The following is a 57,671-nucleotide window of genomic DNA, read 5'->3' on the forward strand; positions in this document are numbered from 1 at the left end:
ATGGCCCTGGCCCAGCTCAAGCGTGAATCACCGTCACTGAATATCGAGTGGCAAACCTCGTTGATGGGCGAAATGCCCAATCAGATCCTGTCGAAGAAGGTCGACCTGTCGATCGCCGCCCTGCCGGTGGTGCACGACCACCTGCATTCGCAAGCGTTCATGCGTGGACGCATGGTGGTGGTGATGCCGCCGGGTCACCCTTTGGCCGGTCAGCCCGCGCTGACCTTGCAGCAGCTGGAGGGCCATGCGTTGCTGCTGTTCCGGCCCGACATGCCGTTTGGCAAGCTGTTGGCCGAACACATCGGGCGCCGCGGGCTACAGCTGAACTCACTGTTGTCGTTCACCAATGCCAACGAGGCTGTGGCGTTGGTCAAGCAAGGCATGGGCATCAGCGTGATCGACGAGTTCGTTGCACAGGACAGCGGGCTCGCGGTGGTGCCGTTGGCCGATGAGATTCACTTCGATATCAGCTTCGTCTATTCGCGCTTCGAGCCGCCCTCGCATGCAGCGCTGCAGTTGATGCAGGTGTTGCAGGGGCAGGCGCAGAAGCTGGGGCGGGCGCTTGCGCCGGGCTGATCATCTACGCAACTGCCCCACCGAGTCGCCTGATTCCCGGTCGCACCCGCTCCCGCTGGGTAGGTATACAAGGGTTCGGTTTAAAAGCCGACCGTGGCCGAGAGCAGATAGGTCCGCGGCGTAGACAGGGTCAACCCCGGCTCACTGTCATCCGACGCCCCCGCCGAGCTCCAGTAGCGATCATCGAGCACATTCTCGACACTGGCCCGCAAGGTAACCTCGGTGGCGTCCACCTTGAAGGCATAACGTGCACCCAGGTCATAACGCTCCCAGCCATCGATGCGCTTGCTGTTGTTCTGGTCCAGGTACTGGGAACTTGAGTGAATGCCGCGCGCTGTGAAGGTCAGGCCGTTCACCCCTGGCACGTCCCATTCAGCCCCCAGATTGACGTTGTATTCGGGCGTGGCCGGCGCGCGGTTGCCATCGTAGGCACCGCCGACGGTGTCGGTCAGCTCGCTGTCGATATACATCACCCCACCCAGCACCCGCACGCCCTGCACCGGTTCACCGAACACACTCAGCTCGATGCCGCGGTTGTCACGCTTGCCATTGGGGCCGAACACCCGCGAGGTGGGGTTGGTCTCGTAGGCCGGCTGGCGAATGCGGAAGGCGCTGGCAGTAAAGGCCACCTGGCCGAGGTCGTACTTGGCCCCCACCTCGACCTGGCGGCTGGTGAACGGCGGGAAGATCTGGTCTTCGTTGATCGACGTCGATGGGGCGATCTTGCCTTGGCTCAGGCCCTCCATGTAGTTGGCGTACAACGAGAGCTGGTCGGTGACCTTGAGCAATACGCCCCCAGAAGGCGAGACCTTTTCTTCGTCATAGCCCGTATCGCCTTTGACGCCGTCGCTCCAGTCATCCACCTGCACCCGTTGCCAGCGCGCCCCCAGGGTCAACAGCAGGCGGTCGTCAAAAAAGCCAAGGGTATCGGCCAGGGCCACGCCGGAAAAGCGGTTTTCCGTGTAGACCTCGGGGTCGAGGCGGGTTGGCGTAGCGGGTGACGGTGCGGCCACCGGGTTGTAGAGGTTGCTCGGCGCCGAGGCATAGCGCGCACCGCCGTTGGTGAAGTCCATGTAGTAATAGCTGGCGGCCAGGTTCAGCTCGTGGCTCACCGGCCCGGTATGGAACCAGTGACGCAAACCGGCCATGGCGGTGCGCACTGACTCGTCCCGGGTAAAGTCACGCGGCTGCACGGTGAAGTCGCCGGCATCGTTGGTGATCGACACGTTATGGCGAAGGAAGTCGTGGTTGCTCTTGCGCGCGCCGACCGCACCATAGGCCAGCAGCGACTCGCTGATATCGTACTCGGCGTTCAGCGCACCGAAGGTGTCGTTGGTACGCGCCTTGCTCCAGGCCTGGGCGTAGTTGTGACGTACATCATTGGCATTGGGCACCTTGGCATTGGCACCGACCAGCACACGCTCCTGCGGGGCGTCGGTGTCGCGTTCGGTGTGGCCAAGGTCCGCCGAGAGCCGCAGGCGCTCGCCTCGAAAATCCAGGCCCAGCACCGCCATTTCGCGGTCAACGCGCTGGTGATCCCATTCGGTGTCACCGGCCTGCTTCACGCCATTGAAGCGCACGCCGAACTGCTGGTCTTCACCAAAGCGACGGCCGATATCCACTGCGCCGCCAGCCTGGCCGGCCGAAGCGTAGCTGCCGGTGAATTCGGTGATCGGCTTGTCAGCGGCTCGCTTGGGCTGCACATTGATACCGCCGCCCACGCTGCCACGCGGCGAAATGCCGTTGATCAACTGGCTGGGGCCTTTGATGATGTCGACCCGGTCAGCCATTTCCATGTCGATCGAATACGTCGGCAAGATGCCATACAGGCCGTTGTAGGCCACATCGCTGTTGAACAGGCTGAAGCCGCGAATGGTGAACTGCTCGAAACGCCCGCCCGCCGGGTTGGTAGCACGCACTGAAGGGTCACTGGCAATCAGTTCGCCCAAGGTGCGCGCCTGTTGGTTCTTGACCAGGTCGCTGGTGTAGCTGCTGATGCTGAATGGGGTTTCCATGAAGTCGCGCGAACCGAGCAAGCCTTGTGCCCCCTGGCGTGCCACTTGGCCACCGGCATACGGCTGCGTTTCGTTGCCTGCGGCCAGGCCGCCGACGATGCTGGTGGGGGCGATTTCCAGAGCGCCACTGCCCTGGGGGGCAGGCATCAGGGTGAAGGCCCCCTCACCCACCGGCAGCGCCTGCAGGCCACTACTGCGCAGCAACTGGCTGAAGCCTTCATCGACACTGTAACGACCGGACAAGCCGTTACTTTGCCGGCCCTCTACCAATGCCGGGTCCAGCGAAAGGCTGACACCGGCCTGGTCGGCGAAATGGGTCAAAGCAGCACCCAGGCTGGCTGGCGCTACCTGGAACGTACGCCGGGCCGGCTCATCGGCCCAGGTGGGTGCACACAACAGCAGGCTCATCGCGAACAATGGATGTGCTGCGCGCGCCAGTGGGCGCAGGCGGCAAGATTTTACTGCAGGCATTGAACAAGGCTCCCCTTTTATTTTCTCCTACCGGTAATGACCGGCGAGTGAAAAAAAGGGGACAGCCTCATGCTCGTTTTTCTCGTGCGGTCAGGCTCACCCAATAACGCGTGCGGGTCTGCACTTGCAACGGCAGGCTGGCGGCGAGCAGGGCCAGCACCCGGTCGGTGTCGTCAAGGCGGAACGTGCCGGTCACACGCAAGCGCTCCAGTTCTGGTGCCCAGCGCAGTACGCCGGGGCGATACCTGCGCAGTTCGCGCAGCAACTCGCCCAACGGGCGGTCGTCCAGCCGTAGCGCGCCTTCGCGCCAGCCCAGTTGCCATTCGTCGAAGGCTTTGACAGGGCCAACACCGGTCGCCTGCAAACTGGCCTGTTGGCCGGCCTGTAGCATCACGGCTGGCCCACGCAACGGCTGCAGGCTGACCGCCTCCTTGATCGCCGACACCCGGCAGGCCTCATCAAGCAGGCGCAGGCACACCTCGCCCTCACTGAGCACCACCCGGCCGTAAGGCACCTGCAAGGTGAGGCTCAGGTTAGCGGGCACGCTGACGGCCACTTCACCGCGCACCAGTGCCACGCGGCCTGCACCCAGCTCGATATCGACCGCACTGTCGGTGTTCAACTGCAACAAGGTGCCGTCGCTCAGCATTGCCTGCCTGCGCTCTCCTACCGCGGTGCGCATGTCGGCGGTCCAGGCATCCAGCGGCAGCTCACGGCTCACCAGCCAGGCCAACGGCAGCAACGCCGACACACCCAGGGCTTGTTTGAGCAGTGCCCGACGACCGGCATCCGGGCGATCCAGGGCGGCCATCGCCAATGCGCCGGGCAACCCGGCAAACCGCGCTCGCAGCAGCGATGCCTTTTGCCAGGCGTCTTCGTGCAGGGGGCTGCTGGCGCGCCATTGCGCCAGGCGCAGCAGGTCAGCTTCGCTTGCGTCGCCAGAATCCAGTAGTGCCAGCCAACGGGCCGCAGCACGCAGCGCCTCGCGGGTTTCTGGGGTGTGGGGGCTCATCGCAACTCGGCCAACAGGCAATGCTCGTAAGCCTGCGCCATGTAGCGTTTCACCGAGCGCTGGCAAACGCCCAGGCGCTGGCCAATCTCGGCGTAGCCCAAACCTTCCAGCTGGTGCCAGAGAAAGGCCTTGCGTATCGCCGGCTTGAGGCCGTCGAGCAGTTCATCCAGTGCCTGCAGGGTTTCCAGCAGTACCCAGCGCTGTTCTGGCGACGGCACGTGTTGCTCGGGCAACTGCGCCAAGGCATCAAGGTAGGCCTGCTCCAGGCTACGTCGCTGGTGGAAGTTGCTGAGCAAACGCTTGCCCACGGTCAGCAGATAGGCGCGCGGTTCGCGTATGTCTGCCAGCGGCTGGGCGCTGGCCAGAATGCGCAGAAATGTATCCTGACTGAGGTCGGCGGCATCCCAGGCATTGCCCATACGCCGGCGCAGCCAGGTTTCAAGCCAGCCACGATGCTCCCGGTACAGGGCAGGCAGGCCAGGCTCCGGTGGCGGCGCGGCGTCGATCATGAGGTGAGTCCTGCAGCGGAGTAAATAAGATTAATTCTAATTTACATCACGCCACAGAACCAAGCGCTTTGTTACCGGTCAGGCAATTGCTTCATCTACCAGCACTTGTGCTTCCTGCACCAGACGCTGCAAATGCGCCTCGTCGATGAAGCTTTCGGCGTAGATCTTGTAGATGTCTTCAGTACCCGACGGGCGCGCGGCGAACCAGCCATTGGCCGTCATCACCTTGAGCCCGCCAATCGCCTGGCCATTGCCTGGAGCATGGCTGAGGATCTGCACGATCGGCTCACCGGCCAGCTCGGTCGACTTCACCTGCTCCGGCGCCAGCTTGCTCAGCAACGCCTTCTGCCGCGCGTCCGCCTTGGCCTCGACACGAGTGGCGAACGGCTTGCCCAGCGCGTCGGTCAGGTCGGCATAAGCCTGGCTCGGGTTACGCCCGGTACGGGCGGTCATTTCGGCGGCCAGCAAGGCCGGGATCAACCCGTCCTTGTCGGTGGCCCAAACCGAGCCATCGCGGCGCAGGAACGAAGCCCCTGCACTTTCTTCGCCACCAAAACCGAGCGAACCGTCGAACAGGCCCTGGGCGAAGAACTTGAAGCCCACCGGCACTTCGTACAGCTTACGGCCCAGGCGCTGGGTGACGCGGTCGATCAGGCCGCTGGAGACCACGGTCTTGCCCACGGCAGCGTCACTGCGCCACTGCGGGCGGTGGCGGAACAGGTAGTCGATGGCCACGGCGAGGTAGTTGTTGGGTTGCAGCAAGCCATCAGGGGTAACGATGCCGTGGCGGTCGTGGTCCGGGTCGCAAGCGAAGGCCACGTCAAAGCGCTCACGCAGGCCTATCAGGCCCTGCATGGCATACGGCGAGGAAGGGTCCATGCGGATCTGGCCGTCCCAATCGACGGTCATGAAGCGGAAGGTCGGGTCGACCTCGGTGTTCACCACTTCCAGGTCCAGTTGGTAGTGCTTGGCAATCGCCGACCAATAGCGCACCCCTGCCCCGCCCAGCGGGTCGACGCCCAGGCGCAACCCGGCGCCACGGATCACATCGAAATCGATGACGTTTTCCAGGTCGGCCACATAGGTGCTGACGTAGTCGTGGCGGTGGGTGGTCGGCGCCAGCAACGCCTGGGCATGGTCCATGCGCTTGACGCCGGCCAGGTTAGCGGCCAGCAGTTCGTTGGCCTTGCCCTCGATCCACTTGGTCACGTCGCTGTCGGCCGGCCCGCCGTTGGGCGGGTTGTACTTGAAGCCACCGCTTTGTGGCGGGTTGTGCGACGGGGTAATGACGATACCGTCAGCCAGACCCTGTGTGCGGCCACGGTTGTGGCAGAGGATGGCGTGGGACACAGCCGGTGTGGGCGTGTATTCGTCATCCTTGGACAGCATCACCTGCACGCCGTTGGCGGCCAGTACTTCCAAGGCACTGGCGGCCGCAGGAGCTGACAGGGCGTGGGTATCGGCGCCGATAAACAGCGGGCCATCGATACCTTTTTCCTGGCGGTACAGGCAGATAGCCTGGCTAATGGCCAGGACGTGATACTCGTTGAAACTCAATTCAAGCGAACTGCCCCGGTGCCCCGAGGTGCCGAAGGCCACGCGCTGGGCCGCCACGGCAGCATCTGGGCGGCCGGTGTAATAGGCGGTGAGCAGCCGGGGAATATCGACCAGCACGCTGGCCGGAGCCGGCTTGCCTGCCAAAGGACTGAGCGTCATGCAAAAACCTCGAGTTCAACGGATGTTGGTGTTGGAACGTGCAGTGTACTGAGAGTTGCAATGCCGTGCGATGGGGGCATCAAAGAAACCCCGGTCCCTGCTGGGTACAGCGCACCCCGCCCAACCCTATGACGGTCTAGAGTTCAAGCCATACCCATTGTGAATAAGGCTCTATGGCTTTCCATCGTCTGACCCGCACACACCCCCGCCTGAGCCTCGCCACTATAGTCGGCCTCGCTGGCGCCTGGCTGATCCCCGCCGGTGATACCGTGCAACACATCCTCGCTGGCTGGAACCTGGGGGTGTGGCTGTACCTGCTGCTGGTGCTCTACCTGAGCTGGACAGCCAGCCCGGAAAAGGTCCGCAAGGTCGCCGGCGTCGAAGACGAGAACGCGGGCCTGGTCCTGCTGACCGTGTGCATCGCCGCCATCGCCAGCCTTGCCGCGGTCACCCTGCAACTGGTCTCCAGTCGCGGCCTGCAAGGCACGGACCTGGCCGTGCACTATCTCTATACCGGCCTGACCGTCGCCGGTTCATGGCTGCTGATCGGCTGCATATTCACCCTGCATTACGCCCGCCTGTTCTACACCGGGCAAAGCCACGAACTGCCGCTACGCTTCGCTGATGGCGAGCGCAACCCTGATTACTGGGACTTCCATTACTTCTCGTTCACCATCAGCGTGGCGGTGCAAACCTCAGACGTTGGCGTCGCCGGACGAGGGTTGCGGCGGGTGGTGCTGGCGCATTCGCTGGTGGGCTTCGTATTCAATACGGCGATTCTCGGGTTCACGATCAACATCGCCGCCGGGTTGCTAGGTTGACCAAGCCGCTCGTCTGAAAAACCTGCGCGTCTAGCGCCAGCGAAATCCACCAAACCCAATGGTTACCTGACACCTTGCGGTCGGGAAAACGTTTGCCATGCAGTCAACCGACACACTGCGCCCGTGACAAGGGTGTGACCCCTGTCATGCATTCGCACATTTGTCGTACTTGCAACCGAAAATCGCACGTAGCAGGTGCTATCTTTACTTTCCCGGCGGCCGCATCGATGTGGCCACCCGCTCATCACGTCCAGGTACGGACAAGGAGGCTGGCATGAACAAGATGACGTTCCCCAACGCCTGCCAGGTGATGCGCTGGCATTTCCATCCGTTGGGTTTCGAGGCCAGCATGGATGCGCCACGCAGCATGGTTGCACGGCTGTTCGACCGCGCCAGCGGTGAGACCCTGCTGGCGATTGCGGGCATCCCCTGTGCAGCGATCATGGCCGCCGCCGATGTAGAGCGCATCATCGAGGCCGTCGAGGCGGAAATGGACGCCTTCATACCCGCCTTTACCTTGCGCGATGCAGTCTAGGCTCTGTTTTCAACGCAGCCTCACCGAGTATCAAGGCTTTTCATACAGCGCCTAGCCTGCAGCAGTGAGTTCCGGGCCCATGGCCTGCAACTTGCTCATGAACTGCTCGGCCGGCACAGGCTGGCCCAGCAGGTAGCCCTGCAACGAATCACACCCCAGCCGGGTCAGGAAGTCCTGCTGCTTGTCGGTTTCAACCCCCTCGGCAACGATACGCAGGCCCAACGCCTGGCCCAGTGCGACGATTGCCGAAACAATCGCTGCATCGTCACTGTCCTGCTCCAGGTCGCGCACGAAACCGCGGTCGATTTTCAGCTCGTTGGCTGGCAGGCGCTTTAGGTACATCAGGCTGGAATAGCCCGTACCAAAGTCATCAATGGACAAGTCCACGCCCATGTCGGACAGGCGCTGCAGCACGGTCAGGCTGGCGTCGGCATCGTGCATGGCGGTGGTTTCGGTAATTTCCAGTGTCAGGCAGTTGGCCGGCAAGCCGTTCTGCTGCAGGGCGCGGGCCACGCTGTCGACCAGGCCGGCGTGGCAGAACTGGATAGCCGACAGGTTCACCGCCATGCGCCAGCCAAGGTGGCCCTGGTCCAGCCACTGGCGCATCTGACGGCAGGCCTCGATGAGTACCCACTCGCCAATGGGGATGATCAGGCCGGTCTTTTCCGCCAGGCCGATGAAGCGGTCAGGCAGCAGCAGGCCTTGCTGCGGGTGCTCCCAGCGCAGCAGCGCTTCGGCACCAATCGGCTGGCAGGTATGGGCGTCGAACTTGGGCTGGTAATGCAAGCTGAACTGGCGCTGCTCCAGCGCCAGACGCAAGTCCTGCAGCAACTGCAACTGCTGGCGAGCATTGCTGTTCATCGACACATCGAAGAAGCTGTAACCGTTCTTGCCAGCGCTCTTGGCATGGTACATGGCCGCGTCGGCGTTACGCAGCAACTCGTGCTGGTCCTGGCCGTTGCCCGGGTACAGGACGATGCCCAGGCTCGCCGACAGTTGCAGGTCGTGCTCGGCCACGCGGAAAGGCCGGGAAACCAGGTTGACCTGCTTGACCGCCACGTCCATGGCATCGTTCGGTTCCTGCAGTTCCACCAGCAGAACAAACTCGTCGCCACCAATCCGTGCCAGCGTGTCCTGGCTGTGCAAGTGGCCGCGCAGGCGGGCCGCCACGGCCTTGAGCAGAAGGTCACCAATATGATGGCCAAAGGCATCGTTGACCGGTTTGAAGCCGTCCAGATCAATGAACATCAGGGCAAAACAGCCGCCCTGCTCCGCCACTTTGGCGATAGCCTGCTCAATGCGATCGGCCAGCAGGGTACGGTTTGGCAGATCGGTGAGGGTGTCGTGCAAGGCCAATTGTGTCAGTTCCTGGTTGGCCAAGGTCAGCGAACGGGCCAACTCGGCAGTACGTGCCTCCAGGCGCGCGTCCAGCACCGAAGTCAGCAACGCCACTGCCAGAACTGCCAGCGTGGTGATCAGCACCAGGTAAACCAGACTGTCACCCTGCAGACCGCCCCCCAGCGCGCCGCAGAAGCTGCCCTCGGGGAAGTTCGCCGCGGCCATGCCGGTGTAATGCATACCAACGATGGCAAAGCCCATCACCACTGCCGCCAGGCCACGGATCTGCCGTACATAGGGTGTGTGTGCGCGCAGGCGGAAGGCGATCCACAATGCTGCCGCCGAGGCGCCTACGGCAATCAGCAGCGAAGCACCAAACAACGTCGGGTCGTAATCAATACCCGGCAGCATGCGCAGCGCGGCCATGCCGGTGTAGTGCATGCAGGCGATACCGGCGCCCATGATCAGCGCGCCGAACCCCAACTGCAGCGCGGGCAGGCTCGGCTGGCTGACCAGCCACAGGGCAAAGCCCGAGGAAAGCACAGCGATCAGCAGCGAGAACGCGGTCAGGGCCAGGTCGTAACCCAAGTCGATGGGCAAGCTGAAGGCAAGCATGCCAATGAAGTGCATCGACCACACGCCGATGCCCATGGCCAACGCACCGCCGCCCATCCACAGGTAGGCAGCGCGGCCCTTGGCCGTGGCGATGCGGCCAGTCAGGTCAAGAGCGGTATAGGATGCCAGGATCGCCACGCACAGCGAAATCAACACCAGCGAAGAAGAGTAGCTACCGGTCAGCATTGAGAGTTCCAGCGCCGGAACAGGGGGCCCGGCAAAAGCTGACGATTGTACTCAAGCTTAAGCGAAACGCACGGGTTTTTGCGGATGGGAATGGACCCAATAACTGCAAATGCCCCCCCTCTGCGCATGGTCATTTCTGCTCGGCAAACGCCTGCTCTGCATTCCAGCCGCCGCCCAACGCAGCCACCAGTTGCACACTGGCCACCAGGCGCCCTTGCAGCAGGTTCAGCACGCTGCGCTCGTTGCTCAGCGCCGTGGTTTGCACGTTGACCACATCCAGATAGCCGATCAGCCCGGCGCGGTACTGGTTCTCGGTCAGACGCAACGACTCACGGGCGGCATCAAGCGCCTCTTGGCGCACCCTGGCTTCATCGCCATACACTTTCAGTTGAACCAGCAGGTTTTCCACTTCCTTGAAGCCGTCCAGCACGGTCTGGCGGTACTGCGCCACCGTCTGGTCATACACGGCCACCGTGCGGTCGACCTCGGCGCTGCGTTTGCCGGCGTCGAACAGGGTCAGCGCCAACTGCGGGCCTACCGACCAGTAGCGGTTGGGCAACTCGATCCAGTTGCTGAAGCTGCTGCTGGAATATCCGCCACTCATGCTCAGGCTGAGGTCCGGGAAGTAGGCTGCCCGCGACACCCCGATGTTGGCGTTGGCCGCCATCACGTTGCGTTCGGCTGCAGCGATGTCCGGGCGTCGCTCCAGCAGTTGCGAAGGCAGCGAAACCGGTATTTGCGGCAACGCGGGAATAGCCTTGCTGTCGGCCAGGGCGAAGTCGGCCGGAACCTTGCCCAGCAGCACGGCGATGGCATTTTCGAACTGCGCACGCTGCCAGATCAGGTCGATCAGGTCAGCCTGGGTGCTTTTGAGCTGGGTGCGGGCCTGGGCCACGGCATCCGGGCCGGCGACACCGGCACGGTACTGGTTTTCGTTCATTCGCAGTGAGCGTTCATAAGCCGCCACGGTGGCTTCCAGCAAGCGCTTCTGCTCATCGATAACCCGCAATTGCAGGTAGTTCTGCACCAGCTCCGACTGCTGGCTCAGGCGGATCGACGCAAGGTCGGCGAAACTGGCTTCGGCACTGGCCTCGTTGGCATTCAAGGTTTCACGCAGCTTGCCCCACAGGTCGATCTCCCAGCTCACGCCCAACTGCGCGTTGTAGGTGTTGCGAATGCCACTGCTGTTATTGGACAGGCTGGAACTGGAGCTGCCGGTGCCCTGCGCCGAGCGGTTCTTGCTGGCGCTCAGGTCCAGGCTGGGGAACAGCGCCGCGCGGCTGCTGCGCACCAGTGCCTGGGCCTGGCGGTACTGGGCTTCTGATTGCGCCACAGTCTGGTTGCTGCGGTTAAGCTCTTCGACCAGCGCATTGAGCCCGGCATCACCGTAGATCTCCCACCAGGCGCCGCGGGCGATGGCGTCGGAGGGCGAGGCCTGGGTCCAGCCTTCGGCATGCTTGAACTGCGCCGCCGTGCTGTTCAGCTCGGGGCGGTGATAGTCGGGGCTCAGGGTGCAGGCACTGAGCAAGGCCGCGCACAACCCGGCGCTGAGCAGGCGCGAGCCACGGCCACGGGTCAGTGCTTGCAGGGCACGGTGAAGTGGGGTCTGGGCAAAAGTCATAGCGGGGTTTCCAGGGCGGCGTCGGTGCGCACGCCGCGCCAACGGTTGAAGCGGTGGCGCAGGCGGTCCAGGTACAGGTAAACCACCGGCGTCGTATAAAGGGTGAGGATCTGGCTGAACACCAGGCCCCCGATGATGGTCAGGCCCAGCGGCTGACGCATTTCTGCGCCCTCAGCCTGGCTCAACAGCAATGGCAATGCGCCAAGGATCGCCGCCAGGGTGGTCATCAGGATCGGCCGCAGGCGCAGCAGGCAGGCCCGGCGTATTGACTCTTCCGGCGAAAAGCCATGATGGCGCTCCAGTTGCAGGGCCAGGTCGATCATCAGGATGGCATTTTTTTTCACCACCCCGATCAACAGGAACAGCCCCAGCAACGAGATCAGGCTGAACTCGCCACCGGTGACGTACAGCGCCAGCAAGGCTCCGACGCCCGCCGAAGGCAGTGTCGAGAGAATGGTCAGCGGGTGAATGTAGCTTTCATACAGAATGCCCAGCACCAGGTACACCAGCAGCAGTGCGCCAAGGATCATGAATGGCTGGCCCTGCTGGGTCTTGGCAAAGGCATCGGCAGTGCCGCCGAGCTTGGCAATCACCTCCTCGGGCAAGCCCAGCCTGGCCACCGCGCGTTCCAGCGCCGCCATGGCCTGGTCGGGGCTATAGCCCTCGGCGACGTCGAAGGCGATGTCTTCCGAAGCGAACTGGCCTTCGTGGCTGACCCGGTCGTTGGCCAGGCTGTTCTCGTAGTGAGCGATGGTCGACAGCGGCACCCGGGCGCCGTCGGCGGTGATCACCTGCACTTGCTCGAGCGTGCTCGGGTCCCAGGCGTATTTCGGGTTGATCTCCAGCACCACCTGGTATTGGTTGAGGCTGTCGTAGATGGTGGAGATCTGCCGCTGGCTGTAGGCGTTGTTCAGTACTGCGGTGACCATGTCCATGTCGATGCCCAGGCGCTTGGCCTGGTCACGGTCGACCACCAGCGTCACCTGCTGGGTACCGGCGCCATCACGGGCGTCGATGGCGGTCAGCTCAGGCAGTGCACGCAGCGCAGCGACCACCTTGGGGAACCATTCGCGCAATGCCGAAAGGTCGCCGCTTTGCAGGGTATACAGGTACTGCGAAGAGGTCTGGTCACGCCCACCGCCACCCAGTTGCAGGTCCTGGTCAGCCATCAGGAACAGGCGCCCGCCGGGCACTTTGGGCAGTTCCTTGCGCAGGCGTTCGATCACTTTCTGCGCATCGATCTTGCGCTCGCTGATCGGTTTCAGGCGCACCAGCACAAAGGCGTTGTTGGTACCGCTGTTGCCGCCGATGAAACCGGCAACGCTCTGCACGGCAGGGTCGGCCAGCAAGGCGCGGCGGTAGATTTCCATCTTCGGCTGCATCACGCTGAACGACAGGCCGTCGTCGCCACGGATGAAGCCCATCAACTGGCCGGTATCCTGCTGGGGCATCAACGTTTTGGGTACTACCACGTACAGGGCGATGTTGATGCCGATGGTGGCCAGCAGGCTGAGCAGGGTCAGGCGCTTGTGGCGCAGAGCCCAGCCCAGGCTGCGGTCATAGGCAGCAACCATGCGCTGATGCAGCTTGTCGCTCCAGCGCTGCAGGCGGCTCTGCTCGGCCTTGTGCGGCTTGAGCCAGCGGGCGCAGAGCATCGGCGTAAGGGTCAGCGACACCACCAGCGAGACGATGATCGCCGCCGCCAGAGTGATGGAAAACTCCTGGAACAGGTTGCGCACGATGCCGCCCATGAACAGGATGGAGACAAACACCGCCACCAGCGACACGTTCATCGACAGCAAGGTGAAGCCCACTTCCTTGGCGCCCAGGAAGGCCGCCTTCATCGGCGGCTGGCCGTTCTCGATGTGCCTGGAGATGTTTTCCAGCACCACGATGGCATCGTCCACCACCAGCCCGGTGGCAAGGATCAGCGCCATCAGCGACAGGTTGTTGAGCGAGAAACCGCACAGGTACATGACCGCGAATGTCCCCACCAGCGATACCGGCACCGCCAGGCTGGGGATCAGCGAGGCGCGCAGGCTGCCGAGGAACAGGTAGACCACCAGGATCACCAGCACCACGGCGATCAGCAGGGTGTGCTCGGCCTCTTTGAGGGTGGCCTTGATCACGGGCGAGCGGTCCATGGCCACGTTCAATTGCACGCTGGCTGGCAGCAGCGACTGCAGTGCCGGTAGCTGGGCCTTGATCTGGTCGACCGTTTCGATGATGTTGGCGCCGGTCTGGCGGTTGACCACCAGCAGCACCGCTGCCTGGTCGTTGAAGAAGCCGCTGTTGTAACGGTTTTCAACGCCGTCGGTGACGGTCGCTACGTCAGACAGGCGCAAAATGGTGCCGTTCTGCTGGCGAATCACCACCGGCTCGTAGTCCTTGGCGCTTTCCAGCTGGTCGTTGGCCCGCACCTGCCAGTTACGCTCGGCGTCCTCGACAAAGCCCATGGGCCGGCGCTGGTTGGCGTTGGACACCGCAGTGCGCACCTCGTCCAGCGACAGGTTGTACTGGTTGAGCAGTTGCGGCTCGACGGCAATGCGCACGGCCGGCAGCGAACTGCCACCGATCTGCACCTCCCCTACCCCCGATACCTGAGCCAGGCTCTGTGAAAGGATGGTGTCGGCCAGGTCATACAGCTGGCCTTTCTGCAATACATCCGAGGTCAGCGACAGCACCATGATCGGCGCCTGCGACGGGTTGATCTTCTTGTAGGTGGGCATGCTGCGCATGCCGCTGGGCAGCAGGTTGCGGGTTGCGTTGATCGCCGCTTGCACCTCACGGGCTGCGCCATCAATGTCACGGCCCATCTCGAAGCCGATGATTACCCGTGTCGACCCCTGGCTGGAGCTGCTGGTGAGCGTGGTGACACCGGCGATGCTGCCGAGCTTGCGTTCCAGCGGTGTGGCCACGGTCGAAGCCATGACCTCGGGGCTGGCACCAGACAGGTTCGCCGACACCACGATCACCGGGAAGTCCATTTGCGGCAGTGGCGCCACCGGCAGCAAGCCAAAGCTGACCCCACCCAGCAGCATGATCGCCAGGCTCAACAGCATGGTCGCCACCGGGCGACGGATGAAAGGCCCGGACAGGTTCATGCCTGAGCCTGCTTCACGTCAGTGGCCGGGCGCCAGCGGCGGGCCAGGCGATCGAAGTACAGGTAGATGACCGGGGTGGTGAACAGCGTCAGCACCTGGCTGACCAGCAGCCCGCCGACCATCACCAGGCCCAGTGGCTGACGCAGCTCGGCGCCGGAACCGGTGGCAAGCATCAGCGGCACCGCGCCAAACAGCGCGGCCAGGGTGGTCATCAGGATCGGCCTAAAGCGCAGCAGCGCCGCCTGGTAGATGGCATCGCGTGGGCTCATGCCCTGATGGCGCTCGGCCTCCAGGGCGAAGTCGATCATCATGATCGCGTTCTTCTTGACGATACCGATCAGCAGGATGATGCCGATGATGGCGATCATGCCCAGGTCGTTACCGCTGATGAGCAAGGCCAGCAAGGCACCGACCGCCGCCGACGGCAGGGTCGAGAGGATGGTGACCGGGTGGATGTAGCTTTCGTACAGCACCCCCAGCACGATGTACATGGTCACCACCGCCGCCAGAATCAGCAGCAAAGTGCTCGACAGCGACGCCTGGAAGGCCTCGGCCGCACCCTGGAAGCGGGTTTGCACACCCAACGGCATGCCGATGTCCTGCTGCACCTGCTCGATCACCTGCACGGCTTCGCCCAGCGACGCGCCGTGGGCCAGGTTGAACGACAAGGTCACTGCCGGGAACTGGCCGATGTGGGAAATAGCCAGCTGGGCTTGACGCTGGTCGATCCGCGCCAGCGCCGAAAGGCGCACCTGGCCGCCATCGGTGGCCTTGACGTGAATCGATTCCAGCGCCTGCGGGCCGATCGTGGCGGCGTCCTTGGCCTGCAACACCACGCGGTACTGGCTGGCCTGGGTGTAGATGGTCGAAATCTGCCGCTGGCCGAAGGCGTCGTACAGGGCATTGGTGATCTGCGACACGCTGATCCCCAGGCGGCTGGCCATGTCACGGTCGATTACCAAGTACACCTGCAAGCCCTTGTCCTGCAGGTCGCTGGCCACATCGGCCAGTTCCGGGCGCGGCTGCAGCGCCTGCACCAGCTTGCCGCTCCACTGCGCCAGCAGGTCGGCGTCCGGTGACGACAGGCTGAACTGGTACTGGGTCCGGCTGACCCGGTCCTCGATGCTCAGGTCTTGCACCGGCTGCATGAACAGGCGGATGCCCACCAGCCGGTCGACTTGCGGCTGCAGGCGGCTGATCACTTCGCTGGCGCTGACATCGCGCTCGCCGTGGGGCTTGAGGTTGATCAGCAGGCGACCGCTGTTGAGCGTGGCGTTGTCGCCGTCTACGCCAATGTAGGACGACAGGCTTTGCACGGCCGGGTCTTGCAGGATGACCTTGCTCAGGGCCTGCTGACGTTCGCTCATGGCGGCGAACGAGGTGGACTGCGGCGCCTCGGAAATACCCTGGATCACCCCGGTATCCTGCACCGGGAAGAAGCCCTTGGGCACGACCATGTACAGAAACACCGTGAGCACCAGGCTGGCCACCGCCACCAGCAAGGTCAGCGGCTGATGCTTGAGCACCCACTGCAGGGCACTGCCGTAGTGCTTGATCAGCCAGTCGATCCAGGCGCCACTGGCACGGTAGAAGCGGCCTTGCTCTTCTTCCTTGGGCTCGCGCTTGAGCAGACGCGCGCACATCATCGGTGTCAGGGTCAGGGACACCACCAGGGAAATCAGGATAGCCACTGCCAGCGTGATGGCGAACTCGCGGAACAAGCGTCCGACCACGTCAGCCATGAACAGTAGCGGGATCAGTACCGCAATCAGCGAGAAGGTCAGCGAAATCAGGGTGAAGCCAATCTGCCGGGCGCCCTTGAGCGCCGCCTGCATGGGCGTCTCGCCCTCTTCGATATGCCGGGAGATGTTCTCCAGCATGACGATGGCATCATCGACCACAAAGCCGGTGGCGATGGTCAGGGCCATGAGTGTCAGGTTGTTGACCGAGAACCCTGCCAGGTACATGACCCCGAACGTCCCGATCAGCGACAGTGGCACGGCAATCGACGGAATGAGGGTGGCGCTGAAGCGGCGCAAGAAGACGAAGGTGACCATCACCACCAGAACGATGGCGATCAGCAGCTCGTGCTGCACGTCCTTGACCGCGGCGCGAATGGTCTGGGTGCGGTCGGTCAGCACCGACACATCGAGGCCGGCCGGCAGGTTGTCGGTGATCGACGGCAGCAGGCCCTTGATGCGGTCGACCACTTCGATCACGTTGGCACCCGGCTGACGCTGGATGTTCAGCAGCACAGCATGGTTTTCGTTCGCCCAGGCGGCCAGCCGCTCGTTTTCGGCGCCATCGACGATTTCAGCCACATCTTTCAGGCGCAGCGGCGCACCGTTGTTGTAGGCCAGGATCAGGTTGGCGTATTCCTCAGGAGAGCGCAGCTGGTCGTTGGCATCGAGCATCGACACCCGGGTCGGGCCATCGAAGTTGCCTTTGGGCTGGTTGACGTTGGAAGCACCGATCAGCGTGCGCACGTCATCCAGATTCAAGCCGTTGGCCGCCAGGGCGTCGACGTTGACCTTGATGCGTACCGCCTGGCGCTGGCCACCGGCAATGCTGACCATGCCCACGCCGCTGATTTGCGCAAGCTTTTGCGCCACGCGGGTATCGACCAGGTCGTTGAGCTTGGGCAGCGGCATGGTCTTGCTGGAGATGGCCAGGGTCAGCACCGGAGTGTCGGCCGGGTTGACCTTGTTGTATACCGGCGGTGCCGGCAGGTCGCTGGGCAGCAGGTTGCTGGCGGCGTTGATCGCGGCCTGCACCTGTTGCTCGGCAACGTCCATGTTCATGTCGAGGTTGAAACGCAGGGTCAGCACCGACGCGCCGCCAGAACTGGTCGAGGCCATCTGTTCCAGGCCCGGCATCTGGCCGAACTGGCGCTCCAATGGCGCGGTGACGGCGCTGGTCATCACCTGCGGGCTGGCGCCGGGGTACAGGGTCATGACGCGAATGGTCGGGTAATCCACCTGTGGCAAGGCGGATACCGGCAGCAACTTGTAGGCGATCAGGCCGGCCAGCACGATGGCCAGCATGCTCAGCGTGGTGGCGACCGGGCGCAGGATGAACAGGCGCGAGAGGTTCATGCGCCCGCCTTGCCTGCTGCGTTGCCGGGTTGTGCTTCACCTGTTGTTTGGGCCGCGCCCTTGGCTTCCTGCCCTTGCAGGTGCTGGCCTGGGCTGGTCGGCACTTGCGAGCTGTCTTCGACCACTTCCACCTTGGTGCCTTCGCGCAGGCGGTCGGTGCCTTCCAGCACCAGGCGGTCGCCGGCCTTCAGGCCGTCGAGAATGACGCTGTTCTCGCCATCGCTGGCGCCCACCTTCAGCTTGCGGACATTGACGGTGCTCTGCTCGTTGACCACATAGGCGAAGGTGCCATCGTTGCCAAACTGGATAGCCGCGGCCGGCGCCATGACCACCTGCTTGAGGGTGTCGGCCAGCAAGCGCACGTTGACGAACTGATTGGGGAACAGGGCCAGGTCCTTGTTCTCGAAACGGCCTTTGAACTTGAGTGTGCCAGTGGTGGTGTCGATCTGGTTGTCGATGCTGCCCAGCACACCGGTGGACTGCAGCTTGCTGTCACTGCGGTCCCAGGCCTCGACCGGCAGGCTGGCGCCACTGCGGTAGCGCTCCAGCACAGTGGTCAGTTCGGTTTCCGGCAGGGTGAAGGCGACGTTGATCGGCTCGGTCTGGGTAATCACTACCAGCGCGGTGGTGTCGTTGGCGGCCACCAGGTTGCCCAGATCGAGCTGGCGCAGGCCCACCCGGCCACTGATGGGCGCACGGATCTGGGTGAAATCGAGGTTCAGGCGGGCGTCGTTGACCTGTGCCTGATTGGTCTTGACCAGCCCTTGGAACTGCGCAACCTGGGCTTGGGCAGTGTCCAGGGTTTGCTTGGCGATGCTGTCTTCGGCGTACAGGCCTTTATAGCGGGCCAGGTCGACCTGAGCGTTCTTCAACTGCGCCTGGTTCTGCGCCAAGGTACCTTCGGCCTGCTGCAGGGCGATGCGATAAGGGCGCGGGTCGATTTCGGCCAGCAGGTCGCCGGCCTTGACGCGCTGGCCCTCCTTGAAGTGGATTTTCACAAGCTCGCCAGCCACGCGGCTGCGCACATTGACTGTATTGGTCGCGGTGACCGTGCCCAAGGCTTTGTAGTAGAGCGGGAAGTCGCCTGTCCGCACCGGCACGACGCGTACCGGCACCGGGTCGCTGGAACCGCCAAAACCTGGGCGGCCGCCGATCATGCCCATGCCCTTGCCACCGCGCCCGCCACTGGCCTCTTTATGCGCAGGCGTCGCTGCGGGCCACAGCCACCAGGCCAGTGCAGCCACCAGCAGCAGGATCAGCAGGCCGACGAGCCAGCGACGGAGGGAACGGGAATTGGACGCTTGCATGGGTTGAACGAACCTTGTTCGGAATGACGACTTGGGGAGGATGAACGATAAGCACTGCCATCGTTTTAGCAAAGGGCCTTTACCAGAGGTTTACCTTTGCCTGACGTTGCCAAGAGGCGGAATTTTAAATGAAAACGGCCCGGAACGTGTTCCGGGCCGTTACAGGGTGTTGCTTGGAGCGGTGACGGGCCTGAAGGTTCGGTTGCCTGGTCTGGCCCTTTCGCGGGTGAACCCGCTCCTACGGGGATGTCACAGCCTTTGAAAACTGTGCCGCACGTTGTAGGAGCGGGTTTACCCGCGAAGAGGCCATCACAGGCTACAGACGCCCGCCCTGCCCCACGCAATCCTTACTTCAGTACAGCCAGCGCCGCGTCGTAGTTCGGCTCGTCAGCAATTTCGCCAACCAGTTCGCTGTGCAGCACCTTGTCGTTCTCGTCCAGCACCACCACGGCGCGGGCGGCCAGGCCGGCCAGCGGGCCGTCGGCAATGGCTACGCCGTAGTTTTCGAGGAACTCGCGGCCACGCAGGGTCGACAGGTTCTTCACATTGTCCAGCCCTTCGGCACCGCAGAAACGTGCCTGGGCGAACGGCAGGTCAGCCGAGATGCACAGCACCACGGTGTTGGCAACGTCGTTGGCCTGGGCGTTGAACTTGCGCACCGAGGTGGCGCAGGTCGGGGTATCGACGCTTGGGAAGATATTCAGCACCTTGCGCTTGCCGGCGTAGTCTTTCAGCGACTTGTCAGCCAGGCCTTCACCTACCAGGGAGAAAGCCGGAGCCTGGGCGCCGGCCTGTGGCAGGTTGCCGTTTACCTGGACCGGGTTGCCTTTGAGAGTCACTTGAGCCATGACGAAATCCTTATGCGGGGTTTGAAAAGGACACTGAGTTAAGCATGAAGGCAGCCGGGTGCCTATGGGGGGCAGGTGAAATTGTTCCATTGCCGGACGAATTTTGTGGACAAAAAATGCCGATAGCCGCGGTTACGGCCAGTTGCCTCACAGTTCACGACCGCCCATCCACACCTCCCACTCCGAGTGCGGAGCACAGTGAGCTAATTGATATGGGCGGTACAACGCTGCTCCCAAAATCGCTGTGAGGTTTGTGGCAGAGGCTTTACGACGCAGTTGGATTGGCACCTCGTGACTATAAGGGTAACAAATCCTACAACTTCATCGGAAGTTTCGCTACAAAGTTTGCCTTGTACATCTTCAAAGTGACGCTAACATCAGACAAGTCGCAATACCGCGACGCATAAATGGAGATTCAAATATGAAAACCATCAAGATGGAGTCTACAAAACTGGCCAACCTGGCCCTTCTGGTCAAAAAGAGCCAGTAAGCCTTAACCGATGAATGCTGAAGCGCAGTGCCGGCCTGCGCTTTAGCCAAAGGAGGAAAAATGGTAAGCAGAGACTGTTTTTTTATCGCCAAGGATAACGCTCTGATCTGCTGGGACTTCAACAATCACAAGCAGTATGAACTTTCAGCCGAGCACGCAGAAAAACTGATATCGATCATTTACGGCCACCCCTGCAATGACCCAACTGATCCCACAATCAAAGATCTAAAGCGCTGCGAGATAATCACTGACCGCACAACGGATGAAAACGCTTGGGGATGGGACATTCTCTCTAGAATCTTTCATATTGGAACCAAAAACATACCGCTAGACGATCAACCAACCAGTACGCATCAATGGGCCAACCAATACCTGGAACATTGCAATGAAGTATTGAGTGAAATACCTCCTGCCGCCGCCGATGAGCCAACAGCAGGCATCCAACTGCCAACCACAAGCAACGCCAGTGAGTTCGATAAAATTCTCGGGCGGCGGGCAACCGTGAGAAACTTTCATCGCTCATTAATTCCAATAGCTGAACTAGGGCAAATTTTACACCACACGCTAGGCTTTATTGACTCTCGAGCCCTGGATCATGAAGAAGGAGGGATTGAGCAATTCAACAAGCGGCGTTGCAGCCCATCAGCAGGAGGATTGAATGCCACCGAAGGCTATGTATACATAGCGAATGTCGAAGGTATAGCGCCAGGAATTTACCGGTATGACCCTCACATGCATCAGTTATACTGGCGTAATCCGCTGCCTCCAAGATTGGGTGACTTGCTCTCTGGACAACATTTCGCCAACGATATACCAGTGGGATTATTCCTTACCTCCAGATTCGATAAATTGTGGTGGAAGTACGAACATTCGCGTGCTTATCGGATGGCACTGATCGAGATAGGCCATGTGGCACAGACCTTTCAGCTGGCTGCTACCGCCTGCGGAATGAATACCTGGCTAACTGGCGCATTGAATGAGTGCTTGATTGAACCACTGCTGAACCCTATAAACGCGAATGAGCAGGTCCTTTTCTTTGTCGGCTGTGGCTACAGTGATGGGTCCGCCATTCCCGACTGCCTAAAGTCCATCTTGAAAAAAACCGAGGCGAGCTGACATATGAACAAGTTAGCCAACCGCAGTATAACCTTGTTTCGGAATTGGCACTCCTCCAGCGCTGTCCGTTCGCGACCCTACGCTTATCAATTCACAAAAGCGGATTTCGCTCAGACAGACCCCGGTTTATGGTTCCCCATCGCACTCAGTCCAGCACTGGCTCATGATGCAATAAAATCCCTTCCCAAAAAAGAATTGCTGATCGCACATGCATCTCATCTAGTATATTTTATGGACTATACCACAGCACTAGAGATGACGCATGTCAATGAGGCTGTACGTTGCATTGTAACTGGAAGCCTGAAGAAATACTTTGAGAACAAAGAGCGCCGCATCGCTTTAAAAATATACGCGGATGAAGCGTATCACGCATTATTTTCAAAAGAGATTGCAGATCACGTAGCACAGCATTTCAACTTAGTACGCATCAGGCCCGCTCGCCTAGATAGGCTAGATCGTGTTATAGATAAAAGCCCTCCAGCGTTCGAATGTTTAACCCGCTTCTGCATCGGATTTGTGTCAGAAACCTTGATCACTCACGAACTCCTTAAGTTATCTAGCGAGGCGCTCGTTGGCCCAGTGACGAACATGCTAAGGGATCACTTGCATGATGAAGGCCGCCATGCAGTCTTCTTTTCCGAGTGTTTCGTCAGCTTGTGGCGAAATATTTCCAAGATGGAGAAGGACTATGTGGCTCAAATTTTACCTGAGGTGCTCATAGCTTTCTGCCAGCCCGACCTATCATGCTTGCGAATGCTACTCAGAAACCGACCAGACCTAGAAGACGAAATTTCTGCTTATGTGGAGGCAAACTGGACGATCCGAATGATCGAGATTTGCGGGCCGACACTTCGAGCAATTCAGCACACTGATTTGCTGGATGATGAAGGCTATTTCTTGCAATTCCAATCGGCGGGGTTGATAGCATGAACCGCCCCACTGGTTCGCTTCGGCGCCACCTGTGCTCGACGTTGCTGATTTTGTTATGTCTGCTGGGTGTATTTCCTCTGGACGTGATCCTCCCATCATTCCCGGCGCTCTCAGATGAGTTTCGGGTCAACACAAAACAGATTGCGTACTCAGTGAGCTTTTTTGCTGTTGGTGTGGCCATGGCGCAAATCGTGATCGGCCCGCTGTCAGATGGCATCGGGCGCAAGCGTTTGTTGCTCGCTGGGTTGAGCGTATCCATTGTGGGGGCGCTCGGTTGCGTATTTTCAACCCAATATGAAACGTTCATGGCCTTTCGCTTGGTGCAGGCCCTGGGTTGCGGCAGCCTCGTGCTAGGCCAGGCGCTTGTGCAGGACCTCTACAGCGGTACACAACGCAATGCCATGCGCATCCTGTTAACAAGCGCGAGCGGGTTGTTCATCTCACTGTCACCGCTGGCAGGTGCTTTTCTTCAACAGTCGTTTGGCTGGAAGGCAAGCTTTACGGTATTCGTGATCATCGCTGCAATCGTTTCACTTTTATCGTATGTGCTGCTTCATGACACACCTGCGGCGCGCGACCGAGCGCCCAGTATGTCCAGTTATCGGGTGATGCTGCGAGACACGGACTATCTCGCGCATTCCATGCTGTCCAGCCTCGCCTTTGCCTGCCATTTTTCCTTTATCGTCATAGCGCCCTTGCTGCTGATGGGCAGGCTGGAGCTGACGGCCTATCAATTCTCTATGGTCTTTATCGGCTATGGGTTGGCATACATCGTCGGCGGCATGGCTGCGACCTACTTGAACAGTCGCGTAAGCCCGCAAGCTCAAATAAAAGCAGGCTTGCTGCTTATAAGTACTGCGGGCATCACCCTTTTGATGTGGGAATGGGTGGCAGATTTATCTGTGCTGGGGGTTCTACTGCCGATGATTGTCTGTACCACCGGGACAACCCTGGTACGCCCCGCCGCAACGACCCAGGCTTTGGCGCGCTATCCACGTCAGGCAGGTGCGGCAGCGTCGCTCAATACGACGTTGCTGTTCGCCGGTGCCGGTTTGACGAGCAGTGTGGTCGCAGGCTTCGAAAGCGCGCTACCGGCAGGCTTGGGCGTGCTGTTCGTGGTGGCCAGCCTGTGCGGGTGGTGGCTGCTTGCATGCACCAAGGACGATGGAATGCAACGCTGCTGAAACTTTGATCAGGCAAAAAAATGCCCGGGTGACGACAAGCGCCCCGGGCATTCTTGAATGAAACGGGTGAATCAGCTTACAAGGCCGTACACCACAGAGGTCAGCGCAACCAGGCCGACCACAACGACGAACACGTTGGAGGCCGCACCGCTGTACTTGCGCATCGATGGCACACGGCGAATGGCGTACATCGGCATGAGGAACAACAGCACCGCGAGAATCGGGCCGCCGAGCGACTCGATCATGCCGAGAATGCTCGGATTGAGCGTGGCAACGATCCAGCACACCACCAGCATCAGCGCGGCAACTACGCGGTCCAGGGCCTTGGCGCCCGGGCGCGCGCCGGTCTTGGCGATGATGCCCTTCAGGCCTTCGCTGGCACCGATATAGTGGCCGAGGAACGACTTGGCGATGGCCACGAAGGCGATCAACGGCGCAGCGAACGCGATGGTCGGGTTGCTGAAGTGGTTGGCCAGGTACGACAGGATCGACAGGTTCTGTGCCTTGGCTTCGGCCAGCTGGGCGCTGCTCAGGGTGAGCACGCAGCTGAACACGAAGAACAACACCATCACCACCATCAGCAGGTGGGCACGACGCAGGATCTGGCCGCTGCGCTCGTCGGCGTGCTCGCCGTAACGGCGCTTCTGGTCGACGGCAAAGGCCGAAATGATCGGCGAATGGTTGAACGAGAACACCATCACGGGTATGGCCAGCCACAGGGTGTGCAGGAAGGCCGAGGCCGGCGGCACCTGAGTGGCGCTGTCGAGAATGCCACCGGTCCAGTGCGGCACCAGGTACAGGCCCAGCAACGCCAGAGCAACGATGAACGGGTAGACCAGCAGGCTCATGACCTTGACCGTGGCCTGCTCCCCGCAGCGCACAATGGCCAGCAGGCCGAGAATCAGCACGAATGACAGGATTGCCCGTGGCGGCGGCTGCATGTGCAGCTGGTGCTCCATGAAGCTGGACACGGTGTTGGTCAGCGCCACGCTGTAGATAAGCAGGATCGGGAAGATGGCGAAGAAGTACAGCACGGTGATCGAGGCACCGGCGGTGATGCCGAAATGCTCCTTGACCACTTCGGTGATGTCGCTGCCATCGCGCCCGGAAAGGACGAAACGGGTCAGCCCGCGATGGGCGAAATAGGTCATCGGGAAGGCCAGCACGGCCAGGATCAGCAGCGGCCAGAAGCCGCCAAGGCCCGCGTTGATCGGCAGGAACAGTGTCCCGGCGCCGATGGCTGTGCCGAACAGGCCCAGCATCCAGGTAGTGTCTTGACGCGCCCAGGTGCCTAGGGTGGCGGGGGTCGATTCTGCAAAGCGTTGTTCAACGCTTGGGGCCTGCTCATTCATTCCGGTGAAGCTCCACTCGCAAGACTGCAACAGGCTGAGAATGGCGAAATAGACCTTTCGCCCAACTCAACCGGAAAAGAGGGGCGCGATTGTGCACGGAAAGGTTGCACTTGCGAAGCCCTTTTCCGAGGAGCGGTTGCACTTGTCTTTACAAGCGGGTTATACCAACAGGCTGCGGGGGGGGCTGGCAGGTGTTGGCCGTGGTTCTTTCGGCGCCTGTGAAATCGAGCGCCGCCCGGGCGGCGCATCGCGAGCTGCGCTCGCTCCTACGTTTGTTTCGGGCCAGTTATTTCTGTGGGATTTGCGCGCGTACGCCTTGGCGCATGGCTCGATATCGCGTCGTACAAGCAAGGGGGTCGCGCGCGCCTGTCACAAGCCTCACTGGCCCGAAACAAACGTAGGAGCGAGCGCAGCTCGCGATGCGCCGCCCGGGCGGCGCTCGATTTCACAGGCGATGCAAATGCCACGCCCAACACCTACCAGCCCCACCCCGGCGAACTGACTGACGTTACGCTACGCCCCCTTTCGCGACGCAAGGCCGCTTCCACAGAGGGGCCGCGCAGGCCTTTGGTGGTGTTACTTCTGAACGGCAGCGAACGCTTCGGCAACCCGCTGCAGGTTGGCCGGGCGCAGGCCGGACATGCACACACGGCCGCTGTCGATCAGGTAAACGCCGAACTCGTCACGCAGGCGACGTACCTGCTCGACGCTGAAGCCGGTGTAGCTGAACATGCCGCGCTGGCGCAGGAAAAACTGGAAGTCCTGGCCCGGCAGCAGCACGGCCAGGGCATCGACCAGCGCCTGGCGCATGTCAAGGATACGCTTGCGCATCACTTCGACTTCTTCGGCCCACTGGGCATTCAGGCCAGCATCGCTCAGTACGCCGGCAACCAGCTGGGCGCCGAAGTTGGGCGGGCTGGAGTAGTTGCGGCGCACGGTGGCCTTCAGCTGGCCAAGCACGCTCTGGGCAGTGGCCTCGTCATCGCACACCACCGACAGGCCGCCCACCCGCTCACCATACAGCGAGAAGATTTTCGAGAAGGAGTTGCTGACCAGGCACGGCACGCCGGCACGGGCCATTTCGCGGATAGCGTAGGCGTCTTCTACCAGGCCTTCGGCGAAGCCCTGGTAAGCGATGTCGAGGAATGGGATCAGCTGGCGCGCCTTGACCACTTCGACCACTTGTTGCCACTGGTGCTGCTCCAGATCGGCACCGGTAGGGTTGTGGCAGCATGGGTGCAGCAGCACCACGCTGTTGGCCGGCAGGCTTTGCAAGGTGGCCAGCATGCCGTCGAAGTCCACGCCACGGGTGGCCTGGTCGAAGTACGGGTAGGTGTGCACCTTGAAGCCCGCACCTTCGAAGATGGCGCGGTGGTTGTCCCAGGTCGGGTTGCTGACCCAGACTTCGGACTGCGGGAAGTAGCGCTTGAGGAAGTCGGCACCGACCTTCAGGGCGCCGGAGCCACCCACGGTCTGTACGGTGGCCACACGGCCGCCGGTCACGGCCGGGTGATCGGCACCGAACAGCAGCGCCTGAATGGCTTGGCGGTAGCTGGCCAGGCCTTCCATCGGCAGGTACAGGGAGGCTTCGTGGTCCTGACCGGCAATGCGTTTTTCCACCGCATCCACCGCCGCCAGTTGCGGCACCACGCCGGCCTCATCGTAGTACAGGCCAATACTCAGGTTGACCTTGTCGGCGCGCGGGTCGGCCTTGAAGGTTTCCATCAACGAGAGGATCGGGTCGCCGGCATAGGCATCGACATGTTTGAACACAGCGTGCAGCTCCTTGGATCAGGACGGTACGGAAAGTCAGCCCTGAGCATACCCGGAGAGCGGGCTCAGGAACATCCACTATTGTGCAAGGTTGTCTATGCAACATTGCATGGCCGGGGATGAGTGCTGGATTCTTCGCGGGTAACCCGCGAAAGGGCCGGCTCAGCCAAGCAGCTCTTTCAGGCCTTGCAACTCCTGCTCGGTCACCGCCACTCCCTCCTCCTCGGCCACCTCGCGCTCACGATAGCGGCGCTCACCCGGCATGCGGGTCAGCCCGACTGCCTGCATCTGCTCCACCAGTTCGCGGCTGCGCTGGGCAAAGCGCTCGCCCTCGGCCTTGCCCGGGTCGATGACGATGATCAACTGCCCGGTCCATGGCGTTTTCGCCCCCGGATGCCCGGACCAATCGAACTCCCAGGAGAAATGACCGCCGGTCAGCGCTGCCGCCAGCAACTCGACCATCATCGATAACGCCGAGCCCTTGTGCCCGCCAAATGGCAGCAAGGCCCCGCCTTCCAGAATCGCCTTTGGGTCGGTGGTCGGCTGGCCATCGGCGTCCACCCCCATGCCCTCCGGCAATTGCTGGCCGGCACGCGCAGCAATTTGCACATCGCCATGGGCCATGGCACTGGTGGCCATGTCGAATACGATCGGATCATGCTCGGCGCAAGGCGCAGCAAAAGCGATGGGGTTGGTACCGAACAGTGGCTTGCGCGCACCATGCGGCACCACGCAGGTCATGCTGTTGACCACGCTGAGGGCTACCAGGCCCTCTTCGGCGAACGGCTCTACATCCGGCCACAACGCAGCGAAGTGGTGCGAGTTGTGGATCGCCAGCACGGCAATGCCTGCGTTGCGCGCCTTCGCCACCAACAGCTCACGGGCCGCCGCCAGTGCCGGCTGGGCAAAACCGCCCGCAGCATCGACACGCACATACCCGGCGGCCACGTCGCTGACCTGTGGCGCGGCCTGGCCATCGACCCAGCCGCTGGCCAAGGTCGAGACATAACCGGGCATGCGGAACACCCCATGGCTATGGGCGCCATCACGCTGGGCGCTGGCGCAGTTGTGGGCCAGCACCCGGGCCACGGCCTCGCTGCACCCATGGCGCTGGAAAATGGCCTGCAACAGGCTTTGCAGCTCGGTAAACGGCATGCGCACAACGGTGCTGGTGGAAGGTGCGGACATCTGAAGCTCCTTGTTGATTTTGGAATGGCTACAGCGTTGCAACGACAAAAACTTTCCTTCATGTGACAGCAATCTGTCAAATATTGACTTGATGACAGAAAACATTCATTTTCTTCCCAAGCCTCACCCCTGGAGCCGCAGCATGAGCCAAATGATCAAGCAACGCCTGGAAAACAGCCTCGAAGGGGCCGCTGCCTCCGGTCGCAAGATCGCCACCTACATGCTTGCCAACCTGCACGAACTGCCGTTCCAGACCTCGGCCAGCATTGCCGCCAAGCTGGGCGTCAGCGAATCCAGCGTCGGGCGCTACTGTCGCTCACTGGGTTATGCCCACCTCAAGGCGCTTAAGCAAGACCTGCAGAACGATCTGGGCGATGGCCCGTGGTTGGTAGGTGATCGCCTGCAAGATTACCGCCAGAACCAGGACGCCAGCGACAACGCCGGCAGCCTGGAACTGGAAATCGCCGCCCTGGTGCGCGTACACGAGTACCGCCAGAGCCCGGCCTGGCACAACGTGGCGCAACGCCTGGCAAGCAAACCGCGGGTGTTCATCGCCGGCTTCCAGACCGAGCGTGGCATCGCCATGTGCATGAGCCACCTGCTGCAATACCTGCGCGATAGCGTGCAACTGGTCGACATCAGCGCCGGGCACTTCGGTGAGGTGTTGCTGGGCCGTGCCGAAGACAGCGCCCTGGTGGTGTTCGAGGCGCGCCGTTATTCCCGCCATGCCCTGATGCTGTGCCAGAAGGCGCGCGAGGCTGGCATTGCGGTCACCTTGGTGACCGACACTTTCTGTGACTGGGCGGATGCCAATGCCGACGAGGTGTTCCGCATCCCCACCGAGTTCAACCTGTTCTGGGAATCCACCTCGACGATGCTGTCGTGGGTGCATCTGATGGTCAACGAGGTCTGCAAGAAGCTCGGACCGGATGTTGAAAAACGCTTGGAAGCAACTGCCGCTCTACATAACGAATTCGTCGGCTACACCTCGTGGTCGACGGGCAAACAACAATAGCAAGAGTGCAATGAGGTGCGAGATGAACAAGTCCATGGCCTTGGTGGGTGCGTGCGCCCTGCTGCTGGCGGGTGCCGCCAGCGCCGAAACCCTGCGGTTCGCCACCGAGGGTGCCTACCCGCCCTTCAACTATGTAGACGCCGATAACAAGCTGCATGGCTTCGATATCGACATCACCCACGCCCTGTGCGAGCAGATGAAAGTCGAATGCACGCTGGTGGCCCAGGACTGGGAAGGCATCATCCCCGCCCTGATGGCGCGCAAGTATGACGCCGTGGTGGCGTCGATGATCGACACCGAAGAGCGACGCAAGAAGATCGCCTTCACCGACCACTACTACCGCACGCCACTGACCGTAGCGGTTGCCAAGGACAGCAAGATCGACAGCGCCCAGACCGACTTTGTCGGCTACACCGTCGGTGCGCAGTCTTCGTCCACCCAGGCCATCTACGCCGAAGACGTGTATGGCAAGGCCGGTGCCGACGTAAAACTGTACCCGACCATGGACGAAGCCAACGCAGACCTGGCGGCCGGCCGCCTGGACGGTGTGATTGCCGACAAATTCCCGCTGCACGAGTGGATGAACAAGAACGGCGGGGATTGCTGCAAAATCCTTGGCGACGTGGCCGACACCAAAGCCGATGCCGCCATCGCTGTGCGCAAGGACGACGAAGCCCTGCGCCAGCGCCTGAATACCGCGCTGCAACAGATCGTGGCCAACGGTACCTATCAGAAAATCGCCAGCAAATATTTCGCTTTCGATATCTATAACTGACCACTGGCCTTGCGCCTCACCCTTGCAGGCGCGGGCTTGCCCGCGCCTGCAAGGGTGAGCGCCCCTCCAAGTTAGGGGTTCGTCATGCTCGATCAATTGTCCTTGCTGTCTTTCGCCAGCGGAGGCTGGGGCCAGGCGTTGCTGGCCGGCGCGCTGGTTACCGTTTCCCTGGCCCTGGCCTGCCTGCCCATCGGCCTGCCACTGGGCCTGGTGGTCGCGCTGGCGGCGCGCTCACGCAAACGCCTGCCACGGGCCTGGGCCACCACCTTTTCTACCGTGTTCCGCGGCCTGCCCGAGCTACTGACGTTGCTGATCATCTATTACGGCTGCCAGATCGCCGCACAGAAGATCCTCGCCGCCATGGGTTATCAAGGTGAGTTCATCATCAACACCTTCCTCGCCGCGATGATCGCCTTCAGCCTGGTGTTCGCCGCGTTTTCCAGCGAGATCTGGCTGGCCGCCTTCAAGACCCTGCCCAAGGGCCAACTGGAAGCCTGCTCGGCGCTTGGCCTGAGCAAGCGCACCGGTTTCTTCAAGGTGCTGCTGCCGCAACTGACCCGCATCGCCCTGCCCGGTTTGTCCAACAATTGGCTGTCGCTGCTCAAGGACACCTCGCTGGTGTCGACCATCTCGCTGGTCGACCTGATGCGCCAGACCAACCTGGCGGTCAGCGTAACCAAGGAGCCGATGTTCTTCTACGGCGTCGCCTGCCTGGGCTACCTGCTGTTCGCGGCACTGTCCGGGCGCGTATTCGCCTACATCGAACGGCGCAGCAACCGCCACCTGCAAGGAGCACGCGCATGAGCTTCGATCAACTGCTGGCAATGGTGCTCGACCCCGACCTGCTGGAGCGCTACGGCCCACGCTTCATCGACGGCCTGCTGGTAACCGCCAAGCTGGTGGCGATTTCCTTCAGCCTGGGCGCTGTGCTCGGCCTTCTGCTGGCCCTTGCACGCATGTCTCACAGCCTGTTGCTGCAGCGCATGGCTGCCGGCTACGTGTACTTCTTCCGCGGCTCGCCGCTGCTGGCGCAATTGTTCCTGCTGTATTACGGCCTGGGTTCGCTCAAGGGCTTCTGGCAGGACGTCGGCCTGTGGTGGTTCTTCCGCGAAGCGTGGTTCTGCACCTTGCTGGCGTTCACTCTGAACACCGCCGCCTATCAGGCCGAGATTTTCCGCGGCAGCCTGATGGCGGTTGCGCCTGGCCAGCATGAAGCGGCTCGGGCGCTGAACCTGAAACGCTCGACCACCTTCTTCAAGGTGATATTGCCACAGTCGCTGCTGGTGGCCATTGGCCCGCTGGGCAACGAACTGATCCTGATGATCAAGGCCAGCGCGATCGCCTCGCTGGTGACGATCTACGACCTGATGGGCGTGACCAAACTGGCCTTCTCGCGCAGTTTCGACTTCCAGATCTACCTGTGGGCCGCCGTGCTCTACCTGGTGATCGTCGAACTGGTGCGGCGCCTGTTGAAACACCTGGAAGCCCGCCTGGGCCGCCACCTGAACTGACCGAAGGATACGTTTCATGCATTGCCAGACCCTTGTCCTTGGCGCCGGCATTGTCGGCGTCAGCACCGCGCTGCACCTGCAGGCACGCGGGCGCCAGGTAATTCTGATCGACCGCGACGAACCGGGCAGCGGCACCAGCCATGGCAACGCCGGGCTGATCGAGCGCTCCAGTGTCATCCCCTATGCCTTTCCACGGCAATTGAGCGCACTGCTGCGCTACGGCCTGAACCGCCAGCCCGATGTGCGCTACAGCCTGGCGCACCTGCCCAAGGCCGCACCGTGGCTGTGGCGCTACTGGCGCCAGTCGGCACCCGGGCGTCTGGCTGGGGCCGCCGCCGATATGCTGCCGCTGGTGCAGCGCTGTGTCGAAGAGCATGACGCGCTGATCGCTGCTGCCGGCCTGGAAAGTCTGGTGCAAGCCAAAGGCTGGATCGAAGTGTTCCGCGACCCAGCGCTGTTCGAGCAGGCAAAAACCGATGCCAAGGGCCTGAGCCGCTATGGCTTGCAATTCGAAATCCTCGAATGCGGGCAACTGCAGGCTCGTGAGCACCAACTGGACGCCACCGTGGTCGGTGGCATTCACTGGCTCGACCCGAAAACCGTGAACAACCCCGGCGCGCTCACCCGTGGCTATGCGGCGCTGTTCCTGCAACGCGGCGGGCAGTTTGTGCATGGCGATGCGCGCAGCCTGCGCCAGGCCAATGGCCAATGGCGGGTAGAGAGCCGTCGCGGCCCGATCACTGCCGACGAAGTGGTGGCCTGCCTCGGTCCACAGTCGGCCGACCTGTTCAGCGGCCTGGGCTACCAGATCCCGCTGGCAATCAAGCGGGGCTACCACATGCACTACAGCACCCGTGACGGCGCTCAGCTGGAGCACTCGATCTGCGACACCCAAGGCGGCTATGTTCTGGCGCCGATGGCGCGCGGTGTGCGCCTGACCACCGGCATCGAGTTCGACGCAGCCAGTGCGCCCGGCAACCAGATTCAACTGGGCCGCTGCGAGGCCTTGGCGCGCAAGCTGTTCCCGGCCCTCGGCGAGCGCCTGGACGACACGCCTTGGCTGGGCCGCCGCCCCTGCCTGCCCGACATGCGCCCGGTGATCGGGCCGGCGCCGCGCCACCCAGGGCTGTGGTTCAACTTCGGCCATGCCCATCACGGTCTCACACTGGGCCCGGTCTGCGGCCGGCTGCTGGCCGAGCTGCTCACTGGCGAGCCCCCCTTCACCGACCCCGCGCCTTACAGCGCGACCCGTTTCGACTGAACCCATGCGGGAGAACAACAAGATGACCGCACCACTGAGCCTTGCCACCCTTGCCCCCGAACCCGACCCGCGTCCGGTGCTGATTCGCATCGAAGGCCTGAACAAGCACTATGGCGCGTTCCACGTGCTGCGTGACATCGACCTGCAGGTGCGCGAAGGCGAACGCATCGTGCTGTGCGGGCCGTCCGGCTCGGGCAAGTCGACCCTGATCCGTTGCATCAACCGCCTGGAAGTCGCCCAGCAGGGCAGCATCCAGGTGGACGGCATCGACCTGGCAGCCACCACGCGCGAGGCGTCACAGGTACGCAGCGACATCGGTATGGTGTTCCAGCACTTCAACCTGTTCCCACACATGAGCGTGCTCGACAACTGCCTGCTGGCCCCCACCAGCGTGCGCGGGCTGTCACGCAAGGACGCCGAGGAGCGGGCACGCATGTACCTGAGCAAAGTCGGCATCGAAAGCCAGGCGCACAAGTACCCCAGCCAGCTGTCCGGCGGCCAGCAGCAGCGCGTGGCCATCGCCCGGGCACTGTGCATGAAGCCGCGGATCATGCTGTTCGACGAGCCCACTTCGGCGCTGGACCCGGAAATGGTCGCCGAGGTGCTGGATGTGCTGGTGCAGTTGGCTGGCACGGGCATGACCATGCTGTGCGTCACCCATGAAATGGGCTTTGCCCGGCAGGTAGCCGAGCGGGTGCTGTTCCTTGAGGGGGGGCAGATCATCGAGGACAGCCCGCCGCAGGTGTTCTTCAACCAGCCGCGCACCGAGCGGGCCAAGGCGTTCCTGGCGCAGATACTGCATTGATTGAAAGCCTGTGGGGCGGGTTTACCCGCGAAGAAGACACCGCCGTGGATGGCACGGGCTTCGCCCGTGTTCGCGGGCAAGCCCGCTCCCACAGGGATCGCGCCAGCTTTTAGACGTTGAGCAAGACAGTTGCCCCACAAGGTCCGAGGAGACTTCGAGCTACCTATTCATTGCACCGCTGCAATGACCCAACTGCATCGTTAAATATTATTGACCGCCGCCCCTGCCAAACCCACGCCGCCACAGGCCCGCATCGGTTTCAGCCCCCAAAAAACGGTGTATTGCCTGCGTTAAAGCCCTCTTCCGTTGTTTGACATATCGAACGGCTCTGGCAAGCTATCTACAAGCCCCGACCGGAATCGTCGCCTCTGACGAGCCGGCAGTGCTCGGGGCCACAGGCAGCAATCAGGGCCCCGCGCCGTGCGCCTGCACAACAACGACAGGTCGAACCTGTCCCAAGGTGACATATGTCCAACAGCAACATTGGCAACAAGCAACCTTCCCTGCGCAAACCTGTCGTCCTGATGACCATGGGCACCCAAGAGCGCAAAGGCCATGACTACCAGGTCATGACCCACAAATACATTAGCCCGCTGGTCGAGTTCTCCGATTGCGTCCCGGTGTTGGTACCCACCTGCTTCGGTACTGAAGACCTCGAGACCTACCTGGACATGGCCGACGGCGTTTACCTGACTGGCGCTGGCAGCAACATCGACCCAGCCCTGTATGGCCAGGAAAACCAGACTCCAGGCAAAGGCCAGGACCAGAACCGCGACCTGTTCGACATTCCGCTGGTCAAGGCGGCGATCAAGCGTGGCCTGCCCATCTTCGGCATCTGCCGTGGCATGCAGGAAATCAACGTGGCCCTGGGTGGTGACATTTACCAGAAGGTGTATGCCGAACCTGGGTTCAATGACCACCGGGAAAACCCGGAAGACCCGGTCGAAGTGCAGTACGCCCAGGTGCATGGGGTGAAGATCCAGCCGGGCAGCTGGCTGCACGAAACCCTGGGTACCGACGAGATTCGCGTCAACTCGCTGCATGGCCAAGGCCTGAACAAGCTCGGCGCCGGTATTGAAGCGATCGCCCGTGCCGAAGATGGCCTGGTCGAAGCGATTCATGCGCCAAGCATTTCGCCGTTCCTGTTCGCGGTGCAGTGGCACCCTGAGTGGCAAGCGGCGAAGAACCCTGACTCGATAAAGATCTTCCAGGCTTTCGGCGATGCTTGCCGGGCCCAGGTACGCAAGGCGCAAGTCAAGCGCCAGCACGCGGCCTGACCTTCAGTTTCCTCTGGTTTGATCGCGGGGCGGCGCAAGGCCTCCCCCGTTTCCCCGGTCACCCTCTGCTGGTCCCAGAACACTTCCCGTGGAATCGGGCGGCGGGCTTGTGCCTGTCTCCGCGATCCTTTTTCTTCCAAGAGATACGATGACCGTTATGTGGTTGTCGTTATGCCTTCTGCGCCGGTGCGATCGCGCGCCGCCCGCGCGGCGCATCGCGAGCTGCGCTCGCTCCGTTTGTTTCGGGCCAGTTACGCCTGTGACAGGCGCGCGCGACCGCCTTGTTTGTACGACGCGATTTCGCGCCATGCGCCAAGGCGTTCGCGCGCGAACCCCACAGGAATGATTGGCCCGAAACAAACGTAGGAGCGAGCGCAGCTCGCGATGCGCCGCGCGGGCGGCGCTGGATCTCCGCGCCACCGCCATTCTCAAACTGGCCACCTGAGCACCTAAACACCCAAACAAAAAATTCCGAAAGGGGCTAGCCACACTCGAAGTTGTACGATAACTTACCTCCAACGCAAAACAACACCCTTCACCAAGCGCCCCAGGATGCCAACAACAATGAATCCACAAGAACTCAAATCCATCCTCTCCCACGGCCTGCTGTCTTTCCCGGTCACCGACTTCAACGCCCAGGGCGACTTCAACCCGGCTGGCTACATCAAGCGCCTTGAGTGGCTGGCCCCCTACGGCGCCAGCGCGCTGTTCGCCGCCGGCGGTACCGGTGAATTCTTCTCCCTGGCCGCAAGCGAATACAGCCAGGTGATCAAGACCGCGGTTGACACCTGCGCCACTTCGGTACCGATCCTCGCCGGTGTCGGCGGCTCCACCCGTCAGGCCATCGAATACGCGCAAGAAGCCGAGCGCCTGGGTGCCAAGGGCCTGCTGTTGTTGCCGCACTACCTGACCGAAGCCAGCCAGGACGGCGTCGCCGCCCACGTCGAAGCGGTGTGCAAATCGGTAAACATCGGTGTGGTGGTGTACAACCGCAACGTCTGCCGCCTGAACGCCGACCTGCTGGAAAAACTGGCCGAGCGTTGCCCGAACCTGATCGGCTACAAGGACGGCCTGGGTGATATCGAGCTGATGGTGTCGATCCGTCGTCGCCTGGGCGAGCGCTTCAGCTACCTGGGTGGCCTGCCGACCGCCGAAGTGTATGCGGCCGCCTACAAGGCCCTGGGCGTACCGGTGTACTCCTCCGCGGTGTTCAACTTCGTGCCGAAAACCGCCATGGACTTCTACAACGCCATCGCCCGCGACGACCACGCCACCGTGGCCAAGCTGATCGACGATTTCTTCCTGCCGTACCTGGACATCCGCAACCGCAAGGCCGGCTACGCCGTCAGCATCGTCAAGGCTGGCGCCAGAATTGCCGGTTATGACGCAGGCCCGGTGCGTACTCCGCTGACCGACCTCACCGCCGAAGAGTACGAGATGCTCGCCGCGCTGATGGACAAGATGGGCCCGCAGTAAACGCCGCCCGCGGCCTGCCACATGCCGCGCCCGGAGTGGGCCTGCCCCACTCCGGTTACAATTCGTGAGCCCGCACAAAAATAACTAGTGGGAGTATTGCCAGCATGCAAGCGACTAAGAAGACGCATGTGCGCTACCTGATCCTGTTCATGCTGTTTCTGGTGACCACGATCAACTATGCCGATCGCGCTACCATTGCAATCGCAGGCTCCAGCCTGCAGAAAGACCTCGGCATTGACGCCGTAACCCTCGGTTATATCTTTTCCGCCTTCGGATGGGCTTACGTGGCTGGCCAGATTCCTGGTGGCTGGCTGCTCGATCGCTTCGGTTCCAAGAACGTCTACGCCTTCAGCATCTTCACCTGGTCGCTGTTCACCCTGCTGCAGGGTTTTGTCGGTGGCCTTCCGGTTGCCTGGGCCGTGGTCACCCTCTTCACCCTGCGCTTCCTGGTGGGCTTCGCCGAAGCCCCGTCATTCCCGGGTAACGCGCGCATCGTCGCTGCATGGTTCCCGACCCAGGAACGCGGCACGGCGTCGGCCATCTTCAATTCGGCGCAGTATTTCGCCACTGCACTGTTCGCCCCGATCATGGGCTGGATCGTGTTCAGCTTCGGCTGGGAGCACGTGTTCGTGGTCATGGGTGTGCTGGGCATCATCTTCTCGATGGTGTGGCTGAAGACCATCTACAACCCGCGCCAACACCCGCGCATCAGCCCAAGCGAACTCGAGCACATCGAGCAGAACGGCGGCCTGGTCGACATGGACCAGAAGCGCGGCAGCGACGGCCCGAAATGGGGTTACATCAAGCAGTTGCTGACCAGCCGCATGCTGCTGGGCGTCTACCTGGGCCAGTACTGCATCAACGCCATCACCTACTTCTTCCTCACCTGGTTCCCGGTGTACCTGGTGCAGGAACGTGGCATGACCATCCTCAAGGCCGGCTTCATCGCCTCGCTGCCGGCGGTGTGTGGTTTCATCGGTGGCGTACTGGGTGGTGTGATCTCCGACTGGCTGCTGCGCCGCGGCAACTCGCTGACCTTCTCGCGCAAACTGCCGATCGTCTGTGGCCTGCTGCTGTCCACCACCATGGTGTTCTGCAACTACGTCGATGCCGAGTGGATGGTGGTTGGTTTCATGACGCTGGCGTTCTTCGGCAAGGGCATCGGTGCGCTGGGCTGGGCGGTGGTAGCGGACACTTCGCCCAAGCAGATCGCCGGGCTGTCCGGTGGCCTGTTCAACACCTTCGGCAACATCGCTTCGATCACCACCCCTATCGTGATCGGCTACATCATCAGCGCCACCGGCTCGTTCAAGTGGGCGCTTGTGTACGTGGGTGCCAACGCGCTGGTCGCAGTATTCAGCTACCTGGTTATCGTCGGCCCCATCAAGCGCATCGAGCTGCGTGATGCCGCCCCAAAGCCACACGCTGAGCCTGCCACCGACGGCGAACTGGCCAGTTCGCGTCACTGAAAGAACACGCCCGTGCCGGGTCACCCGGCGCGGGCGGATGTACAAAAGCCTGAGAATCTGACAAGTAGGGCCCAAACATGCAGTTGATCGAACATTCCGACTCGCCCCGCTACGTCCGCCTGCACGACGACGATAACGTCGTGGTGGTCGTCAACGACGGCGGCTTGGGCGAAGGCGCCCGCTTTGCCGACGGCCTGACTCTGGTCGAAGGCGTGCCGCAAAGTCACAAGGTGGCCACCGTGGCCATCGCCAAGGGCGAGCCGGTACGCCGCTACGGGCAAATCATCGGCTACGCGCTGGAAGACCTGCGCCAAGGCAGCTGGGTACAGGAAAGCCAGTTGGCCATGCCGGCTGCGCCGGAACTGGACAGCCTGCCGCGCTGCGACGCCGTGCCACAGCCGCTGCCGCCGCTGGAGGGTTTCACCTTCGAGGGCTATCGCAATGCCGACGGCACTGTCGGCACCCGCAATGTCCTCGGCATCACCACCACCGTGCAATGCGTGACCGGCGTGCTGGAACATGCGGTCAAGCGCATTCGCAACGAGCTGCTGCCCAAATACCCCAACGTCGACGACGTGGTGGCCATTACCCACAGCTACGGCTGCGGCGTGGCAATCAATGCCCGCGACGCTTACATCCCGATCCGCACCGTGCGCAACCTGGCGCGCAACCCCAACCTCGGCGGCGAGGCACTGGTGATCAGCCTGGGCTGTGAAAAACTGCAAGCCGGCCAGGTGATGCACGACAACGACCCGTCGGTGGACCTCAGCGACCCATGGCTGTACCGCCTGCAAGATGCCAGCCTTGGCTTTGTCGAAATGATCGAGCAGATCATGGACCTGGCCGAAACCCGCCTGAAGAAGCTGGACCAGCGCCGCCGCGAAACGGTCCCGGCCAGCGAACTGATCCTCGGCATGCAATGCGGTGGCAGCGACGCCTTCTCAGGCATCACCGCCAACCCGGCACTGGGCTATGCCGCGGACTTGCTGGTCCGCGCTGGCGCCACTGTGCTGTTCTCTGAAGTGACCGAGGTGCGCGACGCGATCTATATGCTGACCTCGCGCGCGGAAAACCAGGCCGTTGCCGACGCGTTGGTGCGCGAAATGGACTGGTACGACCGCTACCTGCAGCAAGGCGCCGCCGACCGCAGCGCCAACACCACGCCGGGCAACAAGAAAGGCGGGCTGTCGAACATCGTCGAGAAATCGCTGGGTTCGATCGTCAAGTCTGGCAGCGGCGCTATCCAGGGTGTGCTCGGCCCAGGCGAACGGGTCAATCGCAAAGGCCTGATTTTCTGCGCCACCCCGGCCAGCGACTTTGTCTGCGGCACCTTGCAGCTGGCAGCCGGCATGAACCTGCACGTCTTCACTACCGGCCGCGGCACCCCGTATGGCCTGGCCATGGCACCGGTGGTCAAAGTGTGCACCCGCAGCGAACTGGCCCAGCGCTGGCCCGACCTGATCGACATCGACGCCGGTCGCATCGCCAGTGGTCGCTCGACCATCGAGGAGCTGGGTTGGGAACTGTTCCATTACTACCTGGACGTGGCCAGCGGCCGCAAGCAGACCTGGGCCGAACAACACCGGCTGCACAACGACATCACCCTGTTCAACCCGGCGCCCATTACCTGATGCCGCAGCCCTGACCACGCATTCACACACTCCACCCTCAAGCCCACAGGAGCACCCCATGCCTGAAATCCTCGGCCATAACTTCATCGCCGGTCAGCGCAGTGCCGCTGGCCCTCAGCGCCTGCAGAGCCTGGACGCAAGCACTGGCGAAGCCCTGCCCTACAGCTTTGCCCAGGCCACCGAAGCCGAAGTGGACCAGGCCGCCAAGGCCGCCGCCGCTGCCTTCGCCGAGTTCCGCCAACTGGCCCCGGCACGTCGGGCCGAGTTCCTCGACGCCATTGCCGCTGAACTCGACGAACTGGATGACGCCTTCGTCGCCATCGTCTGCCGCGAGACCGCCCTGCCCGCCGCCCGTATCCAGGGCGAGCGTGGCCGCACCAGCGGGCAGATGCGCCTGTTCGCCCAGGTGCTGCGCCGCGGCGACTTCCTCGGCGCGCGCATTGACCTGGCACTGCCCGAGCGCCAGCCGCTGCCACGCGTAGACCTGCGCCAGATGCGCATCGGCGTGGGCCCGGTCGCGGTGTTCGGTGCCAGCAACTTCCCGCTGGCCTTCTCCACCGCCGGGGGGGATACCGCCGCCGCCCTGGCCGCAGGCTGCCCCGTGGTATTCAAGGCGCACAGCGGCCACATGGCCACGGCCGACCTGGTCGGTTGCGCCATCGTGCGCGCCGCTGAGCGTACCGGCATGCCCAAGGGCGTGTTCAACATGGTGTTTGGTGGCGGCGTGGGCGAGTGGCTGGTCAAGCACCCAGCGATCCAGGCGGTTGGCTTCACCGGCTCGTTGAAAGGCGGCGACGCCCTTTGCCGCATGGCCGCTGAGCGCCCGCAACCAATCCCGGTATTTGCCGAGATGTCCAGCATCAACCCGGTCATCATCCTGCCGGGTGCCCTGGCCAAGCGTGGCGAGGCCATTGCCCGCGAGTTGTCGGGGTCTGTGTGCATGGGTGCCGGGCAGTTCTGCACCAACCCTGGACTGGTGATTGGCTTGCAGTCGCCACAGTACAGCCAGTTGCTCGCCGACCTTGGCCAGTACCTGGACCAGCAAGCCGGGCAAACCATGCTCAACGCTGGCGGCCTGCGCAGCTACGTCGGCGGCCTTGAACACCTGCATGCCCATGCCGGTATCGAGCATGTGGCCGGCCAGGCGCAGGAAGGCAACCAGGCGCGCGCTCAGCTGTTCAAGGCCGATGCACGCCTGCTGGTCGAGTCCGACCCGCTGTTGCAGGAGGAAGTGTTTGGTCCCACCACCGTGGCCGTAGAGGTGCAGGACAACGACCAACTGCGCGAAGCGCTGCTAGGCCTGCGTGGCCAGCTGACCGCGACGCTGATCGGCGAGGCGGAAGACTTCGATGCGTTCGCCTGGCTGGTGCCGCTGCTGGAGGAGAAAGTCGGTCGAATCCTGGTCAATGGTTACCCGACCGGTGTCGAAGTCTGTGATGCGATGGTGCACGGAGGCCCGTACCCGGCTACCTCCGATGCGCGTGGCACCTCGGTCGGCACGTTGGCCATCGACCGCTTCCTGCGCCCGGTGTGCTATCAGAACTATCCGCAGACGCTGCTGCCTGAGGCACTGCGCGACGGCAACCCGCTGGGGCTGCGGCGGTTGGTGAACGGGCAGTGGAGTGACGGGGCGATCTGACTGGCTGCCAGAAACAGGAAAGCCCTGCGCACGGCGGGGCTTTTCTTTCTGACTGTACCGGCCTCTTCGCGGGCAAGCCCGCTCCTACAGGGCTATCTTGCCCGCGAAGAGGCCAGTACAGGCAGCAAAGGCTTCAGGTCCCTTGCGCTTCAGCCGCCTCATGCGCCTGGCGCAAGCGCTCGCGGCTGTTGCTAAGGTGCATGCGCATGGCCATCTTCGCCCCTTCGCTGTCACGCCGGGCAATCGCCTCATAGATCGCCTCGTGCTCATGCATCAGGCGACTCATGTAATGCGCCTGATCATCATGGGCCAGGCGCGCCGAATTCAGCCGGGTGCGCGGAATGATGCTGGTACCCAGGTGGTTGATGATATCGGCGAAGTAGTGGTTGCCGCTGGCCTGGGCAATGCGCAGGTGGAACTGGAAGTCCGCCGACACCGCATCAGTGGCGTGGGCCGCCCCCTCGTTGAGTTCGTCCAGCGCCGCCCGCATACCGGCCAGCGCTTCGTCGCTTCGCCGCTGGGCCGCCAACCCGGCCGACTCAATCTCCAGGGCAATGCGCAACTCCAGCACCGCCAGCACCTCGCGCAGGGTGACCACGGTGGCCGGGTCGATACGGAAACCGCCCGTAGCCGGCGCATCCAGCACGAAGGTGCCGATGCCGTGGCGGGTCTCTACCTGCCCGGCGGCCTGCAACCGCGAAATCGCCTCACGCACCACCGTGCGGCTGACGCCCTCTTCGGCCATGATCTGCGATTCGGTCGGCAGCTTGTCGCCGCGCTTGAGCTGGCCGCTGCGAATGCGTTCGGTCAGCACCGTGACCAGTTCCTGGGCCAGACTGCGCGGCTTGCGCCGGGTCCTTGCCTGTACCTGTTGCTCTGTCATTGCCCTGTATTTCACCTAGAAAGACAGCGCTCATCATAGCGCAAGCGGTTGTACGATCACATACACCCGGTGCGGTATTTATTGTCCATCTTTGCCGAGCATGCCCCATGAAAAAGCGCGCAGAATGATTGGCCCATGGTCTGCGCGAGCCTGTACTGTACGCCTTCACGCTCACTGATCCATGGAAGGAATCTGCAGTATGAAAACCCTCGACCGCCTTTTGCTCGGCAGTGGCCTGCTGATCCCCCTCTGGCTGCTGGCGGGCGTTTGGCTCACCGCCCAGGCCTACCCCGGCTACGACCACCTTCAACAGGCCATGAGCCAGCTTGGCGCGGCCGGTTCGCCAACCCACAGCTGGTCACCACGGGTCAACAACTTCCCCCTAGCCCTGCTGTTTGCCCTGTTTGCCTGGGGCCTGGTGCGGCGCTGGCGTAGCTCGACGCTGGCGCTGCTGAGTGCGGGCCTGGTGTTGCTGCATGGCATGGGCAGTTTGGGCACCGGCTGGTTCCCCTGCGACCAGGGCTGCGCACCGGCACAGCCATCTACCTCGCAGCAACTGCATAACCTGTTTGGTTTGCTGATGTTCCTCTCGCTGACTTTCGCCAGCGCCCTATGGGCATGGCTGGGCAACCGTATTGCCGGCTCCCCCGCCCTGGCGCTGTTCTCGCTGGCTTGCGTGGTGCTGGCGATTACCACCGTCGCGTTGATGGGCCAGGCGGCGCAGAGTGGCCAGTTGTTCGGCCTGTATCAACGTCTCAACTATGGCGTGTCGGTAGTCTGGGTTGCCAGTCTGGCCTGGACGAGCCTGCGCAAGCCCGCAGCCAATCCTCTGCGCGTAACCTGACGGCAAATTGCTGGCCCACAGCACCGGAAAGCGAAGGCAAACTCCGTTTTCTTTCAGACGCTTAGGACCGCAATATGCGAGTAATTCTAGCAACGATGGCCGGCTGCGTGCTGGCCACCCTCGCTTTCGGCGCCCAGGCCAGGGCACTGAGCCAGAACGATCGTCACACCTGCGGCTGGGGTGCACAGATAGCCGCCGAAGCCCAGCAGGCCAAGCTTTCCGGGGTAACGCTGTACGCCACACGCAAGAAGCTTCAGGTGCGTAAGTTTCCCAAGCCGTGGATGCGCATGACAGCCTTCGGCATTACCGAACAAACCTACAACAGCCGCTCGCGACTCAAGCCGGCAGCGATAAAGCGGACTTACTTTGAGCAGTGTGTTCAGCATGCGACTGCAAGAAGATAATGGTTTTTTATCAGTGAATTACAGAACAAACATAAACCCATTTAGTAGAATTCATGTGCTGTGAAGTGGCCTCTATCGCCAGCAGCTTGTAAGCGCGTGCAAGACTCAAGCATTTGTTAAGCTGATACAAGTCGCCAGAATTGACCAAGGCCATTCACCCTATGGATGAACTGCGCAAGATCGACCTCAACCTGCTGCTCGCGTTGCACGCCCTGCTCAGCGAAAAGCACGTGACCCGCGCAGCCTTGCGCCTGCACCGCAGCCAACCGGCGGTGAGCCACGCCTTGGCGCAGTTGCGCAAACACTTCGACGACCCTTTGCTGGTACGCCAAGGCGGCGGCATGGTCCTCACTGCCCGCGCCCTGTCGCTGGCACAGCCACTACAGGATGCACTGAGCAATCTCGACAGCCTGCTGGCCACCCCGCTGTTCGACCCAGCCCGGGCCCAGCGCCGATTCCGGCTGTCGCTATCCGATTACGCTTCGCGCATCATCCTGCCGCATCTGCTACGCCACCTGCGCCAAGTCGCGCCCGGGGTGGACCTGGCCATCAGCCAGGCCAGCCGTGAAACCATGTTGGCGCAGTTGCTCGATGGCGAACTGGATCTGGCCCTGGGCCTGTTCCCCGAACTGCCTCAGGACATCACCGTCCAGCCCCTGTTTGCGGATCGCTTCATCAGCGTTGCCGATCGCCAGGTGCTGCCTGCCAGCGGCGGCATGGCCCTGGAAGACTGGCTGGCACGCCCACATGTATTGATGGCCATGCGCCCGGATGCTTTCGATGAAATCGAGCGCGCACTGGCCGCCCGGGGCCTGCAACGCCGTATCGCCCTGGCCTTGCCGCACTGGAGTGCGGCAGTCGAAGTGCTGGCCGGCACCGACCTGATCCTGACGGTGGCCAGCCGCGCTGTGGGGTCGTTGCGCCAGCACAGGACACTGCGCCAGTTCACGCCACCACTGGCCATCCCCTCGTTCGATTATCAGCAAGCCTGGCACAACCGCAAGGACACTGACCCCGGGCACCGCTGGCTGCGCGAAACCGTATGGGCGTGCAGCCAACCAGGGCGCTGATCAGTTTTCCTGCCCTTTCACAGCTGCCGTGGAATGGACCGGTGATGCCGTCGCCCAAGTGCCCTGTACCAGCATTACTCCGCACAGGATCAGCACCACGCCGGCCACCCTGGCCAGACTGAGCGGCTTGCCACCCAACCCCATCACCCCATAGTGGTCGGCAAGCACTGCCGTGATGATCTGCCCAGCCACCACCAGTACCAGGAACCCTGCTGCGCCAAGTTTAGGGGTGAGTGCTGCGGCGCCGGCTACATACATTGCCCCCAGCACGCCACCAACCCACAACCACCAGGGCCCCTGCAGGGCCTTTCCCATGTCTGGCACCGGCACCCGAATAATCAGCAGGGCAGCAATCACCACCAGCATGCTTACCGTCAACGATGTGAAAGCCCCCCACAGCCAATGCCCAAGTGCCCGGCCTGCCGCAGCATTACCTGCGGCCTGAAACGGCAACACAGCACCGGCAAGCAACGCCATGGCCACAGGAAGCGCCAGCAGAAGCATTGATTTACTGAACATGGCATTCCTCATCCAAGGTATCGATGGCCACCATGATGGTGCATTACCCAGTACTGATAGAAATCAAAATCCTGCACTTGAACTATTCGTACCATGCATAGTGAAACATCCCTTCCGTCCGGCGTGCGCATGTTGTCTTAACCCTGAAACATCTGTGCTGTTGACTTACTAAGGCACCAAGATAAACTGCGCCTTATGAATATTCTTGAGAACAAGCATCACATCATGCTCGATGCACTGGCCGAGGCCCCCGCTGACGCCAGGCAGAACGTGCGCCTGTGTTTCGAACTGCTGTCCGCTGCAGCGGCCATCAACCGGGTATGCGCCGCACGGTTGGCCCGCCATAACCTGTCGGAAGGGCGGTTCGCAATCCTCCTGACCTTGCAAGGTGCAGGCGGCCGCCTGGCACCGCTGGAGCTGGCGACGCGCCTGGCAATCACCTCGGGCACCGTAACCGGCCTGCTCGACGGCCTGCAGGGTGACGGTTTTATCAAGCGCCGCAAGGACGCCCATGACCGTCGCAAGCTGAGCATCAGCCTTACCTCGGCAGGCATAGCGGTACTCGACGCCGTATTCGCAGAACACACTGACTGGATCGGCACGATCATGCAGTCACTGGACAACACGCAACGCGACGCCCTGTCCATCACGCTACAGGCACTCTCGGCCAGTCCTGCCCTGGCACTGCCACCGGACAAGCACTGAACCCAAGACACACCCGCAAGACCACATGGAGGTGGATAATGTTGCAAAATCAGAGCGTATTGGCCCGGCTTGGCAGGAAGCCCCGGGTACATAGCGAACACGACCGGTTAAGTCGTCGCCAACCTTGGCTCGAGGCCTGCCTGCCAGCGGCCCTTTACCGGCGCCTGTTCATCCGCCGCCTTGCCAGACAGCCACTGGCCATCGAGGGTTTCAGCTTTCGCCCGGTGCAGAACCTGTTCGAACTCGAGCAGGCCCTGCGTCTGGTCAACGAGAGCTATGCACGCCGCGGCATCGCCACCGTGTGCCGTGCGGGCATGCGGTTTTCGCCGTTTCACCTGCTACCGGGCACTACCACCTTCGTGGCTCTGAAAGACGGGCGAGTGGTTGGCACCGTGTCGCTGATCGAAGACTCGGCACTGGGCCTTCCACTGGAGGATGTGCACATCAACGAGGCTGTGCTGCAGCGCCTGGGCGGTGTGCGCGTGGCCGAAGTCGGGACCTTGGCGGTATGTAGCCGCTACAAGGGCAAGGGCGTGCCACTGATGCTGTACAACGCCATGTTTCGATGGGCCATTGACCATCGTAAGGTGAGCACCTTGGTGATCGCCGTGCACCCGCGCGCCGCCAGCTTCTACCGCAATGTACTGTTCTTCTCGCCCATCGGCCCGGTACAGGCCTATACCAAACTCAACAATGCCCTGTCGCTGCCGCTGGCCGTGAATCTAGCCCGGGCGCGGGATGTGTTCGCCAAGGCCTACAGTGCGCCAGGCCTGAAGTTTACGGTCGACCAGACGTGTACCGACCTGTTCGACTTTTTTTGCTCGCGCCATTACCCACATATCCAGCTGCCCGCCGCACAGGCTCGCTGGAGTGCCGACGACGTCCTCACCCACATGGCGCGTTGTGGCACCTCGCCGCACCACCTTTCGCCGCGGGTGCGACGGGCTCTGCAACTGGACTGAGCAGCCCGCCCCGCGTTCCAAACCCACACGACTTTCATGGAGGACAAGTTCATGGACACAGGATTGCTGCGCGCGATCTACAGGGAAATCACCCTCAGGCAACCGTTTGTACGTACACCTGAGCCCGACCTGGTGATGGTCGACGAAACTTGCGTCAGTGCCTACGCCGACAGTGCCGGCCAGGGCCAGGCGCTGTCCGGCACCTACTTGTACCACTGCGCACAGATGTGCGCCCTGATCAAACCCGGTGATGTCGTACTGGATATCGGTTGTGGCCCTGCCAGCCTATTGCTGCAGTTGGCCCGGCTGAACCCGCGGGCCGAGTTCATCGGTGCCGACCTGTCCACCAGCATGCTCGAGGTGGGCCGTGAATCGATCCGCCAGCAGGGCATCGACAACGTCGAACTGCGCGAAGAAGACATGACGCGCCTGGCCGGTATCGCCGACCGCAGCGTCGATGTAGTGATTTCGTCCATGGCCCTGCATCACCTGGCAGACCTCTCTCAGCTGGAAGCGACGTTCCGCAACATCGCGCGCGTGCTGCGCAATGATCGGGCCATCTACCTGAATGATTTCGGCAGGCTCAAGTCGGTGGAATCGGTGGACTACTTCGTCAGCCGCGCTAGCGACGGTGCCGATCAGGCTACCCTGCTCGACTACCGCAACTCGCTGCTGGCGGCGTTCTCGCGGGAAGAGTTCCAGACCCTTGCCGCCAGCTATCTGGGCCCATGTGCCAAGGTCTACAGCACCGCCGTCAGCCCATTGATGATGGTTGTCCGCACTCCCAAGCGGCGCTGCGTGGCGGCAATGAAGGACGAGTTCCGCCGCCGCTACCGCAGCTTGCCGCGTAGCCGCCAGGCTGATGTCGATCAGTTGCGCCTGTTCCTCGGCATGGGGGGGATGGCGAGTGCGTTCTGAGCCGCAGCGCCTGCAAGCCGCCCTGGCGGCGTGGCGCACGTTGCTGGGCGACGTCCACGTGCAGACGGATGCCGCGACGCTCGCCAGGTTGCGCCAGGACACAATGCGCTCGCCCGCCCATGCCTGCGCCCGTCTCAGGCCCGCCAACAGCGAAGAGGTGGCGGCCTGCCTGGCCATTGCCCGCCAGCACAACGTTGCGCTGCAACCTGCCAGCACCGGCAACAACTGGGGCTACGGTGGCATGGCGACTACGAATAGCCACTGCGTCCAACTCGACCTGTCGCGCATGGACAAGATCCTCGCCTTTGACGAAGCGCTGGCTGTGGTCACCCTCGAGCCTGGCGTGACCCAGGCGGCACTGGCCGACTACCTGGCCAGCCGCGACCTGCCCTTCCTCACCCCGGTCACCGGCGCCGGGCCCACATGCAGTGTGCTGGCCAATGCGCTGGAGCGAGGGTTCGGCATCACGCCGGTAACAGACCACTGGCAGGCCGTGATGGGCCTTGAGGCCATCCTGCCCGATGGTCAGCGCTACCGCTCGCCCATGTGGGCGCCTGGCACCACCCCGTGTTTCAAGTGGGGAGTCGGGCCTTACCTTGATGGCCTGTTCGGCCAGAGCGGCCTAGGCGTGGTGACGCAAATGTCGATTGCCTTGGTCCGACGCCCGCAAGTCGTGCAACCGTTCTATTTCTGGGTCGACTCCGCGGCACAGTTACCTGCAGCACTGGACGGGGTGAAACGCATTCTTGACCGTTGCGGCAGCCAGGTGGGCGGCATCAACCTGATGAACAGCACACGCCTGCTGAGCATGGCTTATGACGCGCGTCCCCTGACCCAGCTAAACCAGGCTGAGCGCGACACCGCTGCGAGGTCGCTGGCCCTGCCTGCCTGGATGGGGGTGGGCTCGATTTACTGCGAACAGGCGCAACTGGCCTCGCTGAAGGGCATTATCCGTACCGAACTGCGTCGTTTCAGCAGCCGCTATCTGTTCCGCAGCCAGCGCCAGCTGGCATGGGCAAGCCAAGCCCTGCGTCTGCTGCCAGGTGCCTGGTCCAGGCGCTGGCGGGTCATGCTGGACAAACTGCACTTGGGTATGGAACTGATGGAAGGCCGGCCCAATCAGGTGGCGCTGCCGCTGGCCTATGTCGCCGGAGCACGGCCGCAGGCAGGCGCCCTGCTCGACCCGGCACGGGACAACTGCGGCCTGATCTGGTACGCACCGATCCTGCCTTTGCGTAGTCAGCAGGTGGCAACATTCGTCAGGCACATGGAGCATGTGTGCCAGACCCACCGCCTCCCCTGCCCGGTCACCCTCACCACGTTGTCTGGCCGGGCAATCGACTGCACCTTGCCACTGCTCTTCGATCGCAACGATGAAAAGGCCACAGCCCGCGCAGAGGACTGTTACCGGCACTTGTTCAACAGCGGCAAACAGCAAGGTGTACTGCCCTATCGCCTGCCTCTGGCCTTCATGCACCTGCTGACCGATACGCAGGCGCCTGCCTGGCAGCTTGGGCAGCGCCTCAAACACGCCCTGGACCCGCAGCACCTGCTCGCACCAGGGCGTTACTGCCCACCAGCCCCGGCCACCGGATGCCATTCCTCCGCCATGGAACCCCTGCAATGAGCGACGACCGAAAATCCCTGATCGACCTTGGCCAACTGCCAACCCGCAACCTGGCCGAATGCCTGGCGGTGGATCAAGCCGCCCTGGTCAACGCCTTGACAGGCCAACTGCCCTCAACGTTGGTAGAGCACCTCGCTGCCAGTGCGGACCAGGCTCAGGCACTGGGCCTGTCAAAAAAAGTGGCGGCCATTGGCCTGGCGTTGGGCAAGTGGCTGGAGCAGGCCCCCGAGTCTTTGCGCCAGCAGGTGTTCGAGCAATGCTGCACGCACCCATCCGATACCGTGCGCAGTTGGGCGGCGTTTGCCCAGGCGTTCCTGTCACGCTCGCTGCCAGCGGAAGATGCCCTGCTGGCGCAGTTTCGCTTTGCCCGCGATGAGCACTTCGGTGTGCGTGAATGGGCCTGGATCGCCCTGCGACCGCGCCTGGCCCAGCACCTTGAAGCGGCCCTGGCGCTACTCGGCCGCCATACCGGCGATGCAGACCCACTGGTCCGTCGGTTCTGCATCGAGATCCTGCGCCCGCGCGGCGTTTGGTGCGAGCACATTGCCGCGCTCAAGCAACAACCAGAAGTGGCCGAGCCGTTACTGGTACCGCTACTGGCCGAAGCCGAGAAATACGCCCAGGACTCGGTCGCCAATTGGCTCAACGATGCCAGCAAGACCCGCCCCGACTGGGTACTTCAGCTGTTTCAGCGCCATCCCCCGGCCTGCAAGGCCTCGCAGCGCATCCAGACCCGGGCCACCCGAAGCCTGCCCCAGTGAACCACCACAAGGAAACAAGCATGTCACTTAAGGAAAAACTCGACGCTGTCAAACAGCAGATGGCCCAACTGCCCACCGAGGTGCTGGAAAAATTTGGCGCCTCGTTGCAAGCCCTTATCGCAAGACACCCTGAAGAGCACGTGCTCAAAGCCGGCGACAACGCCCCGCTGGCCGTGCTGGAGGATGCCGATGGCAAGGCCGTGGACCTGCGGGCCCTGCTGGCACGCGGTCCATTGGTACTGGTGTTTTACCGCGGCCTGTGGTGCCCGTTCTGCAATGTAACGCTCAGCGAATACCAGCAGATGGCAAGCGATCTGGCCGCCAGCGGTGCCACGCTGGTCGCCGTCTCTGCCCAGAGCCGCGCTGCCACCCTGAAAACCCGCGAATCCCTGGGCGTGCGCTACCAACTGCTGAGCGACCCGGGCAACCAGCTGGCGCGCCAGTACGGCATCGTCTTCGAGCTGGAGCCAGAGCTGGAAGCGGTGTATCGGGCACTCGGCGCCGACCTCAAGGCACTGAACGACTGCGACGATCTCAGCCTGCCGATGGCCAGCGCTTTCATCATCGGCCAGGATGGCCGCATTCGCCATGCATTCGTCAATGTCGACTACTCCGAACGTGCCGAACCGCAGGCCTTGATCGAGGCCGCCAGCCACTAGGACTCACTCCCCGGCACCGGGCTGCCCGGTGCCTCACCTCATCACGGACAGATGACATGAAACGTATCGCTATCATGGGTGCCGGCGTGGCCGGCCACCTGGCTGCCCTGTACCTGCGCAAACGCCTGCCGGGCGTGGAAGTGACGCTAATCGGCCGTCCGGACCGCAAGCGGCCGATCGTCGGCGAGTCGACGGTCGAACTCACTACGCACTTTTTCAAAGGCATAGGCCTGGGCAGCCTGCTCGAAGAGAAGCACTACCACAAGTACGGCCTGACCTATTACCTGAAGCTGCGCAACAACCCGGAATGCCGCAACTACGTGGTCCACGAGGCCCCCGGGGTTATCCGCATGCCAGCCTACAACCTTAACCGGTTCAGTTTCGACAAAGACCTGCGCGCCATCGTCGCCGGGCAGCAGGTGCAACTGATAGAGGCTGACGTGGCTGCGGTGGACCTGCATGAGGGTGAGCACACCCGCCATCGCCTGACCCTGCGCAACGAGGCGCAGAGCTGGCAGCTGGATGCCGACTGGGTGGTGGATGCCACAGGCCGCAATCGCTTCATGGCAAAGAAGCTCAAGCTGCACAAGGAGCCAACCTACCAGCGCAGTACCTTCTGGTTCCGCCTGCGCCAGTTCGACCGCAGCATTCTGCACAACATCAACACCCACAAGGACAAGCATCACTGCTACGACCCCTACTACGTCACCCACCATTTCTATGGCAAAGGCTACTGGATCTGGCTCATCCCCATGCGCAGTGACGACGGTGCCGACATGATCAGCATCGGCATCACCTACCGGCCCGACATGGTCAACGAGCGGATCGGCACTTTGGAGGCGTTCAAGGAGCGGGTCATGGCCGATCATCCGGTGATCACCGAGTTGATGGCCTCAGGCGAAGTGGTCGACCAGCACGCCATGTACAACTACATGTACGAAGCCAACCAGTACTACTCCACCGATGGCTGGTTCCTGATCGGTGACGCGGCATTCACCTTCGACCCGGCCAACAGCGCAGGGCTGGCCTACGTGGCCCAGCAGATCCCGCAGGTGGCTGCGATGATCGAAAAGGATATCCAGGGCACCCTCACCCCGGGCTACGTCAGTTGCCTGGAGTCGCACATCCAGGCGCAGCTCGCACTGCAGGACACCTGGAGCAAATGGTATGAGGTGATGGACGACCCGTTCCTGATGGGCTGGACGCTGTTGTTCGCCAACATGGCGTACTTCCATGTGGTGCTGCCGATGTACGTCAGTGGCGACTTCCTCGACGGCCACCAGGCGCAGCAGTTCGCCGACCTGCTGCCACGCTACACACGTGACTTACAGCCATCGCCGCTGCCGTTCGCCTGCCTGCTGCGCGAAGTGCGCCGCTCCAACCCGGGCATTAGCCCACAGATGATCCCCAACCTGTACTCGCGCACCATCAACTTCGCCCTGTACAAGGCCGACAACCAGGCTCGCCCGCGTTACGCCGCCAGCTACTTCCTGCGCTCGGCAATGCTGCGCCTGCGACTGATGCGCATGGTGCGCTGGAGCTTGGCACCACGCCACCTGAAGTTGCTGGCGCGGCACAGCCTGGGCACCCTGCAGGACCTCGGCCGGGCAACCAGCCTAAGGCTGATGCCCTCGTTGTTCTACAAGTACGGCGAAGCCCCCGAGCTGCTCAAATCGCCATTCGGCAGCGACGGTGGTTTCCTCGACCTGGCCAAACACTGATGGCCTTGCCCAAGATGACGGCCGACCACGAACTGCTCGCCCAGAGCGGTGTGCGCCTGGCTGCGGGGGTGCGCGATGGCACACTGTCACCGGTCGCCCTGGTCGAGGACAGCATCGGCCGCTGCCAGGCCATACAACAACGCTACAACGCCGTGGCAGTGGCGTTGTACGACCAGGCACGGCGGGCCGCCGAGGTTGCCGAGCGCCAACGTGACCAAGGGGTTACGTTGGGCCGCCTGCATGGCGTGCCCTTCAGTTTCAAGGAAGGCCTGGGGCTGGCCGGTGCACCGAAAACCTGCGGCTCGCGCCTTCGCCAGCAACAGGTTGCGCGTTTTACCGCCACTGCCGCGCAGCGCCTGATCGAGGCTGGCGCCATTCCGGTGGCACTGGGCAACCAGGCCGAGATGGCGCTCTGGCCTGAAACTGATAACCCGGTCTATGGTTGCACCGGCAGCCCTTACCGGCAGGGGCGCAGCGCCGGTGGCAGCAGTGGTGGTGATGCCGTGCTGGTGTCCAGTGCTTGCGTACCTTTCGCGCTGGGCACCGATGGTGGCGGCTCGGTGCGTATCCCGGCGGCCTGCAATGGCATCTTCGGCCTCAAGCCATCACGGGGGCTAGTGCCATTGACCGGGCATCTGCCCCTTGACGAGCGCGGTCTGGGGCAGCCGCATGCACTGGGTATCGCCCGGCATTTCACCGTGGGCCCGTTATGCCGACATGCCGAAGACCTGCCCGTTCTGCTGGAAATCATCGCTGGCCCCGACCAGCACGATCGCAACATTGTCGGCCACTACCAGCATTGCCAGGCGCCCGGTGCCTTGCAGCACCTATACCTGTGCCAGCCAGACCGCCTGAGCTGGGGCAGCCGGGTATCCCCGGCAGTGACCCAGGCACTGGAGGACCTGGCGCATCACTTTCAATTACAAGGCACCCAGGTCGAACGCTGGCACCCTCAGGCACTGGACGACGCATTCGCCATCTGGCTGGCCGTGCTGAAGAAGGAAGCCGGCGTTCGCCTGGCCGATATCCTCGGTGACGGCCAACCTGTGGCGCACATGACCCAGGCCTGTCTGGCCCTGACCGGCAAACCCCTGCATGCCACCGGGCCTTGGCTGGCTACTGTACTCGACAGTCTGGGCGAATACCTGGGCAGCCCCGGGCTTACGCGTCAGCTGTCGAAACGAGATGCCCTGCAACAGGCATTGGCCGAACGCCTGGCGGGCAACAGCTTGCTGGCACTACCGGTGCTCCCCGGCATCTCCCCCAAACATGGCCATGCCCTGCGCTATCCGGGCGATATCGGCTACACCGCATTGTTCAACGTACTCGGGCTGCCAGCGCTGACGGTCCCCATGGGACGCCTTGACCAAGGTTGCCCGGTTTCCGTGCAACTGGTCGCCGGCCCAGGGCAAGAGCACCGGCTGCTGAACGCAGCCCTGGCCCTGGAACATGCATTCGGTGGCTGGCTCGCACCGCCTATCTGACTCTTTATTTTCGGGACTTCATCATGTCCAACGCCATTCATGCCAGTACCGTGCAACTCACGCCGGCACCCCAGTCACAGTCAGCCGTAGGCTCCCAGGCGGAGCACCTGACCCTGATGTTTCTGCTGCAACTCATCGTGATCTTCAGCGTCTCGCGGCTGATCGCCTGGTTCAGCACCCGCAGCCTGGGCCAGACGCCGGTCGCCGGCGAAATCCTTGCCGGGCTGGTGCTCGGCCCGAGCCTGCTGGGCTATTTCTTCCCCGAGCAACTGGCCGCGCTGTTCGTACCGCAAACGGCCACCGCCTTCGTGGTCACCGCGCAGATCGGCCTGATCCTGCTGATGTTCCAGGTCGGCCTGGAGTTCGAGTTCGGCACACACCTCAAGGGCCGCAAGCGTTCGGTCATCGTCATCAGCATGGGAGGGCTGCTGGTGCCATTTGCCAGCGGCATGCTCACTGCCGAGTACTTCTGGCAGCAGATCAGCGGGGACAAACCCTCACTGCTAGCCTTCCAGTTGTTCTTTGCCACGGCACTGTCGATCACCGCACTGCCTATCCTGGGACGGATATTCATGGAGCTTGGCCTATCCCGCTCTCGGATCGCCACGCTCACCATTGGCGCGGCAGCAATCGACGATGTATGCGGCTGGCTGATCCTGGGCGGCGTCACTTCGTTGATCGCCTCGCAGTTCAATCCCTGGACTTCTCTGGCGAGGTTGCTGGCGCTCGGGTTGTTCTTCGTCGTCGTGATCGCCCTGGTACGGCCACTGGTCCTGCGCTGGATAATCGGCGACCTGCAGCGCCGGCCGTTGTCGACCCAAGGGATATCGCTGATGCTGATCATTCTGTTGGCCAGTGCGACAGTGACCAACCTGATCGGGGTATTTTCGATCATCGGCGGTTTCATACTTGGCGTAGCGCTGCATACCCAGCGCACCTTCGTCGAACAGTGGAATGCCAAGGTCAGTGGCGTGGTCAATGCGTTCTTCCTGCCGATCTTCTTTGCCTATACGGGCCTGCGCACCGATATTGGCGCCCTTGAGGGCAACACCGCTCTGTGGAACTGCCTGTTGATCTGCCTGGTGGCCTTTGCCAGCAAATTCTTCGGTGCTTATGGGGCTAGCCGCCTTCTGGGCGAAAATCGCCGCGATTCGGCATTGATCGGTGTATGCATGAACACCAGGGCGCTGATGGAGTTGGTGGTACTGAACGTTGGCTATGACCTGGGCGTGCTGCCCAAGGAGTACTTCACGCTGCTGGTAATCATGGCCATCATCAGTACCTTCATCGCATCGCCGCTGATTCGCTTGTTGACCGCACGCACCCGCGCCCCGCATGCGACCCCGGGGGCAACCGAGGTCAGCAACGGCTGAGGTCAGCGCGAGGTTTCGACGCGCAGTACTTCGGTGTAGATCGCGTCGACAGTCTGGCCAACCTTGAGGTTCTTCATGCGTTTCTGCAGGTCTGGATTCTCGACCTTGACCACCTGAAGCTTGCCCTCCGGTGGCAACAAGCTCACCTCGTGCGTGTTGAGGTCGATCTTCTTGATCTGAGAGGTAACCTTGACCTGGCGGAACGCCTCGCCGCCCGGGTTGGGGTTTTGCTCGGTTGCACGGATGGTACCGGACTCTTCAGTCGCTTTCGGCGCCCCACCCACATCCGGATTGAGCACATAGGCCACCGCGCGTGTCACGTAGATGTCGACTTGGTCACCGACTTTCAGGTTGGGCAGCGCCTTGGCCTTTTCGGTCAGCTGGAACGTCACATCCTTCTTATCGTCAGGGCCTTTCACCGTGACCTGGCGGGTGGCCAGGTCGATAGCCGTTACCTGCGTGGTGACATGGCTTTCCAGCGCCTCGCTCCCGATGGGGATACCGGCAGCCTGCACCGTGAAGCTGGCAGCAGAGGCCAACGTGGCAAGGGCTACAGCACGAGCGAGAGTACGAATGGGGTTCATAGGCGTGCTTCCCTGTGATCAAGTCCGAATAGGCGCGTGAAAGGTTCACGCGCTATCAAGCATAGCCATTACCTGCCGCTTTGCTGGCCCTCTGAGGGCGCCCCGCATTCGTCGTAGAAAAACTGCACTTGTGAATGCAAATTTTTAAGGGCGCCTGGCATTTCAGCGATTACGCGTCACCCGCCACACCGTATTCGCCAGGTCATCGGCAATGATCAACGCTCCCCGTGGGTCCACCGTCACGCCAACCGGTCGCCCCCGGGTCTTGCCATCCTCACCGCGAAAGCCCGTGGCGAAGTCGATGGGTTCCCCAGCAGGCTTGCCATTGCTGAACGGCACGAAAATCACCTTGTACCCCACCGGGTTGGGGCGGTTCCAACTGCCGTGCTCGCCCACGAACACACCGTCGGCAAAGCGCTCGCCCATTGCCGAGGTCGAGAAGTCGACACCCAGTGCAGCCACATGCGAACCCAGGCTGTAATCCGGCTTGATCGCCGCCGCCACCTTGTCCGGGTTCTGCGGCCGCACCCGCTCATCCACATGCTGCCCCCAGTAGCTGTAAGGCCAACCATAGAAGCCCCCTTCACGTACCGAAGTGAGGTAGTCCGGCACCAGGTCGGGGCCCAGCTCATCCCGCTCGTTGACCACCGTCCACAACTGCCCGGTCTGCGGCTGAATGGTCAATGCCGTCGGGTTACGCAAGCCGGTGGCATAGGGCCGGTGTGCGCCGGTCTCGGCATCGACCTGCCAGACCATGGCCCGATCGATCTCTACCTCCAGGCCGCGCTCTGTGATGTTGCTGTTCGAGCCGATCCCCACATACAAGTAGCGGCCATCCGGGCTGATGGTCAGCGCCTTGGTCCAATGGTGGTTGATCTCGGCCGGCAGGTCGGTGACCTTGGTTGGCGGGCCGTCGGCCTGGGTCTGGCCTTCCTTGTAGTCAAAGCGCACCAGCGCATCCTGGTTGGCTACATACACCTTGCCGTTGGCATAGGCCAAGCCGTACGGTGCATTGAGGTTATCCGCAAACACGGCCTGTACCTCGTAGTTGCCATCGCCGTCAGCATCGCGCAGCAAGGTCAGGCGGTTGCCACCCTTGACCTGGGTATTGCCCTTGGCCTTGATCTGGCTGGCGATTACATCCTTGGGCTTGAGCTTGGCCGCGCTGCCACCCCTGCCCTCAGCCACCAGAATGTCACCATTGGGCAGCACCAGGCTCTGGCGCGGGATTTTCAGGCCGGTGGCGATGGCGGTGACACTGAAGCCCTCCGGCACGGTCGGTTTCAGTTCGCCCCAGGCAGCCGGTTGCGCAATCTTCATGCTCGGCAGCAAGCCGCGCTGAGGTTCCGGCAGCTTCGGATCCGGGCCGTGGGCCTGGGTCGGCTCGCCGTCGCCACCACAGGCACTCAGCAATAGCGCCACACCCAACAGGCTAAATGCATGCAAAGGCTTCATGCCACACCTCCTGAACGCAGGTTGCTCAAACCGATCCAGGCGGCCACCACTGCGAGCACTGTCACGATGACCGACAACACCAGCCCGGAAGGCATCACCGCCCAGGCGTCCTTGGCATGCTCAAAGGCATTGATCAGCCCAAGCACCCAGGTCACCAGCAGCAGCACAAAGTACAACGTAGCGCGCCCGCCCTTACGCTCGGCGCGGATCAGGTTGGCCAGCGCGAACAACAGTGTCAGCCCACAGAACACCAAGGCACCGGCGATCAGCCAGGCGGCGAAGTTGCTCCACTGGATCTGGTAGCTGTTGTAGTAGGCGATATCGCTCAACAGTGCGCCAAGGAACAACGGCACACTACCTGCCAGCAGCAAGGCATGCAGTGGGCTGGGCGTACAGCGGTAGAGGGTTTGATCAGATGCGGTCACGTTGCCTCCTTTTCATTCAGTGACCAAGGGCTGATGGTCTTGCGCCATCAGGTAAGCGCAGGGTGCGCTTAGCAAAGGAGCCTATTGACGCCGAGATAGTTCACCGCTTCGCTGTAATGAAATATCCTGCAAGGCATTTGCTGCCAAGCGCAGAAGGGGAATACATGAGCAGACCACATGCGTCCTGGGCACTGGCTACCCTGCTCTGCCTCAGCCTGGCATTTACCACTGGTTGCTCCAGTAAAGCCAGCCAGGCACGCTACGCCACGCCTGCAGTGGGCTCCAACTGCTTCGCCAAGGCCGTCCCCACTATCGGTGAAGGCGGCCTGGCCTGGGGCAATACATTGAGCATTGCGCAACAGAAATCGCTGAACAACTGCGTACGTTATGCCAGCCGCTCGGGAGGCACGCCCAGGACTTGCCAGGTAGTGCTGGCCAAGTGCAAAAACTGAACATATAACAATCTTAAAGTACGAAACTTCCTACAAAAACACTGCAACTTTTCACACGATATTTCGCGAACGCGATACATATACGCTCAAATAAAATCTTACACTTTCAGCCTCGACCCAAAAGCAGCGATCGAGGCATTGTCTTTCACTTGAATTCCAGATAC

Annotated in this window: 48 protein-coding genes (1 of these 48 cut by a window edge); 30 read left to right on the forward strand and 18 right to left on the reverse strand. The window is 62.2% G+C overall.

What is annotated here, in order from left to right:
• A protein-coding gene (locus GST84_15540) for a LysR family transcriptional regulator (GenBank protein XGB13665.1) crosses the window boundary here: on the forward strand, positions 1–576 show its 3' portion. Its footprint begins 363 nt before the window's first position; the window shows 576 of its 939 coding nt (coding positions 364–939); the start codon falls outside the window, past its left edge; its stop codon occupies positions 574–576.
• An 80-nt stretch (positions 577–656) separates the two neighbouring features.
• Here GST84_15540 and GST84_15545 read toward each other — a convergent pair whose 3' ends face one another.
• From GST84_15545 to GST84_15560, 4 genes are all read right to left on the reverse strand, one after another.
• The gene (locus tag GST84_15545) at positions 657–3,062 is read right to left on the reverse strand and encodes a TonB-dependent siderophore receptor (GenBank protein XGB13666.1); all 2,406 of its coding nucleotides are present in this window, start codon (positions 3,060–3,062) and stop codon (positions 657–659) included.
• Between the two features lie 67 nt (positions 3,063–3,129).
• Complete coding sequence (locus tag GST84_15550) at positions 3,130–4,074, reverse strand: DUF4880 domain-containing protein (GenBank protein ID XGB13667.1); 945 nt, start codon at positions 4,072–4,074, stop codon at positions 3,130–3,132.
• Entirely contained in the window at positions 4,071–4,583 is a 513-nt protein-coding gene (locus GST84_15555; GenBank protein XGB13668.1) for a sigma-70 family RNA polymerase sigma factor, read from the reverse strand. The genes GST84_15550 and GST84_15555 overlap by 4 nt, the downstream gene beginning before the upstream one ends.
• 78 nt (positions 4,584–4,661) lie before the next feature.
• Positions 4,662–6,299: an alpha-D-glucose phosphate-specific phosphoglucomutase gene (locus GST84_15560; protein ID XGB13669.1), complete on the reverse strand. Its 1,638-nt coding sequence runs from the start codon at positions 6,297–6,299 to the stop codon at positions 4,662–4,664.
• A 173-nt stretch (positions 6,300–6,472) separates the two neighbouring features.
• Here GST84_15560 and GST84_15565 point away from each other — a divergent pair, with 173 nt between their 5' ends.
• Entirely contained in the window at positions 6,473–7,120 is a 648-nt protein-coding gene (locus GST84_15565) for a DUF1345 domain-containing protein (protein ID XGB13670.1), read from the forward strand.
• A 274-nt stretch (positions 7,121–7,394) separates the two neighbouring features.
• Positions 7,395–7,655 (forward strand): DUF1652 domain-containing protein, encoded by a 261-nt coding sequence (locus GST84_15570; GenBank protein XGB13671.1) that lies wholly within the window; start codon positions 7,395–7,397, stop codon positions 7,653–7,655.
• Between the two features lie 51 nt (positions 7,656–7,706).
• Here the strand turns inward: GST84_15570 and GST84_15575 are convergent, their stop codons facing one another.
• The 6 genes from GST84_15575 to GST84_15600 all read right to left on the reverse strand — a co-directional run bounded on the left by GST84_15575 (position 7,707) and on the right by GST84_15600 (position 19,769).
• Positions 7,707–9,794: an EAL domain-containing protein gene (locus GST84_15575; GenBank protein ID XGB13672.1), complete on the reverse strand. Its 2,088-nt coding sequence runs from the start codon at positions 9,792–9,794 to the stop codon at positions 7,707–7,709.
• Positions 9,795–9,924: 130 nt separating this feature from the next.
• Complete coding sequence (locus tag GST84_15580; GenBank protein XGB13673.1) at positions 9,925–11,415, reverse strand: efflux transporter outer membrane subunit; 1,491 nt, start codon at positions 11,413–11,415, stop codon at positions 9,925–9,927.
• On the reverse strand, positions 11,412–14,519 hold the full coding sequence (locus GST84_15585; protein XGB13674.1) for an MMPL family transporter: 3,108 nt from the start codon (positions 14,517–14,519) through the stop codon (positions 11,412–11,414). Before GST84_15585 ends, GST84_15580 begins: the two co-directional genes overlap by 4 nt.
• On the reverse strand, positions 14,516–17,614 hold the full coding sequence (locus tag GST84_15590) for an MdtB/MuxB family multidrug efflux RND transporter permease subunit (GenBank protein XGB13675.1): 3,099 nt from the start codon (positions 17,612–17,614) through the stop codon (positions 14,516–14,518). The genes GST84_15585 and GST84_15590 overlap by 4 nt, the downstream gene beginning before the upstream one ends.
• The gene (locus GST84_15595; GenBank protein ID XGB13676.1) at positions 17,611–18,921 is read right to left on the reverse strand and encodes an MdtA/MuxA family multidrug efflux RND transporter periplasmic adaptor subunit; all 1,311 of its coding nucleotides are present in this window, start codon (positions 18,919–18,921) and stop codon (positions 17,611–17,613) included. The genes GST84_15590 and GST84_15595 overlap by 4 nt, the downstream gene beginning before the upstream one ends.
• Before the next feature lie 347 nt (positions 18,922–19,268).
• Positions 19,269–19,769, reverse strand: coding sequence for a thiol peroxidase (locus tag GST84_15600; GenBank protein XGB13677.1), 501 nt, complete (start codon positions 19,767–19,769; stop codon positions 19,269–19,271).
• A 550-nt stretch (positions 19,770–20,319) separates the two neighbouring features.
• Here GST84_15600 and GST84_15605 point away from each other — a divergent pair.
• Genes GST84_15605 through GST84_15615 form a run of 3 tightly spaced genes read left to right on the forward strand, consistent with a single transcriptional unit; the run spans position 20,320 to position 23,489 of the window.
• Positions 20,320–21,375: a SagB/ThcOx family dehydrogenase gene (locus tag GST84_15605; GenBank protein ID XGB13678.1), complete on the forward strand. Its 1,056-nt coding sequence runs from the start codon at positions 20,320–20,322 to the stop codon at positions 21,373–21,375.
• A gap of 3 nt (positions 21,376–21,378) precedes the next feature.
• Entirely contained in the window at positions 21,379–22,305 is a 927-nt protein-coding gene (locus tag GST84_15610; GenBank protein ID XGB13679.1) for a diiron oxygenase, read from the forward strand.
• Positions 22,302–23,489, forward strand: coding sequence for a Bcr/CflA family efflux MFS transporter (locus GST84_15615; GenBank protein XGB13680.1), 1,188 nt, complete (start codon positions 22,302–22,304; stop codon positions 23,487–23,489). The genes GST84_15610 and GST84_15615 overlap by 4 nt, the downstream gene beginning before the upstream one ends.
• A 71-nt stretch (positions 23,490–23,560) precedes the next feature.
• Here GST84_15615 and GST84_15620 read toward each other — a convergent pair whose 3' ends face one another.
• From GST84_15620 to GST84_15630, 3 genes are all read right to left on the reverse strand, one after another.
• Complete coding sequence (locus GST84_15620) at positions 23,561–24,841, reverse strand: HAAAP family serine/threonine permease (GenBank protein XGB13681.1); 1,281 nt, start codon at positions 24,839–24,841, stop codon at positions 23,561–23,563.
• 576 nt (positions 24,842–25,417) lie between these two features.
• Positions 25,418–26,614 (reverse strand): aminotransferase class I/II-fold pyridoxal phosphate-dependent enzyme, encoded by a 1,197-nt coding sequence (locus GST84_15625; GenBank protein ID XGB13682.1) that lies wholly within the window; start codon positions 26,612–26,614, stop codon positions 25,418–25,420.
• A gap of 162 nt (positions 26,615–26,776) precedes the next feature.
• Complete coding sequence (locus tag GST84_15630) at positions 26,777–27,802, reverse strand: Ldh family oxidoreductase (protein XGB13683.1); 1,026 nt, start codon at positions 27,800–27,802, stop codon at positions 26,777–26,779.
• A 142-nt stretch (positions 27,803–27,944) separates the two neighbouring features.
• Between GST84_15630 and GST84_15635 the strand changes: the two genes are divergently transcribed.
• The 11 genes from GST84_15635 to GST84_15685 all read left to right on the forward strand — a co-directional run bounded on the left by GST84_15635 (position 27,945) and on the right by GST84_15685 (position 40,661).
• Positions 27,945–28,817, forward strand: a complete 873-nt coding sequence (locus GST84_15635) for an SIS domain-containing protein (protein XGB13684.1) — start codon at positions 27,945–27,947, stop codon at positions 28,815–28,817.
• A gap of 22 nt (positions 28,818–28,839) precedes the next feature.
• Entirely contained in the window at positions 28,840–29,592 is a 753-nt protein-coding gene (locus GST84_15640) for a transporter substrate-binding domain-containing protein (GenBank protein ID XGB13685.1), read from the forward strand.
• Positions 29,593–29,676: 84 nt separating this feature from the next.
• Positions 29,677–30,396, forward strand: a complete 720-nt coding sequence (locus GST84_15645; GenBank protein ID XGB13686.1) for an ABC transporter permease subunit — start codon at positions 29,677–29,679, stop codon at positions 30,394–30,396.
• Positions 30,393–31,103 (forward strand): ABC transporter permease subunit, encoded by a 711-nt coding sequence (locus GST84_15650; protein ID XGB13687.1) that lies wholly within the window; start codon positions 30,393–30,395, stop codon positions 31,101–31,103. Before GST84_15645 ends, GST84_15650 begins: the two co-directional genes overlap by 4 nt.
• Positions 31,104–31,119: 16 nt before the next feature.
• A complete protein-coding gene (locus GST84_15655; protein XGB13688.1) occupies positions 31,120–32,364 on the forward strand; it encodes an FAD-dependent oxidoreductase in 1,245 nt (414 codons plus the stop codon).
• 22 nt (positions 32,365–32,386) lie between these two features.
• A complete protein-coding gene (locus GST84_15660) occupies positions 32,387–33,169 on the forward strand; it encodes an ATP-binding cassette domain-containing protein (protein XGB13689.1) in 783 nt (260 codons plus the stop codon).
• A gap of 467 nt (positions 33,170–33,636) precedes the next feature.
• On the forward strand, positions 33,637–34,446 hold the full coding sequence (locus GST84_15665; protein XGB13690.1) for a gamma-glutamyl-gamma-aminobutyrate hydrolase family protein: 810 nt from the start codon (positions 33,637–33,639) through the stop codon (positions 34,444–34,446).
• Between the two features lie 564 nt (positions 34,447–35,010).
• Positions 35,011–35,922 carry a 5-dehydro-4-deoxyglucarate dehydratase gene (gene kdgD, locus GST84_15670; GenBank protein XGB13691.1) on the forward strand — a complete coding sequence of 304 codons (912 nt, stop codon included), beginning with the start codon at positions 35,011–35,013 and terminating at the stop codon, positions 35,920–35,922.
• Between the two features lie 104 nt (positions 35,923–36,026).
• The gene (locus tag GST84_15675; protein ID XGB13692.1) at positions 36,027–37,391 is read left to right on the forward strand and encodes an MFS transporter; all 1,365 of its coding nucleotides are present in this window, start codon (positions 36,027–36,029) and stop codon (positions 37,389–37,391) included.
• A 77-nt stretch (positions 37,392–37,468) separates the two neighbouring features.
• Positions 37,469–39,022 (forward strand): galactarate dehydratase, encoded by a 1,554-nt coding sequence (garD, locus tag GST84_15680; GenBank protein ID XGB13693.1) that lies wholly within the window; start codon positions 37,469–37,471, stop codon positions 39,020–39,022.
• A gap of 58 nt (positions 39,023–39,080) precedes the next feature.
• On the forward strand, positions 39,081–40,661 hold the full coding sequence (locus tag GST84_15685) for an aldehyde dehydrogenase family protein (protein ID XGB13694.1): 1,581 nt from the start codon (positions 39,081–39,083) through the stop codon (positions 40,659–40,661).
• A 133-nt stretch (positions 40,662–40,794) separates the two neighbouring features.
• Here GST84_15685 and GST84_15690 read toward each other — a convergent pair whose 3' ends face one another.
• Complete coding sequence (locus GST84_15690) at positions 40,795–41,544, reverse strand: FCD domain-containing protein (protein XGB13695.1); 750 nt, start codon at positions 41,542–41,544, stop codon at positions 40,795–40,797.
• 199 nt (positions 41,545–41,743) lie between these two features.
• Here GST84_15690 and GST84_15695 point away from each other — a divergent pair, with 199 nt between their 5' ends.
• The 3 genes from GST84_15695 to GST84_15705 all read left to right on the forward strand — a co-directional run bounded on the left by GST84_15695 (position 41,744) and on the right by GST84_15705 (position 43,862).
• Positions 41,744–42,388: a DUF998 domain-containing protein gene (locus GST84_15695; protein ID XGB13696.1), complete on the forward strand. Its 645-nt coding sequence runs from the start codon at positions 41,744–41,746 to the stop codon at positions 42,386–42,388.
• Between the two features lie 74 nt (positions 42,389–42,462).
• Positions 42,463–42,792 (forward strand): hypothetical protein, encoded by a 330-nt coding sequence (locus GST84_15700; GenBank protein ID XGB13697.1) that lies wholly within the window; start codon positions 42,463–42,465, stop codon positions 42,790–42,792.
• Between the two features lie 161 nt (positions 42,793–42,953).
• Positions 42,954–43,862 carry a LysR family transcriptional regulator gene (locus tag GST84_15705; protein ID XGB13698.1) on the forward strand — a complete coding sequence of 303 codons (909 nt, stop codon included), beginning with the start codon at positions 42,954–42,956 and terminating at the stop codon, positions 43,860–43,862.
• Here the strand turns inward: GST84_15705 and GST84_15710 are convergent, their stop codons facing one another.
• Entirely contained in the window at positions 43,863–44,381 is a 519-nt protein-coding gene (locus GST84_15710; protein XGB13699.1) for an EamA-like transporter family protein, read from the reverse strand.
• A 195-nt stretch (positions 44,382–44,576) separates the two neighbouring features.
• On the opposite strand from GST84_15710, the gene GST84_15715 reads away from it, so the two are divergent.
• The 9 genes from GST84_15715 to GST84_15755 are packed head-to-tail and all read left to right on the forward strand — an operon-like array spanning position 44,577 to position 54,591.
• Positions 44,577–45,086 (forward strand): MarR family transcriptional regulator, encoded by a 510-nt coding sequence (locus tag GST84_15715; GenBank protein XGB13700.1) that lies wholly within the window; start codon positions 44,577–44,579, stop codon positions 45,084–45,086.
• A gap of 38 nt (positions 45,087–45,124) precedes the next feature.
• Positions 45,125–46,048, forward strand: coding sequence for a GNAT family N-acetyltransferase (locus GST84_15720; GenBank protein XGB13701.1), 924 nt, complete (start codon positions 45,125–45,127; stop codon positions 46,046–46,048).
• Positions 46,049–46,099: 51 nt separating this feature from the next.
• Positions 46,100–46,966, forward strand: coding sequence for a methyltransferase domain-containing protein (locus tag GST84_15725; protein ID XGB13702.1), 867 nt, complete (start codon positions 46,100–46,102; stop codon positions 46,964–46,966).
• Positions 46,956–48,593 (forward strand): FAD-binding protein, encoded by a 1,638-nt coding sequence (locus GST84_15730; GenBank protein ID XGB13703.1) that lies wholly within the window; start codon positions 46,956–46,958, stop codon positions 48,591–48,593. The genes GST84_15725 and GST84_15730 overlap by 11 nt, the downstream gene beginning before the upstream one ends.
• A complete protein-coding gene (locus tag GST84_15735) occupies positions 48,590–49,354 on the forward strand; it encodes a hypothetical protein (GenBank protein ID XGB13704.1) in 765 nt (254 codons plus the stop codon). The genes GST84_15730 and GST84_15735 overlap by 4 nt, the downstream gene beginning before the upstream one ends.
• Positions 49,355–49,374: 20 nt before the next feature.
• Positions 49,375–50,013: a redoxin domain-containing protein gene (locus tag GST84_15740; GenBank protein XGB13705.1), complete on the forward strand. Its 639-nt coding sequence runs from the start codon at positions 49,375–49,377 to the stop codon at positions 50,011–50,013.
• A gap of 56 nt (positions 50,014–50,069) precedes the next feature.
• Positions 50,070–51,734 carry an NAD(P)/FAD-dependent oxidoreductase gene (locus GST84_15745; GenBank protein ID XGB13706.1) on the forward strand — a complete coding sequence of 555 codons (1,665 nt, stop codon included), beginning with the start codon at positions 50,070–50,072 and terminating at the stop codon, positions 51,732–51,734.
• Positions 51,734–53,218, forward strand: coding sequence for an amidase (locus GST84_15750; GenBank protein ID XGB13707.1), 1,485 nt, complete (start codon positions 51,734–51,736; stop codon positions 53,216–53,218). The genes GST84_15745 and GST84_15750 overlap by 1 nt, the downstream gene beginning before the upstream one ends.
• A gap of 23 nt (positions 53,219–53,241) precedes the next feature.
• Positions 53,242–54,591: a cation:proton antiporter gene (locus tag GST84_15755; protein ID XGB13708.1), complete on the forward strand. Its 1,350-nt coding sequence runs from the start codon at positions 53,242–53,244 to the stop codon at positions 54,589–54,591.
• Between the two features lie 2 nt (positions 54,592–54,593).
• On the opposite strand, the gene GST84_15760 is transcribed toward GST84_15755, so the two are convergent.
• The 3 genes from GST84_15760 to GST84_15770 all read right to left on the reverse strand — a co-directional run bounded on the left by GST84_15760 (position 54,594) and on the right by GST84_15770 (position 57,055).
• Positions 54,594–55,175 (reverse strand): hypothetical protein, encoded by a 582-nt coding sequence (locus GST84_15760; protein XGB13709.1) that lies wholly within the window; start codon positions 55,173–55,175, stop codon positions 54,594–54,596.
• Between the two features lie 162 nt (positions 55,176–55,337).
• Complete coding sequence (locus tag GST84_15765) at positions 55,338–56,630, reverse strand: sorbosone dehydrogenase family protein (protein ID XGB13710.1); 1,293 nt, start codon at positions 56,628–56,630, stop codon at positions 55,338–55,340.
• Positions 56,627–57,055: a hypothetical protein gene (locus GST84_15770; protein XGB13711.1), complete on the reverse strand. Its 429-nt coding sequence runs from the start codon at positions 57,053–57,055 to the stop codon at positions 56,627–56,629. Before GST84_15770 ends, GST84_15765 begins: the two co-directional genes overlap by 4 nt.
• A 164-nt stretch (positions 57,056–57,219) precedes the next feature.
• On the opposite strand from GST84_15770, the gene GST84_15775 reads away from it, so the two are divergent.
• Positions 57,220–57,507, forward strand: coding sequence for a hypothetical protein (locus tag GST84_15775; protein XGB13712.1), 288 nt, complete (start codon positions 57,220–57,222; stop codon positions 57,505–57,507).
• The last annotated feature ends 164 nt before the right edge of the window (positions 57,508–57,671 follow it).

Source organism: Pseudomonas putida, from assembly GCA_041879295.1.
Lineage (GTDB): Bacteria > Pseudomonadota > Gammaproteobacteria > Pseudomonadales > Pseudomonadaceae > Aquipseudomonas > Aquipseudomonas putida_Y.

Excerpts from the sequence above, each read along its gene's own strand:
- GST84_15600 (XGB13677.1), bottom strand. The coding sequence starts at position 19,769 with ATGGCTCAAGTGACTCTCAAAGGCAACCCGGTCCAGGTAAACGGCAAC.
- GST84_15700 (XGB13697.1), top strand. The coding sequence starts at position 42,463 with ATGCGAGTAATTCTAGCAACGATGGCCGGCTGCGTGCTGGCCACCCTC.
- GST84_15580 (XGB13673.1), bottom strand. The coding sequence starts at position 11,415 with ATGACTTTTGCCCAGACCCCACTTCACCGTGCCCTGCAAGCACTGACC.
- GST84_15740 (XGB13705.1), top strand. The coding sequence starts at position 49,375 with ATGTCACTTAAGGAAAAACTCGACGCTGTCAAACAGCAGATGGCCCAA.
- GST84_15750 (XGB13707.1), top strand. The coding sequence starts at position 51,734 with ATGGCCTTGCCCAAGATGACGGCCGACCACGAACTGCTCGCCCAGAGC.
- GST84_15590 (XGB13675.1), bottom strand. The coding sequence starts at position 17,614 with ATGAACCTCTCGCGCCTGTTCATCCTGCGCCCGGTCGCCACCACGCTG.
- GST84_15575 (XGB13672.1), bottom strand. The coding sequence starts at position 9,794 with ATGCTGACCGGTAGCTACTCTTCTTCGCTGGTGTTGATTTCGCTGTGC.
- GST84_15645 (XGB13686.1), top strand. The coding sequence starts at position 29,677 with ATGCTCGATCAATTGTCCTTGCTGTCTTTCGCCAGCGGAGGCTGGGGC.
- GST84_15570 (XGB13671.1), top strand. The coding sequence starts at position 7,395 with ATGAACAAGATGACGTTCCCCAACGCCTGCCAGGTGATGCGCTGGCAT.
- GST84_15675 (XGB13692.1), top strand. The coding sequence starts at position 36,027 with ATGCAAGCGACTAAGAAGACGCATGTGCGCTACCTGATCCTGTTCATG.
- GST84_15610 (XGB13679.1), top strand. The coding sequence starts at position 21,379 with ATGAACAAGTTAGCCAACCGCAGTATAACCTTGTTTCGGAATTGGCAC.
- GST84_15660 (XGB13689.1), top strand. The coding sequence starts at position 32,387 with ATGACCGCACCACTGAGCCTTGCCACCCTTGCCCCCGAACCCGACCCG.
- GST84_15745 (XGB13706.1), top strand. The coding sequence starts at position 50,070 with ATGAAACGTATCGCTATCATGGGTGCCGGCGTGGCCGGCCACCTGGCT.
- GST84_15545 (XGB13666.1), bottom strand. The coding sequence starts at position 3,062 with ATGCCTGCAGTAAAATCTTGCCGCCTGCGCCCACTGGCGCGCGCAGCA.
- GST84_15755 (XGB13708.1), top strand. The coding sequence starts at position 53,242 with ATGTCCAACGCCATTCATGCCAGTACCGTGCAACTCACGCCGGCACCC.
- GST84_15560 (XGB13669.1), bottom strand. The coding sequence starts at position 6,299 with ATGACGCTCAGTCCTTTGGCAGGCAAGCCGGCTCCGGCCAGCGTGCTG.
- GST84_15720 (XGB13701.1), top strand. The coding sequence starts at position 45,125 with ATGTTGCAAAATCAGAGCGTATTGGCCCGGCTTGGCAGGAAGCCCCGG.
- kdgD (XGB13691.1), top strand. The coding sequence starts at position 35,011 with ATGAATCCACAAGAACTCAAATCCATCCTCTCCCACGGCCTGCTGTCT.
- GST84_15715 (XGB13700.1), top strand. The coding sequence starts at position 44,577 with ATGAATATTCTTGAGAACAAGCATCACATCATGCTCGATGCACTGGCC.
- GST84_15725 (XGB13702.1), top strand. The coding sequence starts at position 46,100 with ATGGACACAGGATTGCTGCGCGCGATCTACAGGGAAATCACCCTCAGG.
- GST84_15640 (XGB13685.1), top strand. The coding sequence starts at position 28,840 with ATGAACAAGTCCATGGCCTTGGTGGGTGCGTGCGCCCTGCTGCTGGCG.
- GST84_15650 (XGB13687.1), top strand. The coding sequence starts at position 30,393 with ATGAGCTTCGATCAACTGCTGGCAATGGTGCTCGACCCCGACCTGCTG.
- GST84_15585 (XGB13674.1), bottom strand. The coding sequence starts at position 14,519 with ATGAACCTGTCCGGGCCTTTCATCCGTCGCCCGGTGGCGACCATGCTG.
- GST84_15695 (XGB13696.1), top strand. The coding sequence starts at position 41,744 with ATGAAAACCCTCGACCGCCTTTTGCTCGGCAGTGGCCTGCTGATCCCC.
- GST84_15555 (XGB13668.1), bottom strand. The coding sequence starts at position 4,583 with ATGATCGACGCCGCGCCGCCACCGGAGCCTGGCCTGCCTGCCCTGTAC.
- GST84_15760 (XGB13709.1), bottom strand. The coding sequence starts at position 55,175 with ATGAACCCCATTCGTACTCTCGCTCGTGCTGTAGCCCTTGCCACGTTG.
- GST84_15775 (XGB13712.1), top strand. The coding sequence starts at position 57,220 with ATGAGCAGACCACATGCGTCCTGGGCACTGGCTACCCTGCTCTGCCTC.
- GST84_15735 (XGB13704.1), top strand. The coding sequence starts at position 48,590 with ATGAGCGACGACCGAAAATCCCTGATCGACCTTGGCCAACTGCCAACC.
- GST84_15665 (XGB13690.1), top strand. The coding sequence starts at position 33,637 with ATGTCCAACAGCAACATTGGCAACAAGCAACCTTCCCTGCGCAAACCT.
- GST84_15655 (XGB13688.1), top strand. The coding sequence starts at position 31,120 with ATGCATTGCCAGACCCTTGTCCTTGGCGCCGGCATTGTCGGCGTCAGC.
- GST84_15690 (XGB13695.1), bottom strand. The coding sequence starts at position 41,544 with ATGACAGAGCAACAGGTACAGGCAAGGACCCGGCGCAAGCCGCGCAGT.
- GST84_15605 (XGB13678.1), top strand. The coding sequence starts at position 20,320 with ATGGTAAGCAGAGACTGTTTTTTTATCGCCAAGGATAACGCTCTGATC.
- GST84_15620 (XGB13681.1), bottom strand. The coding sequence starts at position 24,841 with ATGAATGAGCAGGCCCCAAGCGTTGAACAACGCTTTGCAGAATCGACC.
- GST84_15765 (XGB13710.1), bottom strand. The coding sequence starts at position 56,630 with ATGAAGCCTTTGCATGCATTTAGCCTGTTGGGTGTGGCGCTATTGCTG.
- garD (XGB13693.1), top strand. The coding sequence starts at position 37,469 with ATGCAGTTGATCGAACATTCCGACTCGCCCCGCTACGTCCGCCTGCAC.
- GST84_15565 (XGB13670.1), top strand. The coding sequence starts at position 6,473 with ATGGCTTTCCATCGTCTGACCCGCACACACCCCCGCCTGAGCCTCGCC.
- GST84_15635 (XGB13684.1), top strand. The coding sequence starts at position 27,945 with ATGAGCCAAATGATCAAGCAACGCCTGGAAAACAGCCTCGAAGGGGCC.
- GST84_15630 (XGB13683.1), bottom strand. The coding sequence starts at position 27,802 with ATGTCCGCACCTTCCACCAGCACCGTTGTGCGCATGCCGTTTACCGAG.
- GST84_15550 (XGB13667.1), bottom strand. The coding sequence starts at position 4,074 with ATGAGCCCCCACACCCCAGAAACCCGCGAGGCGCTGCGTGCTGCGGCC.
- GST84_15685 (XGB13694.1), top strand. The coding sequence starts at position 39,081 with ATGCCTGAAATCCTCGGCCATAACTTCATCGCCGGTCAGCGCAGTGCC.
- GST84_15615 (XGB13680.1), top strand. The coding sequence starts at position 22,302 with ATGAACCGCCCCACTGGTTCGCTTCGGCGCCACCTGTGCTCGACGTTG.
- GST84_15705 (XGB13698.1), top strand. The coding sequence starts at position 42,954 with ATGGATGAACTGCGCAAGATCGACCTCAACCTGCTGCTCGCGTTGCAC.
- GST84_15595 (XGB13676.1), bottom strand. The coding sequence starts at position 18,921 with ATGCAAGCGTCCAATTCCCGTTCCCTCCGTCGCTGGCTCGTCGGCCTG.
- GST84_15710 (XGB13699.1), bottom strand. The coding sequence starts at position 44,381 with ATGTTCAGTAAATCAATGCTTCTGCTGGCGCTTCCTGTGGCCATGGCG.